The organism is Sphingopyxis sp. P1IMeth2 (genome assembly GCF_900185685.1).
Classification (GTDB): Bacteria; Pseudomonadota; Alphaproteobacteria; order Sphingomonadales; family Sphingomonadaceae; genus Sphingopyxis; species Sphingopyxis terrae_A.
Window position 1 is genome coordinate 1 of sequence record NZ_FYAT01000019.1, and the last position, 56829, is coordinate 56829.

A 56829-nucleotide genomic window follows, 5' to 3' on the forward strand; every position below is an offset into this window, starting at 1 on the left:
GCCATCTCGTCCTCAAGCAGATCGCCGAGCATCGCGACGTGCGAGGGACCCTTGGGCGCTACCCAGCCATATTCGGTAAGATGACCTCGGATGGCATTGATCAGCTGGGTGCGCTGCCGCACCAGCAGGTCACGGGTCCGGAACACCAGGCTTGACGCCTGCTGCTCTTCGCTCTTGATCGCCACGAACCGCATGCTCGGGCGCTGGGCGGCCTCGCAAATCGCTTCCGCATCCGCCGCATCATTCTTGTTCCGCTTCACGAACGGCTTCACATACGCGGGCGGGATCAGCTTCACCTTGTATCCCAGCCGTGTCAGCTCTCGGCCCCAATGGTGCGCGCCCCCACAGGCTTCCAGCGCGACCGTACAACGCTGGTGCCCAGCAAAGAACTCCAGCAGCTTCCCTCGGCCGATCTTGCGGCTGAACAGTGCTCGCCCGCTCGCATCCGCGCCGTGCGCATGAAAAACATTCTTCGCGATATCCAATCCGATTATGCTAACTTCCAACACGGACGCCTCCTCTAGTGGTGTGATAACACCTCCACTATGGCACATCGATGCCGCCGGGGGCGTCCACCCCATCACCCCAAAGCAGACCCTCCGCAACACAGCACGCCGACATAGCTAGGCCGCCTTCCTTCCCCCTGCTACACCCCGCGCCATGTCACAGAAGAATCATCTCTATCTGGTCGATGGCTCCAGCTACATCTTCCGCGCCTATCATCGCCTGCCGCCGCTGACGAACCCGAACGGGGTGCCGGTAGGTGCGGTCTATGGCTACACCACGATGCTCTGGAAGCTCGCGAAGGATCTGCACGACGCGGACGGGCCGACGCACCTTGCGGTCATCCTCGATCATTCGAGCCAGTCGTTCCGCAACGAGATTTACGATCAGTATAAGGCGAACCGTCCCGAGCTGCCCGAGGATCTGCGCCCGCAATTCCCGCTGATCCGCGACGCGACGCGCGCCTTTTCGTTGCCCTGCATCGAAATGGAGGGATTCGAGGCCGACGATCTGATCGCCTCCTATGCCGAGGCCGCGGTGCGCGAAGGGTGGGACGTGACCATCGTCAGCAGCGACAAGGATCTGATGCAGTTGATCCGCGAACCCGCCGACGGACCGCATGTCGACATGCTCGACACGATGAAGAATGTCCGGCTGGGGATCGACGCGGTGCACGAGAAGTTCGGCGTCTCCCCCGACCTTGTCGGCGACGTGCTCGCGCTGATGGGCGACAGCGTCGACAATGTGCCCGGCGTGCGCGGGGTCGGACCCAAGACCGCGACCAAGCTGATCCAGGAATATGGCAATCTGACTGCGGCGCTCGACGGGGCCGAGACGATGAAGGCGTCGAAGCTGCGCGAAAATCTGATCGAGCATCGCGCGATGGCCGAACTGTCGCGCGTACTGGTCGATCTGAAGCGCGATTGCCCGCTGCCCGACACGCTCGAAAGCCTGAAGCTCGACGCGATTCCGCCGGCGCCGCTCAAGCTGTTTCTCGACGAACATGGCTTTCGCTCGCTTTCCGCCAAGCTCGACAATGGCGTCGCCCCCGGTGGGCCGCCCACGCTGCCGCGCGCCGGCGCCGCGCCCGCTGCGGCGGCGCCTACCGGCCCGACGACGCCGGTGCTGCCCGCCATGCCGGCGATCGACCGCGCGGCCTATGAATGCGTGACCGACCTCGACGCGCTCGACCGCTGGATCGCGGCGGCGAAGGCGGCGCATGTCGTTGCGATCGATACCGAAACGGCGAGCCTCGACAGCGTCACCGGCGCGCTTGTCGGCGTCAGCATGGCGATTGCGCCGGGGCAGGCCTGCTACATCCCGCTCGGCCATGGCGGCACCGACATGTTCGCCGAAAAGCCCGACCAGATTGCGATGGCGGACGCCGTCGCGCGGATCGGCGCGCTGTTCGCCGACGATGCGGTGCTGAAGGTCGGGCATAATCTGAAATATGATATCGGCGTGCTGGCCCAGCATGGCGTCCGCGTCGCGCCCTATGACGACACGCTGCTGATGAGCTTCGCGCTTGATGCGGGCCAACATGGTCACGGCCTCGACGAGTTGGCAAAGCTGCATCTCGACCATGTCTGCCTTTCGTTCAAGGAGGTGTGCGGCACCGGCAAATCGCAGATCAGTTTCGCCGAAGTCCCGCTCGCCCGCGCGACCGAATATGCCGCGGAGGATGCCGACGTCGCGCTGCGACTGTGGCGGCTGCTCAAGCTGCGCCTGCCGCTCGAAGGCGGCACCCGCGTCTACGAGATGGTCGACCGGCCGCTTGCCGGCGTCGTCGAGACGATGGAGCGCGCGGGCATCATGGTCGACCGCGATTATCTGGCGCGCCTGTCGGGCGAATTCGCGCAGGAAATGGCGCGGATGGAAACCGCGATCCATGCCGAGGCAGGACAGCCCTTTACCATCGGCAGTCCCAAGCAGCTCGGCGAGATATTGTTCGACAAGCTCGGCCTCAAGGGCGGGCGCAAGGGCAAGTCGGGCGACTGGTCGACCGACCAGAACGAGCTCGAACGGCTTGAACGCGACGGCGTGCCGATTGCGCGCATGATCCTCGAATGGCGGCAACTCGCCAAACTCAAGTCGACCTATACCGACGCGCTGCAACAACAGATCAATGCGAAGACCGGGCGCGTCCATACCAGCTACAGCCTCGTCGGCGCACAGACCGGGCGGCTGTCGTCGACCGATCCCAATTTGCAGAATATCCCGATCCGCAGCGAGATCGGCCGCCAGATTCGCGATGCCTTCATCGCCGCGCCGGGCCATGTGCTGATCGCCGCCGACTATAGCCAGATCGAACTGCGGCTGGCCGCGCATATGGCCGATGTCCCCGAACTCAAGGAGGCGTTCGCGCAGGGGCAGGACATTCACGCCGCGACCGCGATCGAACTGTTCGGCGAGGTCAATCGCGACACCCGCGCCAAGGCGAAGACGGTCAACTTCTCGATCCTCTACGGCATTTCGCGCTGGGGGCTTGCGGGCCGGCTCGAAATCACGCCCGACGAGGCGCAAGCGCTGATCAGCCGCTATTTCGAGCGTTTCCCCGGCATCTCCGATTATATTCAGGGCACGCTCGAGCGCGCGCGCGAGCGCGGCTATACCGAGACCTTGTTCGGCCGGAAAACCTGGTTTCCGCGCATCAAGGCGGCGAACCAGAACGAACGCCAGGGCAGCGAACGCGCGGCGATCAACGCGCCGATCCAGGGCACCAGCGCCGACCTCATCAAGCGCGCGATGACGCGCATGCCCGTAGCGCTCGCCGAGGCGGGGCTGGATGAGGTGAAGATGCTGCTCCAGGTCCATGACGAACTCGTCTTCGAGGCACCCGAGGACAAGGCCGAAGCCGCCGGCGCCGTGATCCGCCGCGTGATGGCCGCCGCCGCCGAACCGGTGCTGACGCTGTCGGTGCCGCTGGAGGTGGAGGTCGGAACGGGCAAGAGCTGGGGCGACGCGCATTGATCGCTGCGCTCCTGTTGTTCGCGGTGCAGGCAGCCGGTCCTGCAGCCGCAGCCCCGGGCGTCGAGACGGCGGCCCCGTCCCCCGTCGCCGATCAGGATCTGCGCGAATTTGCGGCGATCGACGGGCGCAAGGTGGCAGGGCGGCCGACCGGCGGGCCCTATACCAATCCCGACAAGATCCTGCTCCTTACGCGCGACGGCAAAGGCTATCCCGCGGTCATGGCGAGCCTTGCCTTTCCGGCGCGGCAGTCGCTGCCCGCGCCGCCGGCGGGGACGCTGGCGGTGGTGCGGCTGCACCAACGGATGGAAACGATCATTCCCGGACCGACTGCGGACGATCTGGCGTTCGTCGCCGCGAACCGGCTGCCGCTGTTCGTGATCGGCGAATGGGCGCGCCCGGCACCGATGTGGGAAGTGGCATGGGTCGATGGCGCGGTGCGCTTTCGCACCGTCGGCGACGTCGGCGAAATCGGCCCCTGGCAGGATTGAGACCGCACTGACCGCGCGATACGGGCGCCGAAACGCGCTTCGCCTGCGCCCGGCCGCGCGGGTTAAGGCTTGCGCGCCGCCGGGCGGAGCCTATGACAATTTGATGACAGGGCGCAGACATGTGATGGGGCCGGAAAAGGCGGACATCCAATGAGCAATGCGGACAAGCGCGCGCCGGTGGCAACGCGTATCCAGCAGAATATCCTCGCGCGTGGCGAGCGCCGCCTGCTCAACTGGCTATGCGCGCGTTTGCCCGCCTGGGTAACGCCCGACCAACTCACGCTGCTCGGCTTTGCGGGCGCCCTGATGGTCGCGGGCGGCTATCTGTTGAGCTGGCTCGGCAGCGGCTGGCTGGCGCTGTCGCTCGCCGGCTATGTCGTCAACTGGTTCGGCGACTCGCTCGACGGCAGCCTTGCTCGGTGGCGCAAGATCGAGCGGCCGACCTATGGGTATTTCGTCGACCATAGCGTCGATGCGATCGCGACCTTCCTGATGGTCGCAAGCATGGGGATGAGCCCTTTCCTGCGCTTCGACGTCGCGCTGCTGGGGGTTGTTGGATATTTTCTGCTGTCGATCCACACTTTCCTTGCGGCGAAGGTCGTCGGCGAATTTCGCCTTTCCTACCTTGCGGGCGGGCCGACCGAATTGCGGCTGATGCTGATGGCGTTGACGCTCGCGATGCCTGCGCTCGGCGACGAGCGCGTTCTGGGCAGCCATTTCTCGCCGCTCGACCTGTTCGGGCTCGGCGTGGCGAGCATTCTGGTGACGCTGTTCGTGATCCAGAGCCTGACGCTGGCGCGCACCCTGTCGCGCCGCGAACCCTGAGGCCGATCAGCCGCGGACGCGCGCCTGCGGGTAGGTGCCGAGCAGACGCAGCGTCTTGGTCTGGAAATCCAGTTCCTCCAGCGCGCGGTCGATATTTTCCTCGCCCGGCGCGCCGACGATATCGGCATAGAATTTGGTCGCGGCAAAGCTGCCGCCATCCTGATAGCTCTCGAGCTTCGTCATGTTGACGCCATTGGTCGCAAAGCCGCCCAGCGCCTTGTAGAGCGCGGCCGGAATATTCTTCACCTCGAAGATGAAGGTCGTCATCCGCGGCACATCGGCAGGCAGGTTGGCAAGCGGTTCGCGCGCCAGCACGACGAAGCGTGTCATATTGTGATCTGCATCCTCGATGCCCGATTCGTGCAGCGTCAGCCCGTACAAATCGGCGGCGTGCGGCGGCGCGACGGCAGCGAGCCCGACCTCGTCGCTGTCGGCAACCCAGGCCGCAGCGCCCGCCGTGTCGCTATGCGCGATCGGCGAGATATGGTGCGCACGCAGCCAGTGGCGACACTGTCCCAGCGCCTGCTCGTGGCTCATCGCGCGCGTGACGGGGCCGAGATTGCGACTCATCAACCCGTGGCGGATACGCAGAAAATGCTCGCCGACGATCGACAGACCGGATTCGGGCAACAGGAAATGAATGTCGGCGACGCGGCCGTGCAGGCTGTTTTCGATCGGAATGATCGCACGGTCGACGCGCCCGTCGCGGACCGCCTCGATCGCATCCTCGAAGCTGTAGCAGGGCAGCGGCAGCGCCTGCGGGTCAAATTCGCGCGCCGCAAGGTCGCTGTTCGCGCCGGGCGCGCCCTGAAAGGCCAGCCCCCGCGCGGGATCGGCGAGCGCCGCCGCCGTCATCGTGTCGACCAGTCTTTGTGCCGAAGCCGAATAGCTGCCCATGAACGCCTTCCAGAAAACCGCGCCGCGGCGCATAGCGGCCCCGCGATGCGGAAGCAACCGAACGTGCGCATGCCGCCGGGACATTTCATCCCCTTGCGCCCCCGCCCATGCCCAAGTAAGGGAGCGTCCAAATCAATAGATGCGCCCGGGGTGGGCGCCAGCGAACGGGGCCTGACATGGACGACCGCAACAATACTATCGCCGGCTGGGCTCTCTTCGCCGGTATCTGCGCGCTGGGCCTGACGATCGGCACCGGCATGCTGGGTGCGAGCCATGCCCCTGAAAAGCCCGGATTTCCTATCGAAGACGCCGAAGCCGGTGGCGGCGGCGGCGCGGCGGCGGTGCCGCTGCCCAACCTGCTCGCGGCGGCAGATCCGGCGAAGGGCGAGGCGGTGTTCGCAAAATGCGGCGCCTGCCACACGATCAATCAGGGCGGCGCCAATGGCATCGGCCCCAATCTTTACGGCACGATGGGTGAAGCCATCGGCCAGGGCAAGGGCGGCTTCGCCTTCTCCGACGCGCTCAAGAGCGTCGGCGGCAACTGGGACTTCGAAAAGATGGACCATTGGCTGACCAGCCCGCGCAAGTTCGCGCCAGGCACGAAAATGTCGTTCGCCGGCCTGTCGAGCCCCGAAGACCGCGCCAACCTGATCGTCTATCTGAACGCGCAAGGTTCGAACCTGCCGCTGCCCGCGCCCGAAGCGGCGCCGGCTGCCGATGCCGCCGCTCCGGCAGAGGGCAAGGATGGCGCCGCACCGGCGGCCGAAGGCGACAAGGCCGCCGCACCGGCCGAAGGCGCGGCTGCCGCGCCCGCCGAAGCCAAGAAATAATGCGTCGCGCGCCCGTCCTTCTGGCGGGCGTTCTGGCGCTCGCCGGCTGCGGCAAGGCCGCACCGCCGGCGGACACGGCGGCGAGCAATGCGCCAGCAGCGGCCGAAACCGCGGCTCCGACGACGCCCGCCGTCGCGCCGACGGCGGCGATGGGCGAACAGATTTTCAAGCGCTGCGCCGCCTGCCACACGATCGACAAGGATGGCCCGAACGGTATCGGCCCGAACCTGCACGGCATCGTCGGCCGCCCGGTCGCGTCGCATCCGGGCTTTGCCTATTCGGGCGCGATGAAGGCAAAGGGCGGCGTCTGGGACGCCGCCGCACTCGATATCTATCTTGCCGATCCGATGAAGACCGTCCCCGGCACGCGCATGGCCTTTGCCGGGGTCATCGACGCTGCCGATCGCCAGGCGCTGATCCTCTACCTCGAAGACCAGTCGAAATAGCCCGCTCCGTCCGGCGTTCGTTGCCCAGGGGCCAAGCCCTTGGGGTTCCTGGCCCTAGTGATGATCGGCGTTGGCGTAGAAGCTCTGGATGACGTCCCAGGCCTCTTCGGCATGTTCGACGAAGGTGAAGAGCTTGAGGTCGCGGGCGCTGATCACGCCCTCTTCGACCAGCGCCTCGAAATCGACGACGCGGTTCCAGAACTGCTTGCCGAACAGCACGATCGGGATCGGCTTGATCTTGCCGGTCTGGATCAGCGTCAGCAGCTCGAACATTTCGTCGAAGGTGCCGAAACCGCCGGGAAAGACCGCGACGGCGCGCGCGCGCAGCAGGAAGTGCATCTTGCGAAGCGCGAAATAGTGGAATTGGAAGCTCAGCGACGGGGTGACATAGCGGTTCGGCGCCTGTTCGTGCGGCAACACGATGTTGAGCCCGATCGATTCGCGCCCTTCGTCGGCCGCGCCGCGATTGGCGGCTTCCATGATCGAGGGCCCGCCGCCCGAACAGACGACGAAATTGCGATCGCCATTGGCATCGACGGGAACCTGGCTCGCCAACCGCGCCAGCTTGCGCGCTTCGTCATAATAGCGCGCCTTGGCCTTCAGACGCCGCGCGATATTGCGCGACGCATCGTCGGTTGCCGCGGCTTCGAGGCCATCGGCCTGATCGGGTTCGGGAATACGCGCCGAGCCATAGATGACGAGCGTCGATTCGATCTTCGCTTCGTCGAGGAGCAGTTCGGGCTTGAGCAGTTCGAGCTGAAACCGCACCGGACGCAAGTCTTCGCGCAACAGGAAGTCGGTGTCCTGAAATGCGAGCTTATAGGCTTCGCTTGCGGTCTGCGGGGTCGAGGTCGCCTGCTGGGCGAATTGTGCGTCGTCTTTGGCTTTGTGAAAACGCGAACGATGGGTCTGTTTATCTTTTGTCATTAGCGGACGGCTAGCCGCTTCGTATGACTTTGCCAAGACGCCCGCGCGCGGGCTTGGTCAGCGGCAGAAGCCGTTGCCGCTCATGTCCATGTGGAAATGATTGTAATGCGCGGCATTATAGTCGGGGCTGAGCACCGTGCCGAAGCGGCGGCATGCCGAGCTGTGCAGTGCGCGCAGAAAATCCTGCGACGCCCGGTCGCCCTTCCATCCGCCGTCGAGCATGATCCGGCGTCCGTCGGCAAGGACGAAACCCGACACGTCGATCGCATTGGAATAGGCGTGCTGCGACAGGCGGCCCGACCGGCCGCCATAGATGTTGCGGCAGCTGTAGGTGCCGAAGGTTTCGATCTTCACCACCTCCTGCCCGAAGAATTTGCGCGCCGCGGGGCGGACGGCATATTGCGCCCAGGCGGCAAAATTCTTTGCCAGCGGACAGGTCATCGGGCCGAGGTTCGTCACCGGGGTTCCGATGTCGAGCAGCTTGACCGAATCGATCGAGGTACAGCCGCCGCCATGATCCTGATCGGGCAGCGGCGTGAAACGCACCCCCGCCTGTTTGAGATCGAAGGCGCATTGCTGCGCCTCGGGGCTGCTGAAGGATGCGGCGCCGATCGTCTGCGGCCGCTGCTGCTTGGTCGCGGCGGGTCGTTTGGCATCGCTCCGCTTCATCACGTCGGGGGTGCTGAAACAGGCCGAGAGCGCCAGCGCCGCGGTTGCGGCGACCAGGATCCGGGGCTTCAGGAACGGCGAGATCGGCATGGCGTCAATTTACCGACATCTTGGTTAACAGGGCGTAAAGCTTTGGCGCGGCTTGCCGGAAATTTCGCACGTCCCGCGCATTTTGTTTGACAGTTGCGCGCACCGGCTTAAACGCGGCGCCGGGCCACGCGGTCCCAACGCCGCGCGAGCTCTCTGCAAGGAGAGTCTGACATGACTGAAGTGCGTAAACCGCAGGCACGGCCTGCGCGTCCTTATTTTTCCTCCGGTCCGTGCGCGAAGCCGCCGGTCTGGTCCCCCGAAAAACTCAACACCGAATCGCTCGGCCGTTCGCATCGTGCGAAGATCGGCAAGACGCGCCTCCAATATTGCATCGACCTGATGCGCGAGATGCTGCGCCTGCCCGATACGCACCGCATCGGCATCGTGCCGGGATCGGACACCGGCGCCTTTGAAATGGCGATGTGGACGATGCTGGGCGCCCGCCCCGTGACGGCGCTGGCCTGGGAGAGCTTCGGTGAAGGTTGGGTCACCGATGTCGCCAAGCAGCTCAAGCTCGATCCCACGGTGATCCGCGCCGATTACGGCAAGCTTCCCGATTTGGACCAGGTCGACTGGTCGAACGACGTGCTCTTCACCTGGAACGGCACCACCAGCGGCGTTCGCGTTCCCAACGGCGACTGGATTCCGGCAGACCGCGAGGGGCTGAGCTTCGCCGATGCGACCAGCGCGGTGTTCGCCTATGACCTGCCGTGGGACAAGATCGACGTTGCGACCTTCAGCTGGCAGAAAGTGCTCGGCGGCGAAGGCGGGCATGGCGTGCTGATCCTAGGTCCGCGCGCGGTCGAACGGCTCGAAAGCCATACGCCGGCCTGGCCGCTGCCCAAGGTGTTCCGCCTGATGTCGAAGGGCGCGCTTGCCGAAGGCGTGTTCAAGGGCGAGACGATCAACACCCCCTCGATGCTCGCGGTCGAAGACGCGATCTTTGCGCTCGAATGGGCGAAGTCGCTGGGCGGCCTCGACGGGCTGAAGGCGCGCAGCGAGGCGAACGCCGCGGCGCTCGACAAGATCGTCGCCGAACGCGAATGGCTGAGCCATCTCGCCGCCGATCCCGCCAGCCGATCGAAGACGTCGGTGTGCCTGTCGGTCGCTGGGGCCGACGCGGATCTCATCAAGAAATTCGCCGGGCTGCTCGAAGCCGAGGGCGCGGCCTATGACATTGCCGGCTATCGCGATGCCCCGCCGGGGCTGCGCATCTGGTGCGGCGCGACGGTCGACACCGCCGATATCGAAGCGCTCGGGCCCTGGCTCGACTGGGCTTACGCCTCACTCAAGGCCTGACGCCTCCCCTCTTCCGTTTGCCCTGAGCTTGTCGAAGGGCCGCTCTTATTTTCCGACGCCCAAGAGAAGAACTGTCCTTCGACAAGCTCAGGACGAACGGAGTTTTGAAAGCTACCGAAATGACCGCACCCAAAGTTCTGATTTCCGACAAGATGGATCCCAAAGCCGCCGCGATCTTCAAGGAACGCGGCATCGACGTCGATGTCATCACCGGCAAGACGAAGGACGAGCTGATCGCGATGATCGGCGCCTATGACGGCCTTGCGATCCGCTCGGCCACCAAGGTCACCGCCGACGTCCTCGCCGCCGCGACGAACCTGAAGGTCGTCGGCCGCGCCGGGATCGGCGTCGACAATGTCGACATTCCCGAGGCGTCGAAGAAGGGCGTCGTCGTGATGAACACGCCCTTTGGCAACAGCATCACCACGGCCGAACATGCGATCGCGATGATGTTCGCGCTCGCGCGCCAGATTCCCGAGGCCAATGCGCTGACGCAAGCAGGCAAATGGCCGAAGAACGACTTCATGGGGGTCGAACTGACGTCGAAGACGCTGGGCCTGATCGGCTGCGGCAATATCGGCAGCATCGTCGCCGAGCGCGCGCTGGGGCTGCGCATGAAGGTCGTCGCCTTCGATCCGTTCCTGACCCCCGAGCGCGCAATAGAGCTCGGCGTCGAAAAGGCCGATCTCGACACGCTGCTCGCCAAGGCGGATTTCATCACGCTGCACACGCCGCTGACCGACCAGACGCGCAACATCCTGTCGAAGGAAAATCTTGCGAAGACCAAGCAGGGCGTGCGCATCATCAACTGCGCGCGCGGCGGCCTGATCGACGAGGCGGCGCTGAAGGACGCGCTCGACAGCGGCCATGTCGCGGGCGCGGCGCTCGACGTGTTCCAGACCGAACCGCCGGCCGCCGATCATCCGCTGTTCGGCACGCCGAACTTCATCTGCACGCCGCACCTCGGCGCATCGACCGACGAAGCGCAGGTCAATGTCGCCATCCAGGTGGCTGAGCAGCTTTCCGATTATCTGCTCACCGGCGGCATCACCAACGCGCTCAACGTGCCCAGCCTGTCGGCCGAGGAGGCGCCGAAGCTGCGCCCCTATATGAGCCTCGCCGAAAAGCTGGGCAGTCTGGTAGGGCAGCTCGCGCACGACAACCTCACCACCATCTCGATCGAGGTCGAGGGGGCGGCGGCCGAGCTTAACCTGAAGCCGATCACCGCCGCGGTCCTGACCGGGCTGATGCGCCGTTATTCGGACAGCGTGAACATGGTCAACGCGCCGCATCTTGCCCGCGAACGCGGCCTCGACGTGCGCGAAGTGCGCCATGATCGCGAGGGCGATTATCACACCCTCGTCCGCGTCACCGTCGCAACCGAAGCCGGCGACCGTTCGGTCGCGGGGACGCTGTTCGGCAACAACGAACCGCGTCTCGTCGAAATGTTCGGCATCAAGGTCGAGGCCGATCTCGACGGCGACATGCTCTATATCGTCAACGAGGACGCGCCCGGCTTCATCGGTCGCATCGGCAGCACGCTGGGCGATGCGGGTCTGAACATCGGCACCTTCCACCTCGGCCGCCGCGCCGCGGGGGGCGAGGCGGTGCTGCTGCTCAGCCTCGACTCGGCCATGCCCGAACCTTTGTTGTGGCAGGTCTGCCAGCTGCCCGGCGTCAAGATGGTGAAGGGACTGAAGTTCTAAGGCTCCTTTCCCTTGACCGGTTCGCGCCGGGCCGACGCCGGGATGCCTCACAGGCTCTCTCCCCTCTGGTATGTCGGTCCGGCCCGGCGCGAACGCCGTCATGCGCGGCGTTGAAACCTTATCGCTGCCAGCCTAAGGCCCAATGATGACCAAGGCCCCTGCCCTGCTGCCCGAAGGCCTTCGCGACCGCCTGCCCGCGCAAGCCGAGGCCGCGTCGCGCGTCACCCGCGCGCTCGTCGATGCGATGCGCGCGCATGGTTATGGCCGCGTTGCGCCGCCGCTCGCCGAATTTCGCGAAACGCTGGGCGGCAATGACGAACGCGCCGCGCGCGATCTGCTCCGTTTCACCGACCCCGTGTCACAGCGCACGCTCGCGCTGCGCCCCGACATCACGCGGCAGGTCGGTCGCATCGCGACCTCCTTGCTCGCGCATGCGCCGCGGCCGCTGCGCCTGTGCTACGCCGGCCAGGTGGTCAAGCTGCGCGCGAGCCAGCTCCGCCCGGCGCGCGAAATGCTGCAGGTCGGCGCCGAACTGATCGGCAGCGACAGCGTCGCAGCCGCGCGCGAGATTGTCTCGGTCGCGATCGACGCGCTCGACGCGGCGGGCATCGGCCGGGTTACGATCGACTTCACCCTGCCCGATGTCGTCGACTTGCTCGCCGCCGGTCCGCTGCCCATTACAGCCGATCTGCAGATGCTGCGTGACGAACTCGACGCAAAGGATGCCGGTGCGCTCGCGCGCATCGGAGCCGAAGCCTATTTGCCGTTGCTGCGTGCGACGGGGCCTTTCGACCGTGCGATCGCCGATCTGCGCGCGTTCGACACCGCGGGCGTACTCACCAGTCGTATCGACGCGCTGGAAGAAATCGCGGCGCCGATCCGCGGCCGCGCCGATCTGACCCTCGATCCGACCGAACGTCACGGCTTTGCCTATCAAAGCTGGTTCGGCTTCCAGATCTTCGTCCCCGGCCAGGGCGACGCAATCGGCCGCGGCGGCGGTTATGCGATCCCGGTCGGCGACGATCAAGAAGAACCCGCGGTGGGCTTTTCGCTCTACCCCGACCCGTTGATCGACGAAGGATTGGGCGTCGAGCGTGACAGCGAACGGCGGATATTCCTGCCGCTCGGCCACGATCCGGCACTCGCGGCCAGCCTGCGCGCCGACGGATGGCAAACGGTCGCAGCGCTCACCGATGCCGACGAAGCGGCGCGGCTCGGCTGCGGCTTCACGCTCGGCCCCGAAGGGCCAGTTGCCGCTTAAAAATCCGAAACGCCGAAACGCGGAATCCCCTGGTTGACGCCCGGCGGGTCGAGCACGGTCACGTCGAGTTCGACCGGCGCGCCGATCCAGTGCGCAAGGCTGGTGTGATCGGCGAGATCGTCGTCAGTGAGCGGGTGAACGAGCGCGCGCAGCCCCGTCGCCTCGATCGCCTCCACGACGGCGGCGCGATGGCGCGCGAGGAAATGCACCTCATATTGCGCGATCGGATGCGGCCCGGCCGCGCCATCGGTCATCGCCCCGACAAACAGGATTGCAGGATCGGCACCAAAGGCGTCGCGCAAGGTCGCCGCTGCTGGCCGATCGGCAGGGTCATAATAGATATGCGCGTGATAGGGTGCGTCGGGATCGGTCATTGGCGCCTCTTTGGCGGGCATCGGCTAGCCCGCAGTTCACCGGCCTTGCGAGAAACGGCTCCGCGCAGAGGCAACCCGCGACCGATAGCGGCCCCTTCTCCCCTCGTCATCCCGGACTTGATCCGGGATGACGAAATGTTGGAAGGCGTGGTTTGAGACAGGGGCCAAGGCGGTTGGTCGCCCCTCAGAAACTATCGCCCGAATACCCGCTTCAGCCACGCATCGACCGTCGCGGTCGCCGCGTAGGACGGATCGCCGAGGCGGCGGTTGATCTCGGCATGGCCCTTCAATCCTTCGCCCGGAAAGCTGCCGAACGCGACGCGGCTGCCGCCGGCCTCGAGCGCGGCGCCGAGCGCCCTGGCCTGGCGCACGCCGTCGGGCCGCTGGACGTGCAGCAGCAGAAAGGCGGGGGCATTGGGCGCCGCCGCCTGCGCCGTCGGCGACAGCGCGCGTTGGCGCGCCGGATCGGTGCCGAAGGCCTGCGTATAGGTCGACTGCATGATTTGCGGCCCGTCCTTCATCTGCGCCGCCACGTCATAGGCCGCCCCGTCGATCGGTATGACACCCGCAATATCAGCAAAGGACAGGCCGGCGCCTTTCAGATAGCGCGGGTCGGTGCCGACCAGCGCGACCAGATGCGCGCCCGCGCTGTGCCCCATCAGCACGATGCGATGCCGGTTGACGCCCAATGCGTCGGCGCGCTCGACGATCGCCCGCACCGCCGCGGTGACATCGGCAGCCTGCTCCTCGACCGTCGCGGCGGGGACAAGGCGGTAGTTGATCGACGCAAAGGCGTAGCCCTCGGCGGGATAATGTTCGGGTTTGAAATGACCGGTCGCATTGTCCTTGTCGCCGCGCTTCCAGCCGCCGCCATGCACGAAGACGATCAGCGGCGCCGGACCGGCCGCGCCCTTTGCGCGCCATATGTCGAGCGTCTGGAGCGGATCGCGGCCATAGGCGATCGTTTCGCTGCCCGCGACCTTTGCCCCGGCATCGGCGCCCATGCGCTCCGCCATGCGTTCGGCAATCCGCTCGCGCAGCCGTTCCCGCGCCTCGGCGAGGGGGCCCGGCACCATCAGGCTCGCCACGACAAACGCCGCCATGGCGGCCCATCCGGTCGAAAATCGCCGCGTCATCATCGCCTCCGTCTTCATGCTGTCCGTCCTGTCACTAGCCTGCAATTGTCGCGAGGATGTGACCGCGCACCGCGATGTTATGACAAGATGTAACAGCCGTGATCGGCGCGGCACGGCACGATTTTACGGCCTTCGCCCTTGCCTCGACAGCCAAATCCGCTAAGGCCGCGCCGGGTCGAAAGGGCCCCGTTCAGCAGGACAGCGTCATGGCAAATGTTACCGTCATCGGGTCGCAGTGGGGCGACGAGGGCAAGGGCAAGATCGTCGACTGGCTCGCCAGCCGCGCCGACGCGGTCGTCCGCTTTCAGGGCGGCCATAACGCCGGTCACACGCTGGTCGTCGGCGAACAGGTCTACAAGCTGTCGCTGCTTCCGTCGGGCATCGTCACCGGCACCCTGTCGATCATCGGCAACGGCGTCGTGCTCGATCCCTGGGCGCTGAAAGACGAAATTGCCAAGCTGCGCGGCCAGGGCGTCGAGATCAACGCAGAGAATTTCGCGATCGCCGACAATTGCGCGCTGATCCTGCCCTTTCACCGCGACCTCGACGGCTTGCGCGAAACCGCGGCGGGCGCGGGCAAGATCGGCACGACGGGTCGCGGCATCGGTCCGGCTTATGAGGACAAGGTCGGCCGCCGCGCGCTACGCGTGTGCGACCTTGCGCATCTCGACAAGCTCGATCCGCAGATCGATCGCCTGACCGCGCATCACGACGCGCTGCGTGCCGGCTTCGGCGAGCCGCCGATCGATCGCGAACGATTGAAGGCCGACCTCACCGAGATTGCCGATTTCGTGCTCGAATATGCCCAGCCGGTGTGGAAGCGGCTGAAGAAGGTCCGCAAGGCGGGCGCACGCATCCTGTTCGAAGGCGCGCAGGGCGTCCTGCTCGACGTCGATCACGGCACCTATCCCTTCGTCACCAGCTCGAACACGGTCAGCGGCACTGCCGCCAGCGGCTCGGGCCTCGGCCCGTCGGCCGTCGGCTTCGTGCTCGGTATCGCCAAGGCCTATACGACCCGCGTCGGCAGCGGCCCCTTCCCCACCGAACTCGAGGACGAAACCGGCCAACGGCTCGGCGAACGCGGGCATGAATTCGGCACCGTCACCGGACGCAAGCGCCGCTGCGGCTGGTTCGACGCGGTATTGGTGCGTCAGAGCTGCGCGGTATCGGGCGTCACCGGCATCGCGCTGACCAAGCTCGACGTGCTCGACGGCTTCGACAAGGTGCGCATCTGCACCGGTTATCGTTTGCGCGGCAAGATCCTCGACTATTTCCCGGCGCACGCCGCCGATCAGGCCGAGGTCGAACCGATCTACGAAGAGATGGACGGCTGGAGCGAATCGACCGCAGGGGCGCGCAGCTATGCCGACCTGCCGGCGCAGGCAATCAAATATATCCAGCGCGTGCAGGAACTGATCGAAACCCCCATCGCGCTCGTATCGACGAGCCCCGAGCGCGAAGACACGATCCTGATCCGCGATCCGTTCAGCGACTGACGCCGCGACAAGCGGTCAGGCGTCGACGGACGCGCTGACCTCTGCATCGAGCGCCTGCGTCAGATCGGCGGCGATTTCGTCGGCCTCCTCGAGTCCCACCGACAGGCGCACGAGCCCGTCGGCGATCCCGTGCGCGCGCCGTTCTTCTGCAGTGTAGGTCGAATGGGTCATGCTCGCCGGATGCTGGATCAGGCTTTCGGCATCGCCGAGCGACACCGCGCGCTGGACAAGCGTCAGCCGGTTCATCATCGCCACGCCCGCGGCATAGCCGCCCTTCAGTTCAAAGGCGATCATGCCCCCGAAACCCGGCATCTGCCGCCGCGCGAGATCGTGCTGGGCGAAACGTGCCAGCCCCGGATAATGGACCGCAGCGACCGCCGGGTGATCGTTCAGCGCGGCCGCAATCGCCGCGGCCGACCGGCAATGTTCTGCCATGCGCAGCTTCAACGTCTTGAGCCCGCGCAGCACCAGCATGGCGTTGAAGGGCGCCATCACCGCGCCGGTCATGTCCTTGACCCCGACCAGACGCACCTGCTGCATATCGGCGCCGGTGCCGAGCGCGATGCCGCCGACCAGATCGCCATGCCCGCCCAGATATTTGGTCGCCGAATGCACCACGATGTCCGCGCCGAGCGTGATCGGCTGCGTCAGCACCGGGGTCGCATAGGTGTTGTCGACGACGGTGCGCGCGCCATGGTCGCGCGCGATCGCCGACACCGCGGCGATATCGACCAGCCGCATGTTCGGATTGGCGGGGGTTTCGAAATAGACGATCTTCGTCGCGTCGGAGATGCAGGCTTCGAGATTGGCCGGATCGGTCAGATCGACATGGGTGACGCGGACGCCAAAGCGCGCAAGGCCGTGGCGCATGAACGCGAAGGTGCATCCGTACAGCGTCTGGTCGACGATGATTTCGTCGCCGGGCTTCAGAAAGGACCAGAAAACCGCCGTTATCGCGCCCATGCCCGACGCCGTCGCGACAGCGGCTTCCGCGCCTTCGAGCGCGGCCATCCGCCGTTCGAGCAGGTCCACCGTCGGATTGGCGATGCGGCTGTAGAAATAACCTTCGCGCTCGCCCGCGAAAATCTCGGCGCCCGCCTCGGCGGTTTCGAACACGAAGGTCGACGACAGATGCAGCGGCGGCACCAGCGCGCTGTCATTGGCCTTTGCGTCATAGCCGGCATGAATGGCGCGGGTCGCAAAACCCGAAAGCGGAAAGGACGACATGACGGGCGCGGCTCCTGCGGTGAACGAGCGCCGCTTGTATCAAAAGGCCGGTGGCAGGTGCTTCCAATATATGCCACTAGCAGCAAGTATATTGGAATATTCTGCCAAGGACTGCCCCATGGATCGCAAGGATCACCAGATCGTCCGCGCCTTGATGCACGACGGCCGACTGAGCAACCAGGATCTGGCCGCGGCGGTGAACCTGTCGCCGTCGCCCTGTCTGCGCCGGGTTCGTCTGCTCGAAGAGCGCGGCGTCATCACCGGCTATGCCGCGCTCGTCGATCAAAAGGCGATGGGTTATCCGATCACCGTCTTCGTCGGCATCCGGCTGAGCAAGCATGATCAGGCGACCGTGCAGGCGTTCGAGCGGGCGATCGGCGCCATCGACGATATTCTCGACTGCTTCCTGATGACGGGCGATATCGACTATCTGTTGCGTGTCGTCGCACCCGACCTCGATGGATACGAGCGTTTCGTGCGCGAACGGCTGCACGCGATCGACGGCATCGCGTCGATCGACACCAGCCTGGCCTACGGCGTCGTCAAGCAGAGCCGCGTGTTGCCGCTACCCGGCTGACGCCCCGCGCCCCGCCGCGGCGACGGCTTCGATTGCGGCAACGAAGCCCGCCGGGTCATCCTCCTGGATGAAATGCCCGCCTTTCAGCGTGCGGTGCGGCATGCCGGCCGTTCCGGGTACGCGGCCGAGGAACAGGGCATCGCCGCCGCGCGTGATCGGGTCGCCGTCCGAAAAGCAGCAGAGGAAGGGCTTGTCGAAGCGTTCGAGCGCGGCCCATGCGCGCTTCTGATCGGGCACCGCGACATTGTCGCCCAGCGGCACGAACGACGGATAGATGCGCGCCGCGACCTTCGACGCGCGCGTCGGAAAGGGTGCGTCATAGGCCGCGATTTCTTCGGCGCTGAGCGGGCGCTTCGTCCCAGCCTTGACGATCCGGCCGATCGGGAACAGCGGGCTGTAGCGCGAAAAGGCGCGCCAGATCGCAAAAGCGCGGGGCGCCGCCTGCCCCTCGGGCAGTCCGCCGTTCGACAGCGCGACACCCGCGAACCGTTCGGGCATTTCGGCAACGAGACGCAGCCCGATCAGCGAACCCCAATCCTGGCAGACGAGGATCATGTTCCGAAGGTCGAGCGCCTCGATCCAGGCGCGCATCCACGCGACCTGCTGCGCATAGCTGTACGCCGACCGGTCGAGCGGCTTGTCGGAGCGACCGAAGCCGATGAGGTCGGGCGCAACAGCCCGGAAGCCCGCCCGCACCGCGGGGCCGATCATGTGGCGGTAGAGATAGCTCCACGTCGGCTCGCCGTGCAGCATCAGCACCGGCTGTGCATCGGCGGCGCCCTCGTCGACATAATGGACGCGCAGGCCGCCCGCGATCTCGGCATATCGCGGTGCGAAAGGCCAGTCGGTCAGGCCCGCAAAACAGTCGTCCGGTGTACGATAAACCCGCATAATCCCCCCCTTGGTCCCGATCACTCTAGAATTGACGCCCGGTGCGGCGCAAGACGCGCTTTCGTTCGGCGGCGCGGCGTGGCACGGTCGGGCGATGAGCCGCACCATCCTGGTCTTCTACGGAAGCTATCGCCGCGACCGGCAGGGCATCAAGCTTGCCCGCTGGATCGTCGATTCCCTTGCTACGCGCGGCGACCGCGCCGAACTGGTCGACGCGATGGCGGTGGCCCTGCCGATGCTCGACCGGCGGCACAGCGATTTCGCGGTGGACGAAGCCCCAGCCGCGATGGATGCACTTGCCGACCAGATCGCCGCGGCGGACGGCTTCGTCTTCGTGACCGGCGAATATAATGGCGGGCTGCAACCGGGCCTCAAGAATCTGGTCGATCATTATCTTCCCCAATTCGCCTGGCGCCCCGCCGCCATCGCATCTTATTCGGCGGGCCCCTTTGCCGGCATCCGCGCCGCGACCGCGTGGCGCACGACGCTTGGCGCGATGGGCATGGTGGTCACCGCGACCCCGCTCAGCCTCGCGCGCATCGGTGGTGCTTTCGATGCCGACGGCGGGCCTGCGGGCGAGGACGGCGAGCGGCTGGCACGGGCCTTTCCGCGCTTCGCCGACGACCTTGCCTGGTGGACCGACGCCGCGAAGGCGCAGCGCGAACAAGCGCCGCCGCCCTTCTAACCCGATTTGAGCTCCTTCCCGAGCCGCAGGCTGGCGCGCCAGAAGAAGAAGGCCGGGATCAGCCCGAGCCACGCCGCGCCATAGAGGACATAGCGGACGCTTTCGGTGCCGAGGGTGGGCTTGAGCTCTTCCGACGCCATGCCGAAAAGGAGCGGCCCAAGTCCGAGGCCGATCAGATTCTGCAGGAACAGCATCACCGCGCTGGCCATCGCGCGCGCCTCGGGCTGCACCAGCCCGTGGACGCAGGCGAAGGTCGGGCCGTAATAAGCGGCGTTGAGCACGGTCGGCACGAACAGCAGCGCGATCGCGACATGCCATTCGGTGACGGCGTAGCCCAGAAACAGGATCGGCGCCGCGACCGCCATGCCGATCGCCGGCGTGGTGAGCATGTGCCGGCGGTCGGTCTTGCCGAACCGGTCGGCGAAATAGCCGCCGAGCCAGGTTCCCAAAATACCCGCGAAGCCGAGCGCGACGCCCAGCAACAATCCGGTTTCGCCCGCGCTCAGCCCGTGCGACCGCTGGAACAGGATCAGCGCCCAGACGCCTTTGCCATAGCCCAGAAAGGCGGTGAAGGACGCCGCGATCGCGATGTAGACGAAGGCCCGGGTGCTGAACACTTCGCGCAGCGCCTCCCCGATCGACAGCGCGCCGCTCGCGCCCGTCGTCGCAGCGGCATCAGCGCCCCGCGCGCGTACCTCCTTGATGAACATCGGGACCATGAAGGCAAGCAGCAATCCCGGCACGCCGACGACCATGAACGCGACACGCCACCCCCACAAATCATTGACGATCCCGCCGACGATCAGGCCGAGGAGGCTGCCGATCGGAATGCCGAGCCCGTAAAAGGCAATGGCGGACGATCGTTTGGCGGGTTCGACGGCATCGGTAATGAGTGAGTGCGCCGCGGGCGTGCACCCCGCTTCGCCCACGCCGACGCCGATGCGGGCAAGCAGCAATTGCACGAAATTCTGCGCCATGCCGCACAGCACGGTCATCCCCGACCAGATCGCCAGCGACACCGAAATCAGCCCGACGCGATTGGTCGAGGGGCGGTCGGCATAACGCGCGATCGGCAAACCCAGGAAGGTGTAAAAGAGCGCGAACGCCAATCCGGTCATCAGGCCGATGTCGGAATCGGACAGTTTCAGATCGCGCGCGATCGGCTCGGCCAATATGTTGACGATCTGCCGATCGAGGAAGTTGAGGATATAGACGATCAAGAGCACCCATAGCATCGTGCGCGTTTTCGCGGCGACGCCGGTTGAGGCTTGCGACCCTGCACCAAGGGCAAGAGCTGGCTTTTCCGACATTTTTCTCTCCCGATGGAGGCGAAGGTGCAGACGCGGTCGCACCCTGTCAACGCCGCGGCGGCAGGGCGTAAAATGGCGCTTGCAATTGCCGTTACGGCTGCCAGCATTCAGACGATGCAAAAAATTTCCGCACTCGCCGCCGCCCTTGCCCTCGCAACCCCCGCCGCCGCGATGCCGCCGCCGCTTCCCGATGTTGCCGGCAAGGATGCCGCGACTCTGCAGGCGGAAATGACTGCGGGCGAAACGAGCAGCGAGGTCATTACCGCCGCCTATCTGGAGCGTATCCGGAATATCGATAAGGCCGGACCGACGCTCAACGCCGTGATCGCGGTGTTTCCCGACGCGATGATCGAGGCCTATCGGCTCGATCAGGAGCGCAAGGCGGGGCATGTGCGCGGCCCTCTCCACGGGATTCCGGTGCTACTGAAGGACAATATCGAGGCCGCGGGGCCGGTTGCGACGACCGCCGGTTCGCTGGCGCTGAAAGGCAATATCTCCGGCCGCGATGCGCCGCTGGTCGCGCGGCTGCGCGAAGGCGGCGCGGTGATCCTGGGCAAGACCAACCTTAGCGAATGGGCCAATATCCGGTCGAACGACGCGACCAGCGGCTGGAGCGCCGTCGGCGGGCTGACGCGCAATCCGCACGCGCTCGACCGAAACACATGCGGCTCGTCGGCGGGTAGCGGCGCCGCGGCGGCGGCCAGCCTTGCGCCGCTAACGATCGGGACCGAGACCGATGGATCGATCACCTGCCCTTCAGGCATGAACGGCGTGGTCGGCTTCAAACCGACCGTCGGCCTGGTGAGCCGCAGCCTTGTCGTCCCGATCAGCCACAGTCAGGATACGGCGGGACCGATGACATTGACGGTGCGCGACGCAGCCACGCTGTTGTCGGTGATGGCGGGCAGCGATCCCGCCGATCCGGCAACGACAGAGGCCGACGCGCACCGCCGTGACTTTGCCGCCGCGCTGTCGCCGGACGCGCTGCGCGGCAAGACGATTGGCGTGCTGCGCGATCGCATCGGTGGCCGCGCCGACATCGGCGCGCTGTTCGATGCCGCGCTCGACACGATGCGCGCCGCCGGTGCGACGATCGTCGAGATCAAGGATAGCCGTAGCGGCCTCGACGGCCTGGGCGATGCCGAGTTCGAGATATTGATGACCGAACTCAAGGCCGACATGGCCGCCTATCTGGCCGGACTGCCCGGGAAGGACGCGCCGCGCTCGCTCGCCGACCTGATCGCCTTCAACAAGGCGACGCCCGCCGAGATGCGCTGGTTCGACCAGGCACTGTTCGAACTTGCCGAAAGCAAAGGCGGCCTCGACAGCGAGCCCTATCGTGACGCCAAGGCCAAGGCGGCGCGGCTAGCCGGACCAGAAGGCATCGACCGGTTGCTGCGCGAAAGCGGTGCCGACCTGCTGGTTGGCGTGACCAATGGCCCCGCCTGGACCACCGATCTCGTCAACGGCGACCATTATACCGGCCCCGGCGTCAGCCAACTTCCCGCCGTCGCCGGCTATCCGCACCTCACCGTCCCGATGGGCGCGGTCGAAGGGCTGCCCCTCGGCCTCTCCTTCATCGGCACCAAATGGAGCGACGGCGATATTCTGGCGGCCGGATATGCCTATGAACAGGCAAGCCGCAAACGCGTAGCGCCAACCTATCGCGCCAGCGTTACGCCCTGACGCTAGTTACGCTCGAGATATTCGGTCGGGATCAATATGGCGTGCGTCGCGAGGCGCACTTCATAGAGGAACATGCCGAGCGAGAGCAGCAGGAACAGCATCGCCAGCACAAAGACCAGCGATACCGCGACGCCGAGATGGAAGCCCGCCGCATATTGCAGGAACAGCAGCGACACGAGGATGCACACCACCAGCCCGCCGCATACGGCGAACAGGATGGCGGTGTTGATGACGCGCATCCGGCGCGCGATCACGCGCAATTCTTCGACCAGCCGGCTATGTTCGACGCCCGTCGTCGTCGCGTGACGTTCGGTCAGCTTGCGCGACCGGTCGATGACGCGCGCGAGGCGGCCAGTGAAGACGTTGAGCAAATTGCCCATCGCGACGAGCAGGAACACCGGCGCGACGGACAATTGGATCGTCTGGGCGATTGTCGGCGCCCCTTCGAACATCGCGCCTATCCTGCCGCGACCGACGGCGTGTTGACACCATGCATCTGGAGGAATTTGCGAACGTTGCGCGCCGCCTGCCGAATGCGCTGTTCGTTTTCGACCATCGCGATGCGGACATAGCCCTCGCCATCCTCGCCATAGCCGACGCCGGGCGCAACCGCGACCTTGGCATGGGTCAGAAGCTGCTTGGAGAATTCGAGGCTGCCCATCTCCTTGAGCGCGGGCGGCAGCGGCGCCCAGGCGAACATCGACGCGGGTGGGCTCGGAATATCCCAGCCGGCGCGCGCGAAGCTTTCGACCATCACGTCGCGGCGCTTCTGGTAAAGCTCGCGGTTCTTCGCGACGATATCCTGCGGTCCGTTGAGCGCGGCGCAGGCCGCCGCCTGGATCGGCGTGAAGGCGCCGTAATCGAGATAGGATTTGACGCGCGTCATCGCCGCGATCAGCCGCTTGTTGCCGACCGCGAAACCCATGCGCCACCCGGCCATCGAATAGGTTTTCGACATGGAGGTGAATTCGATCGCGACATCCTTCGCGCCCGGCACCTGCAGGATCGAGGGGGTCGGATTGCCGTCGTAATAAAGCTCCGAATAGGCAAGGTCGCTCAAGACCCAGACCTTGTTTTCCTTCGCCCAGGCGACGAGCCGCTCGTAAAAGGCGAGGTCGACGGCTTCGGCGGTCGGGTTCGACGGATAGTTGACGACCAGGATCGACGGACGCGGCACGGTGAACGCCATCGCGCGGTCGAGCGCGCGCCAGTAATTTTCATCCGGCGTCGTCGGCACGCTGCGGATCGTCGCGCCGGCGATGATGAAGCCGAAGGTGTGGATCGGATAGCTGGGGTTCGGCGCCAGCACGACGTCGCCGGGGCCGGTGATCGCAGTCGCGAGGCTGGCAAGCCCTTCCTTCGACCCCATCGTCACCACGACTTCGCTCTCGGGATCGAGTTCGACGTTAAAGCGGCGGGCATAATAATTGGCCTGCGCGCGGCGAAGCCCCGGAATGCCCTTCGACTGCGAATAGCCGTGCGCGTCGGGTTTCTGCGCAACCTCGCACAGCTTGTCGATCACATGCTGCGGCGGCGGCAGGTCGGGGTTGCCCATTCCCAGGTCGATAATGTCCTCGCCCGCGGCACGCGCGGCCGCTCGCATCGCATTCACTTCAGCGATGACATAGGGCGGCAGGCGCTTGATGCGGTAGAATTCATCGTCGGACATGGGGAACTAGAACAACTCCTTTTCGTAAGCGTTTAGTCGGTCGAAACGCGATCGGCACCTCGCCAGCCGCGTCGGCGGCTGTTATACGCATCGGACGAGAGGCTGACCAGCGGGAACCGGCATGAGCGACGCGGGCGAAAAAGACAAGAATGGCGGCGCCGCGGTCGAGGCGCCGAATCCCTTTCTCCCGTCCCCCGACGATATGCAGCATTGGGCCAGCGTGATGGCGCGCGCGCAGCAGATGATGCTCGAATTCGCGCTGGGTCAGGCCGACGAGGAGAAGGACGCGCGGCCGCTGTTCGATCCCGCCAAATGGATCGACAATCCGGCGACCCAGCTTTGGGCCGAACAGGGCGCGAAGATGTGGGAACAGGGCGTGCATTTCTGGTCGTCGCTCGCCGCGATCCAGCCGTCCTTCATGCCCTCCGCGGCGGCCGATGCGCCCAAGGATCGCCGCTTCGCCGACCCCGACTGGACCGCAAACCCCGCCTTCGCGCTGATCCGGCAGACCTATGGCCTGTTGTCGGACCAGTTGCTCGAAACCACGCGCCAGCTTCAGGGGCTCGACGCCGATGCGCGGGCCAAGATGGAATTTGCCGCAAAGTCGATGGCCGACGCGCTGTCACCGACGAACCTTGCCGTCACCAACCCCGAAGTCATCAAGCGCGCGGTCGAAACGCGCGGCGAAAGCCTGCTCAAGGGGCTGCGCCACATGCTCGCCGACCTTGCGCGCGGGCAGTTGAGCCATGTCGACAAGGATGCGTTCGAGGTCGGCGTGAATATCGCGACGACCCCGGGCAAGGTGATCCACGAAACCGATCTCTATCAGCTCATCCAATATGAGCCGACGACGAAAGACGTCTTCACCGTCCCGCTCGTCATCTTCCCGCCGTGGATCAACCGCTTCTACATCCTCGATCTCAATCCCGCGAAAAGCCTTGTGCGCTGGGCGGTCGAACAGGGACTGACCGTTTTCATGGTGTCGTGGAAATCGGCCGACGCGTCGATGAAGGATGTCGTGTGGGACGATTATATCGCGGCGCAGGTCGATGCGATCGACACGGTGCGCGACCTGCTCGACGTGCCGCATGTCCACGCGATCGGCTATTGCGTCGCCGGGACGACGCTCGCCGCCACGCTCGCGATGCTCGCTGCGCAGGGCGATGCCGACAAGGTCAGGTCGGTCACCTTCTTCACCGCGCAGGTCGATTTCGAACTGGCGGGCGAACTCAAGCTGTTCGTCGACGACGGCTATCTGGCGCTGCTCCAGCAATTGTCGGCCGGCGGCTTTCTCGACGGCCGCTATATGGCCGCAACCTTCAATAGCCTGCGCGGCCGCGACCTGATCTGGAATTATGTCGTGAGCAATTATCTGCTCGGCAACGACTATCCGCCTTTCGATCTGCTCTACTGGAACGGCGACACGACCAACCTGCCGGCGAAATGGCACCGGCAATATCTGGTCGACCTCTACCGCGACAACCGGATGGTCATTCCGAACAGCCTGACGGTTATGGGCACCCCGATCGACCTCAAGAGGATCACCACCCCCGCCTATATCCAGGCCGGACGCGAAGATCATATCGCCCCGCTGGCCAGCGTCTGGCGGCTGATGGACCATCTGTCGGGACCAAAGACCTTCCTGCTCGCGGGATCGGGCCACATCGCCGGCGTCGTCAACCCGCCCGCTGCGGGCAAATATCAATATTGGACCGGCGACAATGACGCCGCCTCGCTAGCCGAATTCGAGGCAAGCGCGACCGAGACCAAGGGAAGCTGGTGGCCGCACTGGATCGGCTGGATCGCCGATCAGGACAGCGCCAGGACGCCTGCCAAAGGCGCACGCGTGCCCGGAAAGGGCAAGAAAAAGGCGATCGAGGACGCGCCCGGACGCTACGTCAAACAGCGGTAACATCGGGCGATTATCAATCGGCTGCGGCGGTTCATCGACAATTTTTGTGCGCTGCACAAAAATATCCTTGAAATCGCCGATCCACTCCTATATTGTGCAGTGCAACATAAAGGAGTTGTTCCGATGGCTACCAAGATGGATAGTGCCGAAAAGGCTTTCGAAGCCGCGACGCTGGAAACCGCCGCCAAGCCGGTTGCGACTCCCGTGGCGCCTGCGGTTGCCGCTCCGGCGCCCGAAAAGACCAAGACCGTGAAGGCCAAGGCCAAGCCGGTCCAAAAGAAGGCCGCAAAACCGGCCGCCAAGAAGGTCGCCCCCAAGAAGGCGGCCGCCAAGACCATCACCCCCAAAGCAAAGGCCGCGCCGAAGCCGGTTGCCGCCGCCTCCAAAGGATTCAAGACCATGAACGACACCGTCAAGAAGTTCGCCGAAGACGCCAAGACCCGCGCCGAAGCGATGACCGCCGAATTCAACGAAAAGGCGAAGGAAGCCATGAGCAAGAGCAGCAAGCTCGCCGAAGAAGCCGTCGAATTCAACAAGGCGAACATCGAAGCCATGGTTGAATCGGGCAAGATCGCAGCCAAGGGCTTCGAAACGCTCGGCCAGGAAGGCGTCGCCTTCGCTCGCAAGAGCTTCGAAGACACCACCGCCGCGCTGAAGGGCTACACCGCCGTCAAGTCGCCGGCCGAGTTCTTCAAGCTCTATGCCGAAAACAGCAAGAAGGCGTTCGACGCCGCCGTTGCGCAGACCTCGAAGACCAGCGAAATGGTCGTGAAGCTCGCCAACGACAGCTTCGCGCCGATCTCGAACCGCGTGTCGGTCATCAGCTCGAAGATGAAGGCAGCCTAAGGGCCTTTTTCTTCCCTCGTTGGCGCGGGCTCTCTCTCCCCTCCTCCCGACCCCGCGCCGACACATACAGGGCCGCTCGTTTCCTTCGCGAAACGGGCGGCTCTTGTTTTTTATCCTGATCGTCGCCCCCGCGAAGGCGGGGGCCGCAATCGACCTGGTGCACTCTTGCCAGAGGCTCCCGACTTCGCGGGGGCGACGAAAAGGGGGTTAATGCATCCCCGCCCTCTTGCGATTCCGCCCCGGCTTGCGATATTCCCGATGATGATGCTTCCCGCCTCCATTCCTCACATCGTCCGCGCCATGGCGGGCAAGGATGACGATACGCCCGGTAGCCCCGGTGTCGGCATTGCAACGCGCACGCGCGCCAAGCCGAAAAAGCCCTCGATGTACAAGGTGCTGCTGCTCAACGACGACTATACGCCGATGGAATTCGTCGTGATGGTGCTGCAGCGCTTTTTCAACATGGACATCGAACGCGCGACGCAGGTGATGCTGCATGTGCACCAGCAGGGCGTCGGAGTGTGCGGCGTGTTCAGCTACGAAGTCGCCGAAACCAAGGTCAATCAGGTGATGGACGCCGCGCGGCAGAACCAGCACCCGCTGCAATGCACGCTGGAAAAGGCATAAATTGTTCAGCCCCTCCCGTATGCGGGAGGGGCAATGAGACTTGGTTCGGCGAAGCCGGGCCTAGTCGCAATGGGGTGGGCATTGTCGCCGCATCACCCCGCCCACCCCGCTGCGAGTAGCGAACAAGTTCGCAACTCTCGCTGCCCCTCCCGCATGCGGGAGGGGTTTCAACCGCCGCTCCGCGCCGCCTGCTCGGCCTGAAGCGGCGCCGAAGGCTCGCCCTTCAAATCGCCATAATGGAGCGCTTCGCCGCACCCCGGACAGACGACCTCGGTGCCGACATCGGCGCCGCAGGCGCGGTGAATATAGCGCATCGCCGGTCCGCCTCCCGTCTCGCCGGGCGCATAGGCCCAGCGCTCGGCCCAATTGCGCATCGCGTACAGCACGTCGAACAGATCCTTGCCCTTCGCGGTCAGCCGATATTCGTGGCGAAGGGGCCGATCCTGATAGACATGACGCTCGACCACACCCTCGTGCACCAGCAGCTTGAGCCGCGCCGACACGAGCTGCGGCCCGAGGCCGGTGTTCGCGGCGATCGCCTCGAACCGCCGGCGCCCGAAGAACAGGTCGCGCAGGATCAGCAGCACGGCGCGGTCGCCCAGGATTTCGGCCGAGCGGCCGACCGGGCAAAATGTATCCGAAAGATCAGCGCGTTTGGGCATGATGTCCCTATACCCTTGTCATTCTCTTCATCGGCATTCTCATCCCACCGACAAAAACCTCTTGTCACTATGTTTATCATAGCTACAATCTGTCGCAAGAGGAGAGTCGCGCATGCCCAACCCCGCAGCCGTCATCATCGGAGCCGGCGACGCCACCGGCGGCGCGATTGCCCGCGCCTTTGCCGCCGAAGGCCTCACGGCCTGCGTCAACCGTCGCGAACGCAACGCCGATGCGCTCGAGGCGCTGGCGCAGTCGATCCGCGAAGACGGCCATGATGCCCGCGCCTTCCCCGGCGACGCGCGTAGCGAAGAGGCGATGATCGCCCTGTTCGACCGGGTCGAGGCCGAGGTCGGACCGGTCGAAGTCGCGGTCTTCAATATCGGCGCGAACGTCAACTTCCCGATCGCCGAGACGACGCTGCGCATTTACACCAAGGTCTGGGAAATGGCGTGCCTGGGCGGCTTCCTGATGGGGCGCGAGGCCGCCAAGCGCATGTCGCCGCGCGGCCGCGGCACGATCATCTTCACCGGCGCCACGGCATCCCTGCGCGGCGGATCGGGCTATGCCGCCTTCTCGGGCGCCAAGGCGGCGCTGCGTATGCTGGCGCAATCAATGGCGCGCGAACTGGGGCCGCAGGGCGTCCATGTCGCGCATGTCGTGATCGACGGCGCGATCGACACCGATTTCATCAAGGGGCGTCATCCCGATTTCGATAATGCGAAGGCGCAGGATCTGATCCTCAACCCGCAGGCCATCGCCGCCAATTATGTGATGCTTCACCGCCAGCCGAAAAGCGCGTGGACGCACGAACTCGACCTTCGCCCCTGGGGAGAAACATGGTGAGCAAGAGCGCAGGAAAGTCCCTCGAATTCATCTTCGATTTCGGCAGCCCGAACGCCTATCTGGCGATGAAGATACTACCCGACCTGCTCGACCGCACGGGCGCAGATCTGATCATCACCCCCTGCCTGCTCGGCGGCATTTTCAAGGCCACCGGCAACAAAGCGCCGATGATCCAATATGCCGACGCGCCGGCGAAGATGGCGTATGAAAATCTCGAGATGCGGCGCTTCATCGCGCGCCATGGGCTCACCAAATTCCGGCTCAACCCGCATTTTCCGGTGAACACGCTGCTCATCATGCGCGGCGCGGTCGTTGCCGAAGACGAAGGCGTGCTCGACGACTATATCGATGCGGTGAACCGCGCGATGTGGGAAGACGGGCTGAAGATGGATGATCCCGCGGTCGCCGCCGCCTTCCTGACCGCAAACGGCTTCGATGGTCCCGCGCTGCTGGCGCGCACGCAGGAGGATGCGATCAAGGCCAAGCTCGCCGCCAACACCGAAGCCGCGGTCGCACGCGGCGCCTTTGGTATCCCGACCTTCTTCGTCGGCGACGAGATATTCTTCGGCAAGGACCGGCTCGGACAAGTCGAAGAGGCGCTGCTCGGCTGACGGGACGACGGTTTGGAGTGGGAAGCGGTCCTCACCTTCTTTCGTCATTCCCGCGAAAGCGGGAACCCAGAGCTCGCGTCAGCTAACTCCACACTGGGTTCCCGCTTTCGCGGGAATGACGATGTGAGAAAGTGCAACAACGTCCGCAATCAGTCCTAATCGGCCGCCTTCCCAATCACCCCGACGATCGCGACGCGCATCAATAGCCCATCAGGCTGAGCACTTCCTTGCGGCTGCGCTGATCTTCGAGGAAGCAGCCGAGGACGCGGCTGGTGACCATACCGACGCCGGGGGTGCGCACGCCGCGGCCGGTCATGCAGCCGTGCTGCGCGTCGATCACCACCGCGACGCCATGGGGGTGCAGATTGTCCCAGATGCATTTGGCGACCTCGGCGGTCAGCCGCTCCTGCACCTGCAGGCGGCGGGCATAGCCGTTGAGGACGCGCGCCAGCTTGGAAATGCCGACCACGCGCTCGCGCGGCAGATAGGCGATCGACGCCTTGCCGGTGATCGGCGCCATATGATGCTCGCAGTGCGACTGAAAGGGGATGTCGCGCAGCAGTACGATCTCGTCATAGCCGCCGACCTCTTCGAAGGTGCGCGACAGATGGACCGCCGGATCCTCGCCATAGCCGCTGCAATATTCCTTCCACGCCCGCGCGACCCGCTTGGGCGTGTCGAGCAGGCCCTCGCGCGCCGGATCGTCGCCCGCCCATTCGATCAGCGTCCGCACCGCCGCGGCGACATGATCGGGGACCACGACCTTGCCGTCGGGTCCGATTTCGGTCGTGCTGCTCGTCATATCCCCGCTTTCACTGTTGCTTTCTTGCCGCACATTTCGGGACGATTGCCCGGATAAGCAAGAGCGCGCACGCAAGTTTTTGTTCGGTCGCCGATGCTTTACGTTGCGGAATCCAACCATTTTCCGATTGTGCAGAGCCGCAATTTCCTTTCGAATTTTCCCGCCAACAAGCCACTTGACGCTTTGGTAAAGTCAGCGCAGTTTTCAAACATTACAGAGTTCGCTCAAGCGGACCGTAATCCGGAGAGGCCGGCGTTTTCCCCGACGCCGGTGGGAGAGGACGATGACCAGCATCGCTGGCAGGTGGGATACTCACTGGCGCTTGGCCCCCCGGCCCGGCGCCTTCTGGCGTGCCCGGTCGAATCCCCTCCCCTGACCACAAATTGAATTTGGGCGAACCCGTGGACTGCGGGGTCGAAAAAGGGAGGAATAGATGAAGTTCAAGGCACTGATTGGAACGTCCGTCCTGGCCATGGCGGTGGCAACGCCAGCCCATGCGCAGAGCGGCGGCTCCAGCTCCGACCCCTATGGCGAAATCGTCGTCACCGCGCAGCGCCAGTCCGAACGTCTGCAAGACGTTCCGATCGCCGTCAGCGCCTTTTCGTCCGAAGCGCTTGAAGCGCAGCAGATCAAGACGCCGTCGGACCTTCAGCTCACGCTGCCGAACGTCACCTTCACCAAGACGAACTTCACCAGCGCCAGCTTTACGATTCGCGGCATCGGCGACCTTTGCGTCGGCACGACCTGCGACAGCGCGACCGCGATCCACCTCAACGGCGACCCCCTCTTTTCGACCCGCCTTTTTGAAACCGAATTTTTCGACCTCGAACGCATCGAAGTGCTGCGCGGCCCGCAGGGAACGCTGTTCGGCCGCAACGCGACATCGGGCGTGGTCAACGTCATTACCGCCAAGCCCAAGCTCGACACGTTCGAAGCCTCGGCCGAAGGCGAATATGGCAATTATAATTCGATCAAAGGCAAAGGGATGGTCAACATCCCGCTAGGCGATACCGCCGCGATCCGCGTCGCGGGCATCTATCTGAATCGCGACGGTTATACGAAGAACCTCTATCTCGGCAATCGCATCGACGACCGCGACCTCTACTCGGTCCGCGGCTCGCTGCGCTGGGAACCGACGCCCGACACGACCATCGACCTGATGGCGTCCTATTTCCATGAAAAGGACAATCGCGCGCGTATCCAGAAGCAGCTCTGCCAGCGCGATCCGACCGGCATCCTCGGCTGCCTCAATAACCGCCTCGACAATTCGCCTTTCAACGGCAACGCGACCTTCACAGCCGCATTGACGTCGAAGGAATTCCTGGCGACCCAAGGCATCCCGACCGCTTTCGCGCTCGGCAGCCTCTATGGGCCGGATGTCTATGCGAACACGACTATCCCGTCGGACCCGCGGACGGTGAATACGGCGTTCACGCCGCAATATTTCACCAGCGAACTGACGCTGCAGGGCGAAATCCAGCATAATTTTGGCCCCGTATCGCTGCAGATTTCGGGCCAGTACCAGAGGGTCAAGCTGGACTCGATGCAGGACTACAACAGCAATATCGGCAACCGTGCGCTCTATGCCGGCGGCCTGAATACGCTGGCCTTTTTTGCGGCGAACGGCATTCCGACGGGCCTGCCCGCGCCCGCGCCTGCCTTCGTTCCAGGATCGGCGGCTTATTTCGCGCCGATTGCGGCGGCTATCATTCCGAACGGACCAAACGGCCAGCTCTGCACCTCGATGGCCGACGATACGGGCTTCGGCTCTTATGGCGGCAATAAATTCTGCAACGACCAGTCGCTGCAGTTCGACCGCTCGAACCAGTATAATACCAGCTGGTCGGTCGAAAGCATTCTGTCGAGCGACCTCGACGGGCCGTTCAACTTCCTCCTCGGCGGCATTTTCGCCAAATATCACCTGACCGAGAACAGCTATTATGTGAACGCCTTCCCGATCGACTATCTGTCGGGCGTGTTGGGTGCGTTCAATTCCTACGCGAATGGACTGCCGCCGTCGTTCCTCGCGACGCCCTTCTACCGCAACAATACAGACGATCTGAAGATCAAGTCCTACGGGATCTTCGGCGAAACCTATTTCGAGTTCAACGACCGGGTGAAGCTGACTCTCGGCCTGCGGTACAACCACGACGAAAAGGACGTGATCGCCCGCACCTCGCTGGCCAGCTTCCTGACGCCGTTCGGACAGACGGGAACGGCATTCGATTCGCCGTTCGTCGTCACCTATGACGCCGATCCGGGCACGGCCGGGAACCAGCTGTTCCAGACTCGTTCGGTGAGTTTCAACAAGCTAACCGGCCGCGCGGTTCTCGATTTCAAGATCACGCCGGACAATCTGGTCTATGCGAGCTATTCGCGCGGTTACAAGTCGGGCGGCATCAACCCGCCGCTTTCGCCGATCTTCTCGGTGCCGGAATCGTTCAAGCCCGAACAGGTCGATGCGTTCGAAATCGGTTCGAAGAACACCTTCGCCAATGGCGCGCTGCAGCTCAACGTGACCGGCTTCTACTACAAATATAAGGATCTGCAGCTCAGCCGCATCGTTGCCCGCACCTCGGTCAACGACAACGTCGATGCAAATATCTACGGCATCGAGGTTGAAGGCATCGTTCGTCCCGATCCGGATTGGATGATCAACCTGGGCTTCAGCTATCTGAAGACCAAGGTGGCCGGCGACTCCTTCTTCAGCAACCCGCGCGACTTCGGCGGCGGGCGGTCGGACGCGGTGATCATCAAGGATATCACCAATGCCGCCAACTGCGCCGTCGCGCCGGGCACCGCCGGCAATGCGGCGGGCAGCAATGCCTTCGTGAACTTCGTCAACAATGCGATCAATGGCGGGCTCGATCTCGACCCCACCAAGCCGGGCCTCGAAATCAAGCCCGGTGCCGGACTGCAAGGGACCACCTCGTTCCCTGCCGACGGCGGCATCGCATCGACCGGCGCGTTCAGCATCTGCGGCGTGTTGCAGGCCTATGCGGCGGCTGCGGGAACCAACTTCGACCCCGCTGGCATCCAGGTCTATTCGGCGGGCATCCCCGTCAACATCAAGGGCAACGCCCTGCCGCAGGCGCCGAACGTCAAGTTCAGCGTCGGCGCGCAGCACACGGTGCATCTGGGTGGTGACATGACGCTCGTCCCGCGTTTCGACCTGTCCTACACGGGCGACAGCTACGGCAACATCTTCAACGGCAATGTCAACAAGATCAAAGGCTATGCCCAGGTGAATGCCCAGCTTCAGCTCAACGGCGCCGACGACAAATGGTTCATCAAGGGCTTCATCCAGAACCTGTTCAATGCGAACAGCGTGACCGGCCTGTATGTGACCGACCAGTCGTCGGGTAACTACACCAATATCTTCACCCTCGAACCGCGCCGCTACGGCATCGCGGCCGGCGTGAAATTCTGAACCCGGCGGGCGGCAACGCCTGAAAAAAAGACCCCGGCCTCTCGCATGAGAGGCCGGGGTTTTCTTTTGCCCGAATGGCTGGTCCGGCGGCGTAAGGCGCCGCCGGGGCCGATCAGAATTTGAAGCGACCGGTGACGCCATAGGTGCGCGGCTGGCTGGGATAGCCCGACACACTGCCCGCCTGCGCGACGGCGTTGAAGATCGTCGTCAGATATTGCGCATTGGTCAGGTTGCGGCCCCACACGCCCAGTTCGAAGCCGTTGGTCAGCGCGACGGTGAACGACGCGTTGAGCTGGTTGACCTCGCGCTTCAGATTCTGCGCGACGCTGGCGGGGAAGCCCGACAGGCCGTCGACGATCTGCGTCGGGCTTTCATACTGATAGTCGACGTGCGCGATCGCCTTCGTCCCGCCCGCGAATTCATAGGTATAGGTACCGCCCATCGAAACCGACAGATCGGGGATGCCTGCGGGCTTCTTGCCCGACAGGTCGCCGAACGCCGAGGCGACGAAGCTGTCATACTTCGGATCGAGCCAGGTCACCGCCAGCGACAGGTTCAGCCCCTGCACCGGACGGACCGAACCGTCGAATTCGAGACCCCAGGTCGACTGCTTGCCCGCGTTGGCGAGCGCGAAGCCGGTGCCGGTGAAGACGTTCGACTGGAAGCCCTTGATCGACTGCTTGAACACCGCAAGGTTCAAGGCCGCGACCGACCACTGCGCCTTCAGCCCGGCTTCGTACACCGTCGATTCCTCGGGCGCCGCAAAGCGGGTACCCGACACCAGATTCGCGGTGCCGAGACCGCCTGCGATGATCGCCGGCAGGTCGCTGGCGAGCGGACGGCTGTCGCGCGACAGGTTGACCGAGCTTGCCTTGAAGCCCGTCGCATAGGTCGCATAGACGTTGACCGTGTCGGTCAGCTTATAGGCCAGACGCGCGCTGTAGCTGAAGTCGCCGTCGTTGGTCTTGCCAGGTTCGACGCTGTTCGGAACATTCAGGAAGGGCGGCAGGAACTGGAACGCCTTCAGCGGATTCAGCGGGTTCGCCGCCGGGTTGTTCTGGTTCGCGGTCGCGAAAGCCTGGAACTGCTGGAAGGTCGCCGCAGTCGCGGGGTTGGTCGCAAATGCGAGGACCGCCGCCGGATCGTTCGGATTGACGCCCGCCTGTTGCAGCGCGCCGCCGAGGATCAGCTGGTTGCGGAACGGCGCATAGGCCGGCGCATCGAGGTTGATGCCCGAAAAGACGTCAGTGCTCGTCACATCGGTCGTGAAGCGCTTCTTGTCCTTGGTGTAATTGCCACCGAGGGTCAGCGTCAGGCGATCGCTCACGTCGAAATCCACCGTGCCGAAGATCGACCAAGCCGTGTTTTTCATGCCGTAATATTCGTCCATGCCGTCACCGGCGCGGAAGAAGGTGCCGACATATTTGGCCGGGTCGCCTTCGAGCGTGCCAAGCGTCCCTTCAAGCACCGGAACGCTCAGCGCCCCGCCGCTTGCCGCCTGGATCAGCGCATTGCCATAGGCGCGGAAATCGTCGCCGAAATAGATCTGGCTGTGCTGCTTGATCTTCTCGTTGAAATAATAGCCGCCGATCAGGAAGTTGATCGGGCCGTCGAAATCCGAGGCCAGACGCAGTTCCTGCGTGAAGGTGTTGATCGCGGTATCGTCCGACTTCTGCCCGATCAGGTCGGCGCTGGTGAAGTCCGAATCCTGGTTGGTGTTAGAGCGAACCTCGCGATAGGCGGTGATCGAGGTCAGCGACATGTTGCCGAGATCATAGTCGATCTGGCCCGAACCGCCGTAATTCTTGATCAGGTTCGACGACAGGAAGTTGTTGTAGACGCGATACGAAAAAGGATTGTTCGCATCGACGCTGGGGCCGCCCGCGAGGGCATTGGTGATCGCGACCGTCGGGCCGGCGATGACGTTGCCGGCGATGCAGCAATTCTCGTCGATCTTGTCATAATCGCCGATCAGGCGGATCGTCAGCGCCTCGGTCGGTTCGAACAGCAGCTGGCCGCGCACGCCCCAGCGGTTGCGATCGTTGACGTCGGTGTCGAGGTTGACGTCGCGGGCATAGCCGTCGCGGCGGTTGTAGTTGCCGCCGAGCGAGAAGGCGATCTTGTCGCTGATCGGGCCGGTGATGTCGCCCTTGATGACGAAGGCGTCGTAATTGCCGTAGCTCGCCTCGACCGAACCGCCGAATTCATACTGCGGCTTCTGCGTGACGATGCTGATGACGCCCGCCGACGCATTCTTGCCGAACAAAGTCGACTGCGGACCGCGCAGCACTTCGATGCGCTCGACATTCGGAAGGTCGCCGATCTGGGCGGCCGAACGCGAACGATAGACGCCGTCGATGAAGACGCCGACCGAGGGCTCGATGCCCGGATTGTTCGCGCCGTTGCCGAAGCCGCGGATAATGAAGTTGGTGTTCGCGCTCGACTGGAGCTGCGACACGCGAAGGCTGGGGACCGCCGACTGCAGGTCGATAAGGTCGCGGATCTGCGCGTTCTGGATATCGGCGGCCGAGGTCACCGAAACGGCGATCGGCGTATCCTGAAGCGTCTGCGAGCGTTTGGTAGCGGTGACGATGATGTCATTGCCATAGTCGGTGTCGGTCGCGGGCGCCTCGGCGGTGTCCTGAGCGAAAGCGATGGCGGGGGTGGTCGCGGCGCACAGCATCGTGGCGCCCAACAAAATGTTGCGCAAAGTCATGATAGTCTCTCTCTCCATACCGCCAGAGGTGACCCATCGGGCCTAAGGAGGGGATGCACTGGCGGTGACTGGTCGCTGTAATACGGCGGCGGGCCGCGTCAACGCCATCGCGGTGACAATGGCGGATTTTCCCGAAATTCGTGACCAAAAAGCAACAGTTTACGCTACGGCGACCGTTTGAACGCTCGCGAGACCGGACAAGCCGCCAGCAAAATTTTCCGGTTGCGCCATCGGCGCCGCGCTCCCGCCGAAGGTACACGCCATAACCCCTAGCTATGGATTACTCGCCGATCGGCGATATTTTTCTCCATGGTCTGCGCCTAGAAACCTGTCGCAACCAAACAGGAGAGGATCATCATGTCGGGACCGCCGCTTTCCCCTGCCCGCTGCGCTGGGTCGCTCGTCTTCACATCCGGACAGCTCGCGCGCGGCGACGACGGCAAGATCGTCGCCGGAGGAATCGAAGCGCAGGCCGAGCAGGCGCTCGCCAATCTGATCGCCGTGCTCGCCGCCGAAGGCTGCACCGCCGCCGATGTCGTCAAGGTGACGGCTTGGCTGACCGACGCGCGGTTCGGCGCCGCGTTCAACGCGGCCTATCGCCGCCATTTCGGCGCGCCCTTCCCCGCGCGCTCCACTGTGGTCTCGGCGCTGCTCGCCGACGGTGCCCTCATCGAGGTCGAGGCGATCGCGCAGCGCGCATGAGCGTAAAGGGCACTGGACCCCAGCTTTTGCGGGAGTACAGTCGCGGCATGCGCTTTCGCCAAATCGAAGTCTTTCACGCCGTCTATACGCACGGGTCGATCAGCGCCGCCGCGCGCGCGCTTGGCGTGTCGCAGCCTTCGGTATCGAAGACGCTGCGTCACGCCGAGGACGGCCTGGGCTTTGCGCTGTTCCAGCTCGCCCGCGGCCGCCTCGTCCCGACCGACGAGGCGCATGCGCTGATGCACGAGGCGGGCGATATTTTCGACCGCATCACCTCGCTCCAGCATACGGCGCGCAATCTGTCGCAAGCGGGCGGCGGGCATATCCGGCTCGGCATCGTGCCCAGCCTGGCGCTCGACGTCGTACCGCAGGCGATGGCCCAGTTCCGCCGCGAATGGCCGCGCGTGACCTTCGAGGTGCATACACATCATCATGACGATCTGGTGCAATCGCTGATCGAGCGCGAAACCGACATCGCGATCGCCTATACGCCGCCGCGCCATCCGCGCCTGACGCGCTCGCTGCTGGCGGAAGGCGAGCTGGTCGTCTTCTTCCCCGACGGCGCCTTCGCCGATGCCGGCCCGCGCCTTGCACTCGACCAGCTGGCCGATCGCGACGTCATCGGAGTGGCGGCAACGGGGCCGATCGGCGACGTCCTCACCCGCGCGGCGCGCGATCGCGGCATTACCTATCGCGAATCGGTGTCGGTCCAGACCTTCTTCATTGCGGCGCGTCTGGCCCAGCTCGAGGGCGGCATGACGGTGATCGACGAATTCACCGCGCGCGCCTGGCAGTCGCCCGGCTATCGCTGGCTGCCGACCGACCCGCCGCTGGGGTTCACCGTCTCCTACGTCACGCTGGAGGACCGGCCGCCGTCGAAGATCGCGCGCCAGTTCCTGCGCACGCTCGAAGACACGCTCGAGGGGATCCGTGCCGACCACCCATAGCCTTTGGCTATGGATGTCACAAATGTTGCATATTTGCGCGGCGTGACCCTTCGATATTCTGCCCCGAGAGCAGGCGGCGGAATTTTCCCGTTCGCCCTGCCACAGGGGGATCGGGTTGATCGATGCGGGCCACGTTCGGACTGGACGAACCGCCGCAGACAAGGCGGCCGCAGGAGCTGATCGTGATCGGCGCCGGCGTCGTCGGCATGGCGACCGCGCTGACCCTTTCCGACCGCGGCCACCGCGTCACGCTCATCGACGCGGCCGAGGGCCCGGGCCTTGGCACCTCCTTCGCCAATGGCGCGCAGTTGAGCTACGCCTATACCGACGCTTTTGCGAGCCCGTCGACCGTGGCGCAATTGCCGCGGCTGCTGATGGGGCTGGACCCGGCCTTTCGCCTCTCGCCGTCGCTCGATCCCGATTTCCTGCGCTGGGGCATCGCCTTTCTGCGCAACGCCTCGGCGGGGCGGTTCCGCCGCAACACGCTGGCGGGCCTGATGCTGGCGATCGAATCACGCGCGGCGCTCGATCAGCTGACGCAGCGGCACGGCATCGAATTCGCGCGCAGCGCCCCCGGCAAGCTCATCCTCTATCGCAGCGCCAAAAGCTTTGCGGCGGCAGAGCGTGTCGCCGCGATGAAGGCCGAACATGGCGCGAAGCAGAGCCTGATCGACGCCGATCAGGCGGTGGCGATCGAACCCGCGCTCCGCGCGATCCGGCCGGAAATCGCCGGCGCCCTGTTCGACCGCGGCGAGGAAGTGGGCGATCCCTATCGCTTCTGCAACGGCGCACGGGCGGCCTTGGCGGCGCATGGACAAAGCGCGAGCTGGTTCCGCACCGACATTGCCGCGATCGAGCCCGACGCGCGGCGCCCCGCGATCGTCGCGCGGGACGGCCGGCGGTTCGCCGCCGACCGGATCCTATTATGTTCGGGCACGGGATCGCTCGCGCTGGCGCGGAGTTTCGGCGTCCGCCTGCCGATCGTGCCGATGAAGGGCTATTCGATCACCGCCGCGCCGGGCGAAGCGGCGCCGACGGTCAGCATCACCGACGCTGCGAACCGGGTCGTTTTTGCCCGGCTGGGCAATCGCATGCGGATTGCCGGCCTCGCCGACCTGGCGCAGCCCGACGCCGCGGTCGATCCGCGGCGGCTCGCCACGTTGATCGCCAGCGCCCGCGCCGCGCTGCCCGAGGCGGCGACCTATGACGCGATCGAATCGAGCTGGGCGGGACTGCGGCCGATGACCCCCGATTCGCTGCCGATCACGCGGCCGATCGCGCCGGGGGTGATCGCGAACACGGGACATGGGGCCTTGGGCTGGACCTATGCCGCCGGGTCGGCCGCGCGCGTCGCCGCGCTTATCGATCGAGAGGATTAATACAAAAATACAATCGCTTATCTGCCAAATCTCAGGGAAGGACCAATAGCATGAACAGGGGTCAAAAATTCATCAGCCTGATGGGCGGCATTTCGCTGCTCGCCAGTGCAACCGCCGCCATGGCGCAGGACCGCGCCGAACCCGAACCGCAAATCGCCGAGGATATCGAACAGGACTCGGGCGAAGCGATCGTGGTCACCGGATCGCAGATCAAGGGCGCCGACGTCGCGGGGGCGCTGCCGCTGACGTTGCTCAACGAACAGGATATCGACGCCATTGCGGCGACGAGCGGTGACGATCTGTTCCGCGCCATTCCGCAGGCGGGCGATGTCGCCTTCAACGAAAGCCGCGACGCCGGCGGCATCAACGACGCGCGCGGCGACGTCGCGTCGATCAACCTGCGCGCGCTGGGCACCGGCAACACGCTCGTCCTCCTCAACGGGCGCCGCATGGTGCTGCACCCCGGCACCCAGTCCGAAAATCTGGTTCCGGTGCAAAGCGTCAACACCAACACCATCCCCGTGACGGGGGTCCGCCGCGTCGAGGTTCTGCTCGACGGCGCCGCCGCCATCTATGGATCGGATGCGGTCGCCGGCGTCATCAACACCGTGCTCAAGGACAATTTCAAGGGGCTGCGCGTTACCGGCGAATATAGCCTGACCGACGACAGCGATCAGCGCGAATATGAACTGTCGTTCGAAGCGGGCCACACGTTCAATGACGGCCGCACCAACATTTCGCTGTTCGGGTCGTTCAACCACCGCGACCCGCTTTATGCGCGCGAACGCTACAACTCGCGCTCGTCGGACCTGCGCCCGCTGCTCGTCGGGACGGCGTTCGAGGGCGACACCGATTTCCGCAACACATCGGTCGATACCATCTGGGGCGAATTCCAGCGTCTGACGAACAGTTACGCCCCCTCGACCACGACGGCGCGCATCGACGGCGTCGCGCTGACGACCAGCGGCATCTTCCATGTCCAGCCCGACACCAACGACGGCTGCATCGCGCCGACCCAATATGCCGGCACCTGCTGGGACAACAGCTCGCTATCGACCATCTCGAGCGACGAAAATCTGCGGTACGACACCAACTATCTGCGCACGATTCTGGGACGCAACAATCGCTTCAACCTGTTCGGCTTCCTGAATCATGAATTTGATTCGGGGCTGGAATTCTATGCCGAGGCAGGCTGGTATCATTCGGATTATCGCGCCTACCGCGATACCGAAACCAACCTGTCGAGCCAGCGGCTGATCATCCCCGCAAACGGCTATTGGAACCCCTTCGGTCCGGTCGGCAGCCCGAACCGGATTCCGGGTCTGACCGGCGTGTCCGATGCCGGGGTGCCGATCGAACTGATCGACTATCGCCCGGTCGATGCTGGCCCGACGATCGTCAACGTCAAGAACGACACCACCCGCTTCCTCGGCGGGCTGCGCGGCAAGCTGCTCGGCTTCGATTTCGACACCGCGGCGCTTTATTCGCGCGCCCGGACCAAGGACAGCATGCACACGATTTCGATGACGCTGTTCGAAGAAGCGCTGAGCCGTACCGATGCGACCGCCTATAACCCGTTCAACGGCGGCGATCCGCTCAATCCCGGCACGCTCGATTCCTCGCCCAATCCGCAGGAGGTGATCGACAGCTTCATGGTCGATATCGGCCGCATCAGCACGACCGAGCTTTACCTCGCCGATTTCAAGCTCAGCAAGAACGACCTGTTCGAACTGCCGGGCGGCCGGGTCGGGATGGCCACCGGCGTCGAATTCCGTCACGAAACCTTTGCGGACGATCGCGACGACCGGCTCGACGGCACGATCTTCTATGTCGCGCCCGACGGCTCGTCGAACGGCAGCGACGCGATGGGCGCGAGCCCGACCCCCGACAGCAGCGGGTCGCGCGATGTGCTGTCGGCCTTCCTCGAATTTGCGGTGCCGCTGGTCTCGCCCGAGATGAATGTGCCGTTGGTCCATGCACTCGACCTTCAACTCGCCGGCCGCGCCGAATCCTATCAGGGCTTCGGATCGGTCGCGAAGCCGAAGATCGCCTTGTCCTGGTATCCGGTGCGCAACTTCCAGCTGCGCGGCAGCTGGTCCGAAAGCTTCCGCGCGCCGAACCTGCCGCAATTGTTCGAAAATGGTATCCAGCGGTCAAACACGCGCACCGACTGGATCCGCTGCGAGGCAGACCTGCGCGCGGCGCGCATCGCCAATTTCGACGAGTGCGGTCAGGCACAGGGCATCGTTAGCAACCGGTCGGGCAGCAAGGAGCTGAAACCCGAAACGGCTCAAAACCTGTCGGTCGGCGGAACTTTCCAGATGAATTTCGGCGCGGCAGGTCGTTTGACGCTAACCACCGACTATTGGGAAATCCGGCAAAAGCAGGTGATCGGCCTGTTTGGCGACTCCAATGCACTCATCCTCGACTATTTGCTCCGTTTGCAGGGTTCGTCGAACCCCAATGTTCAGCGGGCCGATCCGACCCCCGCCGATGTCGACGACTTCGACGGCACCGGCATCGCGCCAGTCGGCGACGTGATCCAGGTGATCGACAATTACACCAACCTCAGCCCGCGCCGCGTCCGCGGTATCGACTTCGGCCTCTATTATCAGGTGCGCAACACCGGCATCGGCGACATCAGCCTGCGCGTCAACGCGGCGCGCCTGCTCGAATTCTATCAGGTGCCGGGCGACATGCAGCAGATGCTGCTCGATGCCCAGACGTCGGGCGACATCGATCCGACGATCATCATCTCGGGCGCCGAAAGCCTTGTCGAACAGAATGGCCGTCCGAAGTGGCGCGGATCGGCCAGCCTGACCTGGCGCTACAAGGGCTGGGGCGCGGGGTGGTACGGCAGCTATGTCGGCCCGGTGAACGACACCTCGGCGGCGCTGGCCGACGGGACGCTGTTCCGCGTCAAGGATTACACGTCGCACAGCGTCTATGTGCAATATGAGGCCGAGAAGGGCCCGCTCAAGGATACGCGCTTCCGCATCGGGGTGCGCAACCTGTTCAACGAGCTCGCGCCGCTCGCCGATCAGAGCTTCGGCTATATCGGCGATCTGTACAGCAACCGCGGCCGTCAGTTCTACGCTTCGATCAGCAAGCGTTTCTGACCGCCGCCGGGTCGCCGGGACAGGCGGCGTGGGGGCTCCCCCTCCCGCGCCGTCTTCCCGACCGGCCGTCAGAGAATAAGAAAAGGGTCCGCCGATGATCTTCCGCCGCCTGATCGCCGCTTCACTCGCGCTGACGCTGACGCTTCCGGCGCCGCTCGCCGCGCAGAGCCGCCACCTCCTCGAATATCCGTCGATCCATTCGCCGACGGTGGGGACGCGCGGCATGGTGGTCAGCCAGAACGCCATCGCCAGCGAGGTCGGCGCGAAGATCCTGCGCGAAGGCGGCAATGCCGTCGATGCCGCGATCGCAGTCGGCTTTGCCCTGTCGGTTACGCTGCCGCGCGCGGGCAATATCGGCGGCGACGGCTATATGAGCGTCTATGACGCCGCCTCGGGCGAGGTGCGCGTGATCGATTTCCGCTCGGTCGCCCCACGCGCCGCGACCCCCGCCATGTTCGTCGACAATCGCGGCAAGGAGCGCGCGGTCGCGAGCTACGGCTATCTGGCGCCCGCGGTGCCGGGAACGGTCGCGGGTTTCGACTATGCCCATCGCAAATGGGGCAAGCTGTCGTGGGACAAGATTGTCGCTCCCGCCATCGCGCTGGCCGCCGACGGCGTCCGGCTGAGCGCCGACGAGGCTTTCGTTTTCAGCTGGGGCAAGGATCGGCTGTCGAAGAGCGCGGCGGGCAAGGCCGCCTTCTACAAGCCCGACGGCAGCCTGTATCAAAAGGACGAGGTTATGAAGCGCCCCGACCTCGCCTGGACGCTGGGCGAGATCGCGCAGCATGGCGCCGACGGCTTTTACAAGGGCGAAGTCGCGCGCCGGATCGCCGCCGACATGAGGGCGCATGGCGGGCTTATCACGCTCGACGACCTCGCCGCCTATCGCCCGCAGGAGCGCGCCCCGCTGGTCGGCAGCTACCGCGGTTACACCATCTACACCGCGCCGCCATCGAGCGCGGGCGGGGCAACGCTGCTCAATATCCTCAACCAGCTCGAACATTTCGACATCAAGGCGATGGGCGCCAATTCGGCGGCGTCGCTGCATGTGATGGCCGAGGCGATGAAGCTCGGCTATGTTGACCGCTACCGCGCGCTGGGCGATCCCGCCTTCGTCACCGCGCCGGTCGGCGGTTTCATTTCGAAAGCCTATGCCGCCGAGCGCGCGAAATTGATCGACCCTGCGCGCGCCAAGCCGATCGACGCCATACCTTTCGGCGATCCGCTCCGCTACGAAAGCCCCTCGACGACGCATTTCTCGGTCGCCGACAAGGACGGCAATGTCGTCTCGACGACCTTCACGCTCGGTTCGGACTTCGGATCGGGGGTGATGATCGCGGGAACGGGGATCCTCCTCAACAACGAGATGAACAATTTCAGTCACGAACAGGCCTGGGAGGCCCAGCGAACCGGGACACCGCCACCGCTCAACGCGATGGCGCCGGGCAAGCGAATGTTGTCGACGCAGATGCCGACGATCGTGATGAAGGACGGCACGCCGTGGATCGTCACCGGAACCCCCGGCGGCAGCACGATCATCACCTCGGTCGTGCAGGTTCTCGTCAACGTCATCGATCATGGCATGAACATCGCCGAAGCGACGCACCAACCGCGCATCTATCAGGGTGCGAGCGACACGCTGCGCGTCGAACCCAATTTCAACCCGGACACCGTCGCCGCGCTGAAGGCGATGGGCCATCCGATCACCAGCGATGAGACAATGGGCAGCGAACAATCGATCATGATCGAAAAGGGCCTGTTCCTCGGCGCCGCCGATCCGCGGCGCCCCGGCGCGCTGGCGGTGGAACCATGATGCGCCGCCGCCTGATCCTGCTCGCCGCCGGCCTGCTCGCGGCCTGCGCGCCGGTCGCGCCGCCGCAAACGGTCGCTCCGCCGCCCGCTCCTTCCTCTTCCGCCGACGAACAGGCGTTCGTCGCGGCCGCGCATCCACTCGCGGTCGAATCGGGGCTCGACGTGCTGCGTCGCGGCGGCAACGCCGTCGATGCAGCCGTCGCAGTCCAGGCGATGCTCGGGCTGGTCGAACCGCAAAGCTCGGGACTCGGCGGCGGGGCCTTCATGGTCTACTATGACGCCGCCACACGCGGCGTCACCGTCTATGACGGGCGCGAACCCGCACCCGCCGGTGCGACCCCGGACATGTTCCTCGATGCGGGCGGCAAACCGCTGCCCTTCCGGACCGCGGTGCTCAGCGGCCGCGCGACGGGAGTGCCGGGCGCGGTGGCGATGCTGGCAATGGCGCAGCACGACCGCGGAAAACTGGCTTGGCGCGACCTCTTCGGCAGCGCCGAGCGGACGGCACGCGAAGGCTTCACCGTCACCGCTCGCCTCGAACGCTTCGTTCATGGCCCCTATCCGCAGGCGAGCGCGCCCGATGTGGTGCGGTATTTCAGCGACGGACATGGCGGCAAGGTTCGCGCCGGCGACACGCTGCGCAATCCCGCCTATGCCGCATTCGTCCAGCGCCTTGCCGCCGAGGGCGCCGACGCCCTCTATCGCGGCGCCACTGCCGCGCGCATTGTCGCGCGTCTGCACGAAGGCGCCTTGCCGGGCAGCATGACCGCAACCGATCTTGCCGGCTATCGCCCCGTGGTCCGGCAGGCGCTGTGCAATGGCTATCGCGTCTATCTGCTCTGCGCGCCGCCGCCGCCGTCGAGCGGGGTGGGCTTGCTGCAGCTTATGGCGATGATCGAACATAGCGATATCGCGGCGCGCGGCCCCGACGATCCGGTCGCCTGGGTCGAATATGCCGAAGCGAGCCGGCTGATGTATGCCGACCGCGACGCCTATGTCGGCGATGTGCCGAACGTCCCCGTCAGGGGGCTGCTCGATCCCGCCTATGTCGCTGCCCGCGCCGCGCTCATCAAGGACCGGGCCGGGCCGCCGCCGTCTGCCGGAACCCCGCCCGGTGCAATCGTCGCGGCGGCAGACGCCACCGATGAAGTTCCGGGCACCTCGCACTTCGTGATCATCGACGGCGACGGCAATGCGGTGTCGATGACCACCACGGTCGAAAGCTATTTCGGGTCGGGGCGCATGGTCGACGGCTTTTTCCTGAACAACCAGATGACCGACTTTTCGTTCGTCCCCACTGGTCCCAATGCCATCGCGCCGGGCAAGCGGCCGCGGTCTTCGATGACCCCGCTCGTGATATTGCACCGCGACCGCAGCCTTGCCGGCGCGATCGGGTCGCCGGGCGGCAACGCGATCCTCGCCTATGTGTCGAAGGCGCTGGTCGGCGTAATCGATTGGGGACTACCGCTGCAAAAGGCGGTCGCGCTCCCCAATCTGGTCGCGCGCGGCGCAACCTTCGCGGGTGAGGAAAGCCGCTTTCCGCCCGCAATGCGCGCCGAAATGGCGCGGCGCGGCGTCGAAGTCCGTGCCGGATCGGGTGAGGATTCGGGACTCCACGGCGTCATGATCCGGGATGGCCGCTTCGATGGCGCCGCCGACCCGCGCCGCGACGGCGTTGCGCGAACGATCACGCTCGAAAGGAAATGACGATGATGCGTTTCATCCCGCTCGCGGCGCTTGCAGCCAGCATGATCCTCGCCGTTCCCGCGGCTGCGCAGCGCGTGTCGGTCGAAGCGGTCGAATTCCCCAGCCGCGACGGCAAGACGATGATCAAGGGCTATGTCTTCAAGGCGGACAATGCCCCCGCGCAATCGCCCGCCGTTGTGATGATGCACGGACGCGCCGGCGCCTATTCGTCGCTTGCCAAGGGGAAATATGATGCGGCGACCCTCGCATCGCGGCACCGGGCATGGGGGCGCCTGCTCGCGCGCAGCGGCTATGTGGCGCTGATGGTCGATGACTTCGGTCCGCTTGGTTATCCGACGGGCTTCCGCGCCGGCACCTACAAGGATCGCCCCGCCGAAGTGAACGAGGTCACCTACCGCCCGCTCCATGCCTATGGCGCCCTGCGCTATCTTCAGCAGCGCGCCGATGTGGCGGGTACGCGCGTCGCGCTGCTCGGCTGGTCGAACGGCGCGAGCGCGACGCTCGCCGCCATGGCCGACGACAAGCCCGGCGACATGCGCAAGATCGGCTTTCGCATCGGCATCGCCCTTTACCCCGGCTGCGGGCTCAAGCGCCGTTTCGACAAGCAGGGCTATCGCCCCTACGCGCCGGTGCGCGTTTTCATCGGCTCCGCCGACGAGGAGGTGTCGCCCGCCTCGTGCGAAAAGCTGGTCGCGCGCAGTCGCGACAAGGGCGGCGACATCACCCTGACCAGTTTCAAGGGCGCGACGCACGGCTATGACACCCCCACCGAATCGCGTCAGTCGGTTGCCGCCAATGCCGCAGCCAAGGCGGCGACGGAAAGCGACGTCCTCGCCTTTCTGGCGAAAAATTTGAAGGATGAGTGATATGGCTCAGCTTACGCCCTTTCATTTTGCCTTTCCCGTCGATGATCTCGACGCGGCGCGGCATTTCTATGGCACCGTCCTCGGTTGCCCCGAGGGGCGCAGCGACAGCGACTGGATCGACTTCAACCTCTATGGGCACCAGATCGTCGCGCACCGGGTCGCGCGGCGCGATGCGGTGGCGGGCCATAATCCGGTCGACGGCCATGATGTGCCGGTCCCGCATTTCGGCGTCGTCCTGCCGCCCGACGAATGGCGCGCGCTCGCGGCGCGGCTCCAGGATCAGGGCGTCCGCTTCGTCATCGAACCGCACACGCGCTTTCCCGGCCAGCCGGGCGAACAGTCGACGATGTTCTTCCATGATCCGGCGGGCAATGCCCTCGAGTTCAAGGCCTTTGCCGATCTCGACCAACTCTTCGCCAAATAAGGATTTGTGATGGCGCGACCGATGCGTTTCTGGGGACATTTGGGCGCCGCCGCCGCGCTCGCCGCGGGCGTGCCACTCACCGCACCTCTCGCCGCAGCCGCCGAAGCGCCCGCGTCGATCCGCGGCATCGACGGAACGGTCGCGGTCGTCGGGGGCACGGTCGATGTCCAGGCGATAGAAGCGCGCATCAATGGCCAGCCGGTGCCGATTGCGCGCGATGGCAGCCTTGCGGCATCGCTGCCCGACGCCGCCGATTACCGGATCAGCCTGCGCGGTCCGGCGATCTTCGACGCCGATTTCGCCTTCGCCGCCGCCGAACTGGGCGCGAAGGACGGCAAGCGCGTGCTGCCGCAGCTCGAAGTCGTGGCGCGCGCGCCGGGCCGCGTTGAATTCTTCTTCGGCGGCGATGTCATGATGGCGCGCCGCTATGAAAAGCCGATCTGGGGCGAACGCACATTGATCCATCCGGCGACCCGCGCCGCCGACATGGCGCGGCTGCTCGCACCGATGCGTCCCTATTTCGCGGGCGCCGACCTCGCCTCGGTCAATCTCGAGACGGTACTCGCGGCCGAGGATCTGGGCGACGCACCCGACAAGACGGTGGTCTTCTACACCCACCGCGATGCGGCGCAGGTGCTCGCCGATGCCGGGATCGATTATGTCACGCTCGGCAACAATCATGTCTATGACTATGTCGAACCGGGCCTTGCCTCGACACTGGCGGCGCTCGACAAGGCGAAACTCCCCTGGTCGGGTGCCGGCCGAAACGAAGCGGAAGCACTGAAGGCTGCCCGCATCGAGGTTGGTGGACAGCCCTATGCGATGCTCGGTTTCGTCGGCTGGAAGGGACGCGTCGAACCCAATCAGGTCGCCGAAGGCGCCAAGGGCGGGGCCGCCTTCGGCAGCGACGAGAATATCGAGACCGCCGTCACCCGCGAAGTCGCAGCCGGGCGCATGCCCATCGTCCAGTACCACGGCAGCAGCGAATATAGCGACCGCCCCACCGACATCAGCGAGCGGCGGATGAAGCTGGCGATCGACGAGGGCGCGGTGCTGGTCGTGTCGCATCACCCGCATGTGTCGCACGGGCTCGAACTCTATAAGGGGCGGCTGATCGCCTATTCGCTCGGCAATTTCGTCTTCGACCAATATTTCCCCGAAACGCAAGCGACCTATGCGCTGAAAGTCTGGATGGACGGCGGCACCTTGTTTCGCGCCGAAATTCTGCCGATCCAGCTCCTCGACTATCGTCCCGTTCCGGCGACGGGCGCGATCCGCCAGGCGGCGCTTCACCGCATCATCGACCTGTCGGCGGAGCGCGGTACGCGGATCGCCCTGTCCGGCGGACATGGCGTCATCACCCCGCAGCGGCAGCCCGCGCCGCCGCGCGAATGCGCCGCGACGTCGATTTTCGGGGTTATCGCCTACCGCTATGCGCTCGACCCGGCCGCCCCATGCGCCGCCGCCACCGGCGCGATGACCGGCCGCGACCTGATCCTGCGCGGCGATTTCGAGGCAGCGCGGTACGACGACGCCACCGACCGGAGCTGGACAAGCGAGAATGGCAGCATCGATTTCGTCGGCGGCGGCTTTGGCGGCGGGCACGCGCTCGCGCTGCGTCCCGACGCGGCGGCGTCATCGGCCACCGTTGCGCCGACGACATTCTTCCGCAACGGGAATGCGCGCCGCTACACGCTGGTCGGCCGCGCGCGCAGCGATAGCGCCGCGACGCTAGCGGCGTTCGTCCAGTTGCAACCGAAGGGCAGCGGCATGACCAAGGCGATCGAAAGCGCACCGCGGCAGCCGATCGGCACGGCCGCGCTGACCGGCGGCGCATGGACCGATTTCCGCTTCGACGTCGACCTTGCGCCGGGCGACGAGGAACTGCCCCTGCGTCCGCTGCTGCAAATCGACGGAAAGCCGGTACAGATCGACGATATCGCCTTCGTCGCATGGGACGAACCGGCGAACGGCGAACCGCCGGCGCCCGGCCGCTCCTACAGCCGCTAGATCAGCGCTTCGAGGAGGCCGATAAGCGGCTTGTCGGCGGGCGGCATATCGAGCGCGTAAAGCTCGACCGGCCGCACCCAGCGCAGCGCGGTCGCATGCTGCGCCACCGGGGTACCGCGCCATTTGCGGCAGACATAGAGCAGCAGCAGGAGATGCCGATCGCCGAGCATGTCGCTCGCAAAGCAAGCGGGCGCGAGGCAGCTATGATCGACGTCGATCGCCAGTTCCTCCGCAAGTTCGCGTACAAGCGCCTGCTCGGGGGTTTCGCCGACCTCGCGCTTGCCGCCTGGAAACTCCCACAGCCCCGCCATCGACGTGCCTTCGGGGCGCTGCTGAACCAGCAAGCGTCCGTCGCGATCCACCAGCGCCGCGGCGACCACCACGAGGCTGTCGGACGCGGTATTTCCGCCCTGCGATGCGGCCAAATTGTTAACCTTCCTGTGACACTTTCCCGATCCTCGGGAACTATAACTTCAGTCAGGGGCGGAACAATGAACAAGTTTCATGGGCTGCTGCGGTCGACCAGGGCCGCCACAGCCGTAGAATATGGCCTTATCCTTGCGCTGATCTTTCTGGCCGCGATCGTCACCATCACCGCCGTCGGCAAATCGACCAACGCGATGTGGACCAACGTGTCGGAAAAATCCGTCGCAGCGATGGATGGAACCTGATGTGCTGAAACGGGACTCCGGAAACAGCATTTCGGCGCGTCGGCATTAAGAAATTCAAAACCAATTGATCCTAATCTTGCTCCGTTGACCACGACCAGACCGTCAACAGGGTAAGTGACTTGTCAGGAGACCAGACATGAAATTCTTCAAGAAGCTCGTTCGCAACAATCAGGCTGCGACCGCCATCGAATACGGCCTGATCGCCGCTCTCATCGCCGTCGCGGGCATCACCGTGATGGGCAACGTCGGCACGAGCGTCAAGGGCACGTTCGAAAAGGTCGACAGCGGTCTGAAGAACGCCGGCACCTAATCGAGCCGACATCCACCGCTTCGGCGATGGAGATCAAACAGGAAAGGGCGGTGGCCAAGCCACCGCCCTTTTTTGCGTCGGATCGTCAGCGATTGGCGTAGACGACCAGCTTTACCTTTTGCCCCGGAGCGAGCCGGCTCGTGGCCGGCAGGCGGTTGAGCACCTGGAACCGCTCCGATTGATAATTGCTGTAGGCCATGCGCTTCGCCAGCGCCGCGACGCTGTCGCCGCTTTTCACCGTCACCACATCGACGCGTCGCGGCCGGATCGCAGCAGCCTCGCTTGCGCTCAACCGCCGGACGCTTCCGAACATCGGGTTGAAGACGCCCGACCCGCCGGCCTTGGCCAAGGTCACGAAGTGAAAGGCGCTGTTGGGTGCAAATTCATAGGCAAAGACGGTCACATCGACCTGTCCCGACTGGCTATTGGCGCGCGCCGACGAAAAATAGGCGGGGATGCCGTTCACCGTCGTGCGCTGAACGGTGCCGGGCGTGATCTTGGCGTCGCCCGCAACCGCCTTGAACACATTGGCAATATAGGCGGTCATGTCACCGCTATACGCCGCGGTCGAAAATTGCGCCTGCCCACCGTTGCCGCTGATCGACACCGCGCTGGTGCCGTTCTGCATTGCAAAGCCGTTCGGGACCGTGAAGCGCAGACGCAGGTCGGGATGCAGAAAGTCCCTGCCCTCGACCACGCCCTGCGCCGGGTCATCGCCATAGAGCACGCCATCAACCGACGCGAGGAAAGCGTCGGCGTTGCGCACGCCGCCGGTGCCGACCCGCGAGGCGAGCGTTTGCGCATTGCGCACGCGCGACGCCGGATCGGGATGGGTGCTCGCCCATTCGGGCAACGACCGCGCGTCGCCCCCCGACAGTCGCGCCTCGAGGTTGGTCTGGTTCGCAAGGCTCGCCAACATCGTCGACAGCGCCATCGGATCATAGCCCGCGCGCCTCAGATATTGGACGCCGAGTTGATCGGCCTCGAGTTCCTGTGAGCGCGAAAAGCCCAGCGTCGCAAGCTGCGCCACCTGCATCGCATTATTCTGCAACAGGCCGCCGAGCCCGCCGAGCAGCCCGCCATTGTCGCCGATCGCGCCGCCAAGCACCGACGCGAGGACGCCGAGGATGGTGTTGCGCGTCGCCGCCGACTGGCGCTTCTTGCTATGCTGCGCAGCGACATGGCCGACTTCGTGGCCGAGCACGCCGGCGAGTTCGGCCTCGTCGTTCATCAGCGCCATCAGCTGGCGCGTGACGTAAACATAGCCGCCGGGGATCGCGAAGGCGTTGTTCACCGGCGAATTGAGCAGCGTCACGGTGAAGTCGCTCGGGCTGCGCGACAGGCCCGATTGCACGGCGATATTCTGACCGATGCGGTTCACATAGGCGGCCTGCGGCCCTGCATAGGCACCGCCGAATTCGGCGAGCAGTTGCGGATGCGCCTCATCGCCCTGCTTGCGCTCGGCGGGCGAGATGCTGGTCGCGGTGCGGATTGCCTTGAGCTGTGCTTCGGCCACCCCGCCACCGACCAGCGCCGTTGCCGCCAGCAGCATCGTCAGCCGCGCCGTGATCCGTTTCGTCATCGATTTGCCTCCCTTTGGTCCGTTCTCGCCGGCTTATCCCGTCGCGGGATCAAGGCAAGCGGTCATGGGACGCCCGCCGGTCGGGAGTCGAACGCGAAGCAGGCGCGGGCGGTTCCGTTCAGGCGCGCCCCATCGCAAGGAATTTGTCTTCGCGGTCGGTACGCAGCCGCTCACGCGACTGGCCCTGCAAGCCGTCGAGTTCCTGCGCGAGCGCATCGCCGAGCGACTGGATCGCCACTTCGGGCGCCCGGTGCGCGCCGCCGACGGGCTCTGTCACGATACGATCGATGACCTTCAGCCCCAGCAGATCCTGCGCCGACATCTTCATCGCGGTTGCCGCATCGGGCGCCTTGTCGGCGGTGCGCCACAGGATCGACGCGCAGCCTTCGGGCGAGATCACCGAATAGACGGCATGTTCGAACATCAACACGCGGTTAGCGGCGGCAAGCGCGATGGCGCCGCCCGAACCGCCTTCGCCGACGATCGCCGCGACCATCGGCACGCCGAGCGCAAGGCATTGTTCGGTCGACCGCGCGATCGCTTCCGCCTGGCCGCGCTCTTCGGCCTGGATGCCGGGAAAGGCCCCCGACGTGTCGACCAGCGTTACCACCGGCAAGCCGAAACGATCGGCAAGCTGCATCAGGCGGATCGCCTTGCGATAGCCTTCGGGCTTCGCCATGCCGAAATTATGCTTCATGCGCGACGGAATATCGTCGCCCTTCTCATGCCCGATCACCATCACGCGCCGACCGCGAAAGCGAGCGAGGCCGCCCAGAATCGCCTGATCGTCGCCGAAGTTGCGATCGCCCGCGAGCGGCATCCAGTCGTCGAACAGACCCGCGACATAATGTTTGAAATGCGGCCGGTCGGGGTGACGCGCGACCTGCGTCTTTTGCCAGGGCGTCAGCTTGGCATAGATATCGCGCAGCATCTTCGAGGACTTGTCCTCCAGCCGGGCAATATCGCCGTCGATATTGAGCGACGGATCGTCCCCCATTTCGCGCAATTCGGCAATCTGGCGATCGAGCGCGGCGACCTGTTTTTCGAAATCGAGAAAGGCTGTCATAGGGGAGCGCTAGGCCGAAGGCGCCGCAACGTCAACGGCCCGCATCTGCGCCAGCGGATGGCGCCGGTTGACCAGCTCGACCAGCCGCCGGCTATCGACATGGGTGTAAATTTCGGTCGTCGCGATGTCGGCATGGCCCAGCATCATCTGCAACGCGCGCAGGTCGGCCCCGCCCTCCAGCAGATGGGTGGCGAAGGCGTGGCGCAGGACGTGCGGACTGACCCCCGCGGGATCGACCCCGGCGCGCGCCGCCAATTCGCGCAGCATCTGGAACAGCCGTACGCGCGAGACATGCGCCTTGCCCGACGGGAACAGCCAGGGTGTTCCATCGGCGAGCAGCGGCAGCCAGCGATCGAGCGCTTCGCGCGCCCGGTCGGACAGCGGCACCAGCCGTTCCTTGTCGCCCTTGCCGCGCACGATCAGAAATTGCCGCTCGCCGGCGACCGCGCGGCGCGGCAGCGACACCAGTTCGCTCGCGCGCAGTCCGGAGCCGTAGAGCAGTTCGAGCAGCAGCAGCATGCGCATGGCGTTCGCGGGCGCTGCCTCCCCCGCTGCCTCCTCGCTAGCCTGCGCGAACAGCCGGTCGACATCATCGTGCGACAGAATGCGCGGCAGCGGACGGCGCGTGGCGGGACGCGCGATGTCGAGCGCCGGATTGTCGGTGCGCTCGCCCTCATCCTCCAGAAAGGCGAAGAACTGACGCAGCGCCGACAATTTGCGTGCAGCGCTGCTCGCCGCCAGCGTCCGATATGCGGCCATCAATGCGCGCAGCGCGGCGGCGTCGGCGTCGCCGAGCGAACCGCGCACCAGTTCGGCCGCCTGTTCAAGGTCGCGGCGATAAGCGAGGATGGTGTTGCGCGATGCCCCCCGTTCGGCGGACATCATCTCGAGGAAGCGGTCGATCAGGCGCGCGTCAGACACGCACCAGCGCTTCGGCCGCGATCATCCGGGCTTCGGCGTCGAGCCCGACGTCGTGGAGCGCCCGGACGATATGATAGAGGTGATAGGGCGGTATCTTGCCCCATTCGCCCTGCATCCCGGCCGCGGCAAGCAGCGCAACCATGCCGGGTTCGCGCCGCTGGGCGGCTTCGGAAATCGCACGCGTCCATCGCGTCTGCTTGCCCAGATCGACCCCCAGATCGCTGGCCGCCGATGACGCCTGCCCGGCGTCGATGCGGCCGAGGCCCGCGAGACCCGCGAGCAAGAATTTCGACCGCAAGGTTTCGGCGCTGTCGTCGTCGCTGGCGAAGCTGCCGATCGACCCGGCGCCGACACCAGTCAGCGGGCGCGGCGACCCGACCGCCATGATGCCCCACCCGTGGCCGCCGACCGACAGTTTCGACACCCATTGCACCGCGCGATTGTCATATCCCGCGGTCAGCATCGATCCCAGCAACTGCCACGGATCGGCGCCGACATCGGCGCCGGTGGGCAGCGCGGCGGCGGCTCGCGCGGTTGCGACAAGCGCGGCATAGCGCGCCGTCGCACCGGTGCCCGCGGACCAATATTCCTCCATCGCGGTATAGCGATCGGAGGCATTGGCGCCGCTGAATGCGCTGCGCAGCAGATCGGTCTGCGCCGCGAGCGCTTCGGGGGGCTCCTCCTCGCTCGACGCGGCGCTGAGCAGCGAGACGTAGGCTTCGCTCGATAGCACGCCGCGCGATGCGGCATAGGGAGCGGCAGCGATGCGGTCGCCCATCGGGGTCATCGGCGCGAGCACCGTCCAGCTTCGGATCGAACCGGCCTCCGTGGCGCGCAGCGGTGCCGGAATGTCGATTCCCGTCGCGGTCGCCAGGCCAAAGCGCCAGCTGGTCAGGCGCCCGACGTTGTCCCATTCGATCGTTGTCGAACGGCGGCCGGCGCCCGTTGCGCCGAGTACGCGTTCGGCGAGCAGAATGTCGAAATTGCTAATCTTGCCGCTTGACCGTACCCGGCCGATCGCCCAGCCCGCGGGTCCGGCCTCGCCCGACATCCCGGCGCACATCGCCGCGGCGAGCCGCCAGCTTTGTTCGTCGCCATGGGCAAGCCCCGCGGGGACGTATGGACAAAGCCCCGACGGATCGGCATTCGCCAGATAGGTCTGCTGCGCGGTCGCGACGAGCCGCGGGGTCGCGCGGTCATAATCGACCGACTGCACGATCATCCGCGCGGTGGTCGATTCGCCGAGCCGCAAGAGCAGCCCCGCGCGGTCGGCGGCAAGGTCGGCGCCGTTGATCGTATCGGGCGTGTCGATCGCCGACGCGAGCGCGCGGCGCAGCAATATCTGGCCCCAGCGCGATGCGACCTGACCGCGCATGCTGCGCATGATCGCCGCCGCATATTGGCCGCGCACCCCGAAGGCATCGGGCGCCATCCCGCCGGTTTCGGGCGTCAGCGGCCCGACCCGCGTCAACAGCCGGCGCGCGCCGGGCGGCAGGTCGTATTTGAGCTGGCCCGACGTGCCTTCCTCGCCATCGCTGGCCTCATCGCCCGCGTCGGTGTCGCCGCCGTCGAGCGTCGCGACGGCTGGCGGCGCAAGGGGCGTCGCACCAGCGGGTTCGCCCTTCGGCGCTGCGGTCGAAGAGGGCGCCGGGGTCGGCGACGGCGTCGGCGCCGGGCGCGGTGCCGGCGTGTCGGCGGGCTTGCCAAAGCCTTCGGGCAAGAGCGATTCCTGCGCGACCGCCGGAAGCACGAGCGCAGCCGCGAGTGCGGTTCCCGACAATCCAAGGGTCAGCGCGAGCATTTTCTTTGTCATTGTGCCGCGCTTTCGGCAATCTTGTCGGTCACGTCCACCTCAATCATCTTCGCCTCGATCGGTCGTCCCAGCCAATAGAGGAACAGTCCGAACGCCAGCAGCAGCGCCAGGGCGAAAATCCCGGCGACCCAGCGCCCTTTTCCCGATCCTTGCGTTACGCGCAATATCCTGTGCCACCCGTGCCGGCTCGACCCAAATTTGCGCGGCGCAGCAAAATCATTGTTCCGCGCGCTTCCTGCGGTATAGCCGCGCGCACCATGTCGCGAAACCCGAAAAGCCCGGCCCCGGACATCGCGCCCGCAATTCGCGCGCGGCCGATCGTGCTCGTCGGATTGATGGGATCGGGCAAATCGACGATCGGCCGCCGCCTGGCGCAGCGCCTCGGCATGCGCTTCGCCGACGCCGACGACGAGATCGAACGCGCCGCCGGCATGACGATATCCGACATTTTCGCGCGCTTCGGCGAAGCGCATTTCCGCGACGGCGAACGCCGCGTGATCGCGCGCCTGCTCGCCGGTCGGCCGCTGGTGCTCGCGACGGGCGGCGGCGCCTTCATGAACGACGAGACGCGCGCACTGATCCTGGGCAAAAGCCTGTGCATCTGGCTCGATGCCGACGTTGCGACCCTGGTCGAGCGCGTCGGGCGCCGCAGCCATCGCCCGCTGCTCAAGAACCGCGACCCCGGTGAGGTGCTGCGCGAACTCGCCGCGGTCCGCAATCCCGTCTATGCCGAGGCGCATATCCGCGTCAGCTCGGCAAGCAATCCGCACGAACATACGGTGCGCGCGATCCTGGAGGCGCTGTCGCAATGGAAGCCGCAATGACCAGACTGACCGTCGAACTCGGCGCGCGCAGCTATCCGATCCTGATCGGCGAGGGGCTGCTCGACGAATTGGGCGCGCATGTCGCCCCGCTGCTAAAGCGTCCGCGCACGATGATCGTCACCGATACCCATGTCGCCGATGCCTATCTGGCCAAGGTCGGTGCCGCGCTGGGTGCAGAGGGCATTTCCTTTTCCTCGCTCGTCCTGCCCGCAGGCGAAACAACGAAAAGCTGGGAGGGTCTTGCGCGGCTGACCGAATGGCTG

51 protein-coding genes (1 of these 51 only partly in view) are annotated in these 56829 nt (G+C 65.2%); 31 read left to right on the forward strand and 20 right to left on the reverse strand.

Annotation, left to right across the window (positions count from 1 at the left end):
* Nucleotides 1-509: IS110 family transposase (locus P1IM2_RS18380; RefSeq protein ID WP_186403425.1), on the reverse strand; the 509-nt coding region annotated here is incomplete at its 3' end.
* A 151-nt stretch (nucleotides 510-660) separates the two neighbouring features.
* Here P1IM2_RS18380 and polA point away from each other — a divergent pair.
* From polA to P1IM2_RS18395, 3 genes are all read left to right on the forward strand, one after another.
* Complete coding sequence (polA, locus tag P1IM2_RS18385) at nucleotides 661-3474, forward strand: DNA polymerase I (protein ID WP_186403426.1); 2814 nt, start codon at nucleotides 661-663, stop codon at nucleotides 3472-3474.
* Nucleotides 3471-3962, forward strand: a complete 492-nt coding sequence (locus tag P1IM2_RS18390) for a hypothetical protein (protein ID WP_186403427.1) — start codon at nucleotides 3471-3473, stop codon at nucleotides 3960-3962. The genes polA and P1IM2_RS18390 overlap by 4 nt, the downstream gene beginning before the upstream one ends.
* 150 nt (nucleotides 3963-4112) lie before the next feature.
* Entirely contained in the window at nucleotides 4113-4787 is a 675-nt protein-coding gene (locus tag P1IM2_RS18395) for a CDP-alcohol phosphatidyltransferase family protein (protein WP_186403428.1), read from the forward strand.
* Between the two features lie 6 nt (nucleotides 4788-4793).
* On the opposite strand, the gene P1IM2_RS18400 is transcribed toward P1IM2_RS18395, so the two are convergent.
* Nucleotides 4794-5684, reverse strand: coding sequence for a prephenate dehydratase (locus P1IM2_RS18400; RefSeq protein WP_186403476.1), 891 nt, complete (start codon nucleotides 5682-5684; stop codon nucleotides 4794-4796).
* 176 nt (nucleotides 5685-5860) lie between these two features.
* Here P1IM2_RS18400 and P1IM2_RS18405 point away from each other — a divergent pair, with 176 nt between their 5' ends.
* The gene (locus P1IM2_RS18405; RefSeq protein WP_186403429.1) at nucleotides 5861-6514 is read left to right on the forward strand and encodes a c-type cytochrome; all 654 of its coding nucleotides are present in this window, start codon (nucleotides 5861-5863) and stop codon (nucleotides 6512-6514) included.
* Nucleotides 6514-6960 carry a cytochrome c family protein gene (locus P1IM2_RS18410; RefSeq protein ID WP_186403430.1) on the forward strand — a complete coding sequence of 149 codons (447 nt, stop codon included), beginning with the start codon at nucleotides 6514-6516 and terminating at the stop codon, nucleotides 6958-6960. The genes P1IM2_RS18405 and P1IM2_RS18410 overlap by 1 nt, the downstream gene beginning before the upstream one ends.
* Before the next feature lie 54 nt (nucleotides 6961-7014).
* Here the strand turns inward: P1IM2_RS18410 and P1IM2_RS18415 are convergent, their stop codons facing one another.
* Together P1IM2_RS18415 and P1IM2_RS18420 are read right to left on the reverse strand one after the other, a co-directional pair.
* Nucleotides 7015-7887 (reverse strand): LOG family protein, encoded by an 873-nt coding sequence (locus P1IM2_RS18415; protein ID WP_003048961.1) that lies wholly within the window; start codon nucleotides 7885-7887, stop codon nucleotides 7015-7017.
* Nucleotides 7888-7944: 57 nt separating this feature from the next.
* Nucleotides 7945-8646 (reverse strand): extensin family protein, encoded by a 702-nt coding sequence (locus P1IM2_RS18420; RefSeq protein ID WP_186403431.1) that lies wholly within the window; start codon nucleotides 8644-8646, stop codon nucleotides 7945-7947.
* 171 nt (nucleotides 8647-8817) lie between these two features.
* Between P1IM2_RS18420 and P1IM2_RS18425 the strand changes: the two genes are divergently transcribed.
* From P1IM2_RS18425 to P1IM2_RS18435, 3 genes are all read left to right on the forward strand, one after another.
* Entirely contained in the window at nucleotides 8818-9945 is a 1128-nt protein-coding gene (locus tag P1IM2_RS18425) for a phosphoserine transaminase (protein WP_186403432.1), read from the forward strand.
* 119 nt (nucleotides 9946-10064) lie between these two features.
* Nucleotides 10065-11651 carry a phosphoglycerate dehydrogenase gene (gene serA, locus P1IM2_RS18430; RefSeq protein WP_003048955.1) on the forward strand — a complete coding sequence of 529 codons (1587 nt, stop codon included), beginning with the start codon at nucleotides 10065-10067 and terminating at the stop codon, nucleotides 11649-11651.
* 145 nt (nucleotides 11652-11796) lie between these two features.
* Entirely contained in the window at nucleotides 11797-12912 is a 1116-nt protein-coding gene (locus P1IM2_RS18435) for an ATP phosphoribosyltransferase regulatory subunit (protein WP_186403477.1), read from the forward strand.
* On the opposite strand, the gene P1IM2_RS18440 is transcribed toward P1IM2_RS18435, so the two are convergent.
* Both P1IM2_RS18440 and P1IM2_RS18445 read right to left on the reverse strand, forming a co-directional pair.
* Nucleotides 12909-13286, reverse strand: coding sequence for a DOPA 4,5-dioxygenase family protein (locus tag P1IM2_RS18440; RefSeq protein WP_186403433.1), 378 nt, complete (start codon nucleotides 13284-13286; stop codon nucleotides 12909-12911). The genes P1IM2_RS18435 and P1IM2_RS18440 overlap by 4 nt on opposite strands.
* Nucleotides 13287-13477: 191 nt before the next feature.
* Nucleotides 13478-14440: an alpha/beta hydrolase gene (locus P1IM2_RS18445; RefSeq protein WP_260834196.1), complete on the reverse strand. Its 963-nt coding sequence runs from the start codon at nucleotides 14438-14440 to the stop codon at nucleotides 13478-13480.
* Nucleotides 14441-14628: 188 nt separating this feature from the next.
* Between P1IM2_RS18445 and P1IM2_RS18450 the strand changes: the two genes are divergently transcribed.
* Complete coding sequence (locus P1IM2_RS18450; protein ID WP_186403434.1) at nucleotides 14629-15918, forward strand: adenylosuccinate synthase; 1290 nt, start codon at nucleotides 14629-14631, stop codon at nucleotides 15916-15918.
* Between the two features lie 15 nt (nucleotides 15919-15933).
* On the opposite strand, the gene P1IM2_RS18455 is transcribed toward P1IM2_RS18450, so the two are convergent.
* Nucleotides 15934-17145 (reverse strand): methionine gamma-lyase, encoded by a 1212-nt coding sequence (locus P1IM2_RS18455; protein ID WP_186403435.1) that lies wholly within the window; start codon nucleotides 17143-17145, stop codon nucleotides 15934-15936.
* Nucleotides 17146-17263: 118 nt separating this feature from the next.
* Here P1IM2_RS18455 and P1IM2_RS18460 point away from each other — a divergent pair, with 118 nt between their 5' ends.
* The gene (locus P1IM2_RS18460; RefSeq protein WP_003048946.1) at nucleotides 17264-17722 is read left to right on the forward strand and encodes an Lrp/AsnC family transcriptional regulator; all 459 of its coding nucleotides are present in this window, start codon (nucleotides 17264-17266) and stop codon (nucleotides 17720-17722) included.
* On the opposite strand, the gene P1IM2_RS18465 is transcribed toward P1IM2_RS18460, so the two are convergent.
* Complete coding sequence (locus P1IM2_RS18465) at nucleotides 17711-18613, reverse strand: haloalkane dehalogenase (RefSeq protein WP_186403436.1); 903 nt, start codon at nucleotides 18611-18613, stop codon at nucleotides 17711-17713. The genes P1IM2_RS18460 and P1IM2_RS18465 overlap by 12 nt on opposite strands.
* Before the next feature lie 94 nt (nucleotides 18614-18707).
* Here P1IM2_RS18465 and P1IM2_RS18470 point away from each other — a divergent pair, with 94 nt between their 5' ends.
* Nucleotides 18708-19298 (forward strand): NADPH-dependent FMN reductase, encoded by a 591-nt coding sequence (locus tag P1IM2_RS18470; protein ID WP_186403437.1) that lies wholly within the window; start codon nucleotides 18708-18710, stop codon nucleotides 19296-19298.
* Here P1IM2_RS18470 and P1IM2_RS18475 read toward each other — a convergent pair.
* Nucleotides 19295-20608 (reverse strand): spinster family MFS transporter, encoded by a 1314-nt coding sequence (locus P1IM2_RS18475; RefSeq protein WP_409574546.1) that lies wholly within the window; start codon nucleotides 20606-20608, stop codon nucleotides 19295-19297. The two genes, P1IM2_RS18470 and P1IM2_RS18475, sit on opposite strands and share 4 nt — an antisense overlap.
* 114 nt (nucleotides 20609-20722) lie before the next feature.
* Between P1IM2_RS18475 and P1IM2_RS18480 the strand changes: the two genes are divergently transcribed.
* Nucleotides 20723-22294: an amidase gene (locus P1IM2_RS18480; protein ID WP_260834197.1), complete on the forward strand. Its 1572-nt coding sequence runs from the start codon at nucleotides 20723-20725 to the stop codon at nucleotides 22292-22294.
* Nucleotides 22295-22296: 2 nt separating this feature from the next.
* Here P1IM2_RS18480 and P1IM2_RS18485 read toward each other — a convergent pair whose 3' ends face one another.
* The gene (locus P1IM2_RS18485; protein ID WP_003048937.1) at nucleotides 22297-22746 is read right to left on the reverse strand and encodes a DUF2721 domain-containing protein; all 450 of its coding nucleotides are present in this window, start codon (nucleotides 22744-22746) and stop codon (nucleotides 22297-22299) included.
* A 5-nt stretch (nucleotides 22747-22751) separates the two neighbouring features.
* Complete coding sequence (locus P1IM2_RS18490) at nucleotides 22752-23963, reverse strand: LL-diaminopimelate aminotransferase (RefSeq protein WP_058812797.1); 1212 nt, start codon at nucleotides 23961-23963, stop codon at nucleotides 22752-22754.
* 121 nt (nucleotides 23964-24084) lie between these two features.
* Between P1IM2_RS18490 and P1IM2_RS18495 the strand changes: the two genes are divergently transcribed.
* The 3 genes from P1IM2_RS18495 (at nucleotide 24085) to clpS (ending at nucleotide 27348) form a co-directional block, all read left to right on the forward strand.
* Nucleotides 24085-25875 (forward strand): PHA/PHB synthase family protein, encoded by a 1791-nt coding sequence (locus tag P1IM2_RS18495; protein WP_186403440.1) that lies wholly within the window; start codon nucleotides 24085-24087, stop codon nucleotides 25873-25875.
* 123 nt (nucleotides 25876-25998) lie between these two features.
* The gene (locus P1IM2_RS18500) at nucleotides 25999-26721 is read left to right on the forward strand and encodes a phasin family protein (protein ID WP_003048931.1); all 723 of its coding nucleotides are present in this window, start codon (nucleotides 25999-26001) and stop codon (nucleotides 26719-26721) included.
* Between the two features lie 261 nt (nucleotides 26722-26982).
* Nucleotides 26983-27348, forward strand: a complete 366-nt coding sequence (clpS, locus tag P1IM2_RS18505) for an ATP-dependent Clp protease adapter ClpS (protein ID WP_186403479.1) — start codon at nucleotides 26983-26985, stop codon at nucleotides 27346-27348.
* 167 nt (nucleotides 27349-27515) lie between these two features.
* On the opposite strand, the gene P1IM2_RS18510 is transcribed toward clpS, so the two are convergent.
* Complete coding sequence (locus P1IM2_RS18510) at nucleotides 27516-28010, reverse strand: winged helix-turn-helix transcriptional regulator (protein ID WP_186403441.1); 495 nt, start codon at nucleotides 28008-28010, stop codon at nucleotides 27516-27518.
* Between the two features lie 112 nt (nucleotides 28011-28122).
* On the opposite strand from P1IM2_RS18510, the gene P1IM2_RS18515 reads away from it, so the two are divergent.
* Both P1IM2_RS18515 and P1IM2_RS18520 read left to right on the forward strand, forming a co-directional pair.
* Complete coding sequence (locus P1IM2_RS18515; protein WP_186403442.1) at nucleotides 28123-28854, forward strand: SDR family oxidoreductase; 732 nt, start codon at nucleotides 28123-28125, stop codon at nucleotides 28852-28854.
* Nucleotides 28848-29465 carry a 2-hydroxychromene-2-carboxylate isomerase gene (locus P1IM2_RS18520; protein ID WP_003048921.1) on the forward strand — a complete coding sequence of 206 codons (618 nt, stop codon included), beginning with the start codon at nucleotides 28848-28850 and terminating at the stop codon, nucleotides 29463-29465. The genes P1IM2_RS18515 and P1IM2_RS18520 overlap by 7 nt, the downstream gene beginning before the upstream one ends.
* Nucleotides 29466-29664: 199 nt before the next feature.
* Here P1IM2_RS18520 and folE read toward each other — a convergent pair whose 3' ends face one another.
* Entirely contained in the window at nucleotides 29665-30267 is a 603-nt protein-coding gene (gene folE / locus P1IM2_RS18525) for a GTP cyclohydrolase I FolE (RefSeq protein ID WP_062768919.1), read from the reverse strand.
* A gap of 433 nt (nucleotides 30268-30700) precedes the next feature.
* On the opposite strand from folE, the gene P1IM2_RS18530 reads away from it, so the two are divergent.
* Nucleotides 30701-33697, forward strand: a complete 2997-nt coding sequence (locus P1IM2_RS18530; protein ID WP_186403443.1) for a TonB-dependent receptor — start codon at nucleotides 30701-30703, stop codon at nucleotides 33695-33697.
* A 112-nt stretch (nucleotides 33698-33809) separates the two neighbouring features.
* Here P1IM2_RS18530 and P1IM2_RS18535 read toward each other — a convergent pair whose 3' ends face one another.
* Nucleotides 33810-36413, reverse strand: a complete 2604-nt coding sequence (locus P1IM2_RS18535; protein WP_186403444.1) for a TonB-dependent receptor — start codon at nucleotides 36411-36413, stop codon at nucleotides 33810-33812.
* Nucleotides 36414-36770: 357 nt separating this feature from the next.
* Here P1IM2_RS18535 and P1IM2_RS18540 point away from each other — a divergent pair, with 357 nt between their 5' ends.
* The 9 genes from P1IM2_RS18540 to P1IM2_RS18580 all read left to right on the forward strand — a co-directional run bounded on the left by P1IM2_RS18540 (nucleotide 36771) and on the right by P1IM2_RS18580 (nucleotide 49379).
* Nucleotides 36771-37115 (forward strand): RidA family protein, encoded by a 345-nt coding sequence (locus P1IM2_RS18540; RefSeq protein WP_003052835.1) that lies wholly within the window; start codon nucleotides 36771-36773, stop codon nucleotides 37113-37115.
* 47 nt (nucleotides 37116-37162) lie between these two features.
* On the forward strand, nucleotides 37163-38062 hold the full coding sequence (locus P1IM2_RS18545; RefSeq protein WP_186403445.1) for a LysR family transcriptional regulator: 900 nt from the start codon (nucleotides 37163-37165) through the stop codon (nucleotides 38060-38062).
* Nucleotides 38063-38184: 122 nt separating this feature from the next.
* The gene (locus P1IM2_RS18550; RefSeq protein ID WP_186403446.1) at nucleotides 38185-39441 is read left to right on the forward strand and encodes an FAD-dependent oxidoreductase; all 1257 of its coding nucleotides are present in this window, start codon (nucleotides 38185-38187) and stop codon (nucleotides 39439-39441) included.
* Between the two features lie 50 nt (nucleotides 39442-39491).
* The gene (locus tag P1IM2_RS18555; RefSeq protein WP_186403447.1) at nucleotides 39492-42560 is read left to right on the forward strand and encodes a TonB-dependent receptor domain-containing protein; all 3069 of its coding nucleotides are present in this window, start codon (nucleotides 39492-39494) and stop codon (nucleotides 42558-42560) included.
* A gap of 94 nt (nucleotides 42561-42654) precedes the next feature.
* The gene (gene ggt / locus P1IM2_RS18560; protein WP_186403448.1) at nucleotides 42655-44373 is read left to right on the forward strand and encodes a gamma-glutamyltransferase; all 1719 of its coding nucleotides are present in this window, start codon (nucleotides 42655-42657) and stop codon (nucleotides 44371-44373) included.
* On the forward strand, nucleotides 44370-46079 hold the full coding sequence (locus P1IM2_RS18565; RefSeq protein WP_186403449.1) for a gamma-glutamyltransferase family protein: 1710 nt from the start codon (nucleotides 44370-44372) through the stop codon (nucleotides 46077-46079). The genes ggt and P1IM2_RS18565 overlap by 4 nt, the downstream gene beginning before the upstream one ends.
* Nucleotides 46080-46081: 2 nt before the next feature.
* The gene (locus P1IM2_RS18570; RefSeq protein WP_186403450.1) at nucleotides 46082-46945 is read left to right on the forward strand and encodes a dienelactone hydrolase family protein; all 864 of its coding nucleotides are present in this window, start codon (nucleotides 46082-46084) and stop codon (nucleotides 46943-46945) included.
* A 1-nt stretch (nucleotide 46946) separates the two neighbouring features.
* The gene (locus tag P1IM2_RS18575) at nucleotides 46947-47369 is read left to right on the forward strand and encodes a VOC family protein (RefSeq protein ID WP_062768938.1); all 423 of its coding nucleotides are present in this window, start codon (nucleotides 46947-46949) and stop codon (nucleotides 47367-47369) included.
* A 9-nt stretch (nucleotides 47370-47378) separates the two neighbouring features.
* Nucleotides 47379-49379 (forward strand): CapA family protein, encoded by a 2001-nt coding sequence (locus P1IM2_RS18580; protein WP_186403451.1) that lies wholly within the window; start codon nucleotides 47379-47381, stop codon nucleotides 49377-49379.
* Here the strand turns inward: P1IM2_RS18580 and P1IM2_RS18585 are convergent.
* Entirely contained in the window at nucleotides 49376-49804 is a 429-nt protein-coding gene (locus P1IM2_RS18585; RefSeq protein WP_062901907.1) for a (deoxy)nucleoside triphosphate pyrophosphohydrolase, read from the reverse strand. The genes P1IM2_RS18580 and P1IM2_RS18585 overlap by 4 nt on opposite strands.
* Nucleotides 49805-49870: 66 nt before the next feature.
* Here P1IM2_RS18585 and P1IM2_RS18590 point away from each other — a divergent pair, with 66 nt between their 5' ends.
* Together P1IM2_RS18590 and P1IM2_RS18595 are read left to right on the forward strand one after the other, a co-directional pair.
* Nucleotides 49871-50050 carry a Flp family type IVb pilin gene (locus P1IM2_RS18590; RefSeq protein WP_186403452.1) on the forward strand — a complete coding sequence of 60 codons (180 nt, stop codon included), beginning with the start codon at nucleotides 49871-49873 and terminating at the stop codon, nucleotides 50048-50050.
* 136 nt (nucleotides 50051-50186) lie between these two features.
* Complete coding sequence (locus tag P1IM2_RS18595) at nucleotides 50187-50360, forward strand: Flp family type IVb pilin (RefSeq protein ID WP_062901905.1); 174 nt, start codon at nucleotides 50187-50189, stop codon at nucleotides 50358-50360.
* Between the two features lie 85 nt (nucleotides 50361-50445).
* On the opposite strand, the gene P1IM2_RS18600 is transcribed toward P1IM2_RS18595, so the two are convergent.
* The 5 genes from P1IM2_RS18600 to P1IM2_RS18620 all read right to left on the reverse strand — a co-directional run bounded on the left by P1IM2_RS18600 (nucleotide 50446) and on the right by P1IM2_RS18620 (nucleotide 55906).
* A complete protein-coding gene (locus tag P1IM2_RS18600) occupies nucleotides 50446-51942 on the reverse strand; it encodes a M48 family metalloprotease (protein ID WP_409574547.1) in 1497 nt (498 codons plus the stop codon).
* Nucleotides 51943-52060: 118 nt separating this feature from the next.
* A complete protein-coding gene (locus P1IM2_RS18605) occupies nucleotides 52061-53008 on the reverse strand; it encodes an acetyl-CoA carboxylase carboxyltransferase subunit alpha (RefSeq protein WP_003052803.1) in 948 nt (315 codons plus the stop codon).
* Between the two features lie 9 nt (nucleotides 53009-53017).
* Nucleotides 53018-53929, reverse strand: a complete 912-nt coding sequence (locus P1IM2_RS18610; protein WP_058813220.1) for a tyrosine recombinase — start codon at nucleotides 53927-53929, stop codon at nucleotides 53018-53020.
* A complete protein-coding gene (locus P1IM2_RS18615) occupies nucleotides 53922-55742 on the reverse strand; it encodes a hypothetical protein (protein ID WP_186403453.1) in 1821 nt (606 codons plus the stop codon). Before P1IM2_RS18615 ends, P1IM2_RS18610 begins: the two co-directional genes overlap by 8 nt.
* Nucleotides 55739-55906, reverse strand: coding sequence for a hypothetical protein (locus P1IM2_RS18620; RefSeq protein ID WP_186403454.1), 168 nt, complete (start codon nucleotides 55904-55906; stop codon nucleotides 55739-55741). Before P1IM2_RS18620 ends, P1IM2_RS18615 begins: the two co-directional genes overlap by 4 nt.
* A 93-nt stretch (nucleotides 55907-55999) precedes the next feature.
* Between P1IM2_RS18620 and P1IM2_RS18625 the strand changes: the two genes are divergently transcribed.
* A complete protein-coding gene (locus P1IM2_RS18625) occupies nucleotides 56000-56566 on the forward strand; it encodes a shikimate kinase (protein WP_062901901.1) in 567 nt (188 codons plus the stop codon).
* Nucleotides 56563-56829 carry the 5' portion of a 3-dehydroquinate synthase gene (aroB, locus tag P1IM2_RS18630; RefSeq protein ID WP_186403455.1) on the forward strand. It continues 837 nt past the right edge of the window, so only the first 267 of its 1104 coding nucleotides appear in the window; it begins with the start codon at nucleotides 56563-56565; the stop codon falls past the right edge of the window. The genes P1IM2_RS18625 and aroB overlap by 4 nt, the downstream gene beginning before the upstream one ends.

Coding starts and splice junctions, on each gene's coding strand:
- P1IM2_RS18405 (WP_186403429.1), top strand. CDS start 5,861: ATGGACGACCGCAACAATACTATCGCCGGCTGGGCTCTCTTCGCCGGT.
- P1IM2_RS18490 (WP_058812797.1), bottom strand. CDS start 23,963: ATGTCCGACGATGAATTCTACCGCATCAAGCGCCTGCCGCCCTATGTC.
- P1IM2_RS18475 (WP_409574546.1), bottom strand. CDS start 20,608: ATGTCGGAAAAGCCAGCTCTTGCCCTTGGTGCAGGGTCGCAAGCCTCA.
- P1IM2_RS18420 (WP_186403431.1), bottom strand. CDS start 8,646: ATGCCGATCTCGCCGTTCCTGAAGCCCCGGATCCTGGTCGCCGCAACC.
- P1IM2_RS18485 (WP_003048937.1), bottom strand. CDS start 22,746: ATGTTCGAAGGGGCGCCGACAATCGCCCAGACGATCCAATTGTCCGTC.
- P1IM2_RS18480 (WP_260834197.1), top strand. CDS start 20,723: ATGCAAAAAATTTCCGCACTCGCCGCCGCCCTTGCCCTCGCAACCCCC.
- P1IM2_RS18595 (WP_062901905.1), top strand. CDS start 50,187: ATGAAATTCTTCAAGAAGCTCGTTCGCAACAATCAGGCTGCGACCGCC.
- P1IM2_RS18450 (WP_186403434.1), top strand. CDS start 14,629: ATGGCAAATGTTACCGTCATCGGGTCGCAGTGGGGCGACGAGGGCAAG.
- P1IM2_RS18605 (WP_003052803.1), bottom strand. CDS start 53,008: ATGACAGCCTTTCTCGATTTCGAAAAACAGGTCGCCGCGCTCGATCGC.
- P1IM2_RS18395 (WP_186403428.1), top strand. CDS start 4,113: ATGAGCAATGCGGACAAGCGCGCGCCGGTGGCAACGCGTATCCAGCAG.
- P1IM2_RS18530 (WP_186403443.1), top strand. CDS start 30,701: ATGAAGTTCAAGGCACTGATTGGAACGTCCGTCCTGGCCATGGCGGTG.
- P1IM2_RS18550 (WP_186403446.1), top strand. CDS start 38,185: ATGCGGGCCACGTTCGGACTGGACGAACCGCCGCAGACAAGGCGGCCG.
- P1IM2_RS18555 (WP_186403447.1), top strand. CDS start 39,492: ATGAACAGGGGTCAAAAATTCATCAGCCTGATGGGCGGCATTTCGCTG.
- P1IM2_RS18545 (WP_186403445.1), top strand. CDS start 37,163: ATGCGCTTTCGCCAAATCGAAGTCTTTCACGCCGTCTATACGCACGGG.
- folE (WP_062768919.1), bottom strand. CDS start 30,267: ATGACGAGCAGCACGACCGAAATCGGACCCGACGGCAAGGTCGTGGTC.
- P1IM2_RS18540 (WP_003052835.1), top strand. CDS start 36,771: ATGTCGGGACCGCCGCTTTCCCCTGCCCGCTGCGCTGGGTCGCTCGTC.
- P1IM2_RS18470 (WP_186403437.1), top strand. CDS start 18,708: ATGAGCCGCACCATCCTGGTCTTCTACGGAAGCTATCGCCGCGACCGG.
- P1IM2_RS18570 (WP_186403450.1), top strand. CDS start 46,082: ATGATGCGTTTCATCCCGCTCGCGGCGCTTGCAGCCAGCATGATCCTC.
- P1IM2_RS18455 (WP_186403435.1), bottom strand. CDS start 17,145: ATGTCGTCCTTTCCGCTTTCGGGTTTTGCGACCCGCGCCATTCATGCC.
- P1IM2_RS18495 (WP_186403440.1), top strand. CDS start 24,085: ATGAGCGACGCGGGCGAAAAAGACAAGAATGGCGGCGCCGCGGTCGAG.
- P1IM2_RS18535 (WP_186403444.1), bottom strand. CDS start 36,413: ATGACTTTGCGCAACATTTTGTTGGGCGCCACGATGCTGTGCGCCGCG.
- serA (WP_003048955.1), top strand. CDS start 10,065: ATGACCGCACCCAAAGTTCTGATTTCCGACAAGATGGATCCCAAAGCC.
- P1IM2_RS18425 (WP_186403432.1), top strand. CDS start 8,818: ATGACTGAAGTGCGTAAACCGCAGGCACGGCCTGCGCGTCCTTATTTT.
- P1IM2_RS18465 (WP_186403436.1), bottom strand. CDS start 18,613: ATGCGGGTTTATCGTACACCGGACGACTGTTTTGCGGGCCTGACCGAC.
- P1IM2_RS18580 (WP_186403451.1), top strand. CDS start 47,379: ATGGCGCGACCGATGCGTTTCTGGGGACATTTGGGCGCCGCCGCCGCG.
- ggt (WP_186403448.1), top strand. CDS start 42,655: ATGATCTTCCGCCGCCTGATCGCCGCTTCACTCGCGCTGACGCTGACG.
- P1IM2_RS18410 (WP_186403430.1), top strand. CDS start 6,514: ATGCGTCGCGCGCCCGTCCTTCTGGCGGGCGTTCTGGCGCTCGCCGGC.
- P1IM2_RS18435 (WP_186403477.1), top strand. CDS start 11,797: ATGACCAAGGCCCCTGCCCTGCTGCCCGAAGGCCTTCGCGACCGCCTG.
- P1IM2_RS18400 (WP_186403476.1), bottom strand. CDS start 5,684: ATGGGCAGCTATTCGGCTTCGGCACAAAGACTGGTCGACACGATGACG.
- polA (WP_186403426.1), top strand. CDS start 661: ATGTCACAGAAGAATCATCTCTATCTGGTCGATGGCTCCAGCTACATC.
- P1IM2_RS18565 (WP_186403449.1), top strand. CDS start 44,370: ATGATGCGCCGCCGCCTGATCCTGCTCGCCGCCGGCCTGCTCGCGGCC.
- P1IM2_RS18515 (WP_186403442.1), top strand. CDS start 28,123: ATGCCCAACCCCGCAGCCGTCATCATCGGAGCCGGCGACGCCACCGGC.
- P1IM2_RS18625 (WP_062901901.1), top strand. CDS start 56,000: ATGTCGCGAAACCCGAAAAGCCCGGCCCCGGACATCGCGCCCGCAATT.
- clpS (WP_186403479.1), top strand. CDS start 26,983: ATGATGCTTCCCGCCTCCATTCCTCACATCGTCCGCGCCATGGCGGGC.
- P1IM2_RS18600 (WP_409574547.1), bottom strand. CDS start 51,942: ATGACGAAACGGATCACGGCGCGGCTGACGATGCTGCTGGCGGCAACG.
- P1IM2_RS18460 (WP_003048946.1), top strand. CDS start 17,264: ATGGATCGCAAGGATCACCAGATCGTCCGCGCCTTGATGCACGACGGC.
- P1IM2_RS18590 (WP_186403452.1), top strand. CDS start 49,871: ATGAACAAGTTTCATGGGCTGCTGCGGTCGACCAGGGCCGCCACAGCC.
- P1IM2_RS18520 (WP_003048921.1), top strand. CDS start 28,848: ATGGTGAGCAAGAGCGCAGGAAAGTCCCTCGAATTCATCTTCGATTTC.
- P1IM2_RS18445 (WP_260834196.1), bottom strand. CDS start 14,440: ATGAAGACGGAGGCGATGATGACGCGGCGATTTTCGACCGGATGGGCC.
- P1IM2_RS18415 (WP_003048961.1), bottom strand. CDS start 7,887: ATGACAAAAGATAAACAGACCCATCGTTCGCGTTTTCACAAAGCCAAA.
- P1IM2_RS18440 (WP_186403433.1), bottom strand. CDS start 13,286: ATGACCGATCCCGACGCACCCTATCACGCGCATATCTATTATGACCCT.
- P1IM2_RS18500 (WP_003048931.1), top strand. CDS start 25,999: ATGGCTACCAAGATGGATAGTGCCGAAAAGGCTTTCGAAGCCGCGACG.
- P1IM2_RS18615 (WP_186403453.1), bottom strand. CDS start 55,742: ATGACAAAGAAAATGCTCGCGCTGACCCTTGGATTGTCGGGAACCGCA.
- P1IM2_RS18575 (WP_062768938.1), top strand. CDS start 46,947: ATGGCTCAGCTTACGCCCTTTCATTTTGCCTTTCCCGTCGATGATCTC.
- P1IM2_RS18510 (WP_186403441.1), bottom strand. CDS start 28,010: ATGCCCAAACGCGCTGATCTTTCGGATACATTTTGCCCGGTCGGCCGC.